Consider the following 53720-nt stretch of genomic DNA (forward strand, 5'->3'; position numbering starts at 1 on the left):
TGGCCTGATAGCTAAGACGGGTGTTGCCCTCGAGGGGCGTCAGGGTGCGCAGCGCTTCACCTTTGTTGTCCTCGCCATCGACCCAGCCGAGCTTGGTGGCGAGCTCCCACTCCTGGGTCAGCCAGTAGCTGGCGGCGAGTTCGGCCCCCCAGGTTTCGGCCTTGGCGACGTTGCGATATTGGCGCAGGATGACGCCATCGCTCAGGCGCAGCCCCACCTCGCGCCAGTCGATGAAGTTGTAGTAGCGGTTGTAGAAGAGCGCTGGCTTGATGCTCCAGTTGTCCCCCTCGCCACTCAGCCCCCACTCGATGCTGTGGCTGGTTTCCTCCTTGAGCCCTGTGTTGGCGATGATCTCGAAGGGCGGCAGAGCGAAGTAGTGGGGGATGTTGCCGTACACCTTGTCGTAGGAAGGCGCCCGGAACCCGTTGGCATAGCTGAGCCAGCTGCGCCACTGGTCGTTGAAGCGGTAACTGGTGGCCAGGCTCGGGGAGAGGTGCCAGCTGTGGTTGCTGTCGTTGCTGCCGTCCAGCGGCGTGAGCCACTGGTGATCCATGCGCAGGGTGGGGGTGAACTGCCACTGGCCCAGGCTGGCCACGTCGCCGAGCCAGACCCCGGCCCTGTCGGTACGGGCGCGGCTGAAGGGGGCGGACTGGCCGGGTTGGGGAATGCCGGCCTCCAGACTCAGCTTCTCCACCGGCCGCTCGTGGGTGGTGCGCTCGAGCTCAATGCCGTAACTGAGCTGATGGGCGAGAGGGCCGGTGGCGAGATCCCGGCGCACATCCAGCTCGGTACCGATCCTGTCTTCGGTGAAGGTGGCGAGTTCCCGTTCGCTGCGATAGCGCGGATAACCGCTCAGCAGATCGTTTTGCAGCAGACTGCGCTTGTTGGCGGTGTTTTTCGAGTGATTGCCGTAGGCACTCCAGGTGAGGCTGTCTGCCAGCACGGTGTCGAGGTTGCTAGCCTCCCAGGCCAGCTTGCCTCCCTGGGTGCGTTGGCTGCCCTGCTCGTGGTATTGGCGCACCTGCCACTTGCCATCGGGCTGGGGCACTTCGCGCGGCCCCTGATCCCGCTCGGCGTTGTCCTCGAAGTAGTCGAGTTCGAGGCGCAGCAGATGATGTTCGTTCAGCTGGATGCGAGAGCTGGTGGAGGCGCTGAGGCCATCTAGATCCGCCGGGATGCGGCTCTCGTCGTAGTTGGCGGTCTCATGTCCCTGCCAGCCGGAGAGGCGCAGCAGGTGTTCGGTATCCCGTATCCGGGCGGCGCCGGTGGCGCTCAGCTTCTGCTTGTCACTGCTGCCATCGTGCAGCACCTTGCTGCTGAGATAGGCATCCTGGCCCTGAAGGTAATCTTCCGGCTGCTTGGTGCTGATGACGATGGTGCCGCCGATGGCATCGGAGCCATGGAGGGAGGAACCGGCTCCCTTGGCCACCTCTATCTGTTTGACATCGTCGAGATCGAAGCTGAAGCGCCCCACCTTGTCGTTGAGGTCGTCGGCGCCAAAGCCGTCGCTGACCCGCACCCCGTCCTTGATGATGAGCACCCGGTTGCCGCCCATGCCGCGGATGATGATGTTCTGGGGGCGGCCGGCGGAGCCGGTCACCGAGACGCCGGGTTCGTTCTTGAACACATCGGTGAGCTCGGTGGCAACCTGGCGATCCAGATCCTCCTCCGTGATGACGGTGATGGAACCCGACACGTCGGAGAGCTTCTGCTCGATACGCTGTCCCTTGACCACGATGGTTTCCCGCCCCTTGAGTTCGGGGGGCATGTCCGTTGTGTCGACCCCGGCGGGATCGCTGGCAGCCAGCGCCGTACCGGACAGCAGCATGGGCCAGTAGTGAAGAAGTCGAATTTTCATATTTGAGAATAATTATTATTTAAACCTGAAGGGCGCGGATTATTGCAGAGGGAGTCAAGTAGATCAATAAATGACAATCATTATCATTTTGTTTTTATGATATTGATCGAATTGAATTTTTTGAGAGATAAGTCAGTAAGGTGGTGGCATACGTTTGCGAATGACGCCATGAGAAACGGGAGGACGGGCGTGGTGCGGGCAAGAAAAAGCCCGCCATAGGGGCGGGCTCAAGGAGGTGGGCTGGCGCTGATCAGGGGGCGCGATAGAAGCGATTGAGCTCGTTCATCACCTGGATCAGGGTGCCCATGTCCGGGGTGCCGTGCTTGATGGGGCGATAGGTGTCGCGGTCCAGCAGCTCGAAGTCCCCCTGCTTGTTGAACTGGGTGATGGTGTTGCCCTGATAGATGGCGAAGTCATTCTGATCCCCCGCCAGCAGCCAGGTGCGTGTACTGGCTTCGAACAGGTTGCGCCCCGTACTGTAGTCACGATAGGGGTTGCGTACACCCAGCATGTTCTTCATCAGGGTCGGTACCAGATCCAGGTGGCTGCTCGCCTGCGCCTGGGGCGCAGGTTCGGCACCAGGCCAGGCCAGCACCAGAGGGACCTGCACCTGATAGGTCGAGTAATTGCTGCCATAGCCCCAGCTGTTGCTCTGGGTCTCGTTGAACTCCTGACCGTGGTTGGAGGTGATCACGACGATGGTCTGATCATCAAGCCCCTGCAATTGCAGTTGGGTCAGCATCTGCTCCAGCAGTTGATCGGTATAGAAGACCGCGTTCTTGTAGCGGTTCTCCAGCTTCTGCAGGTTCTCGGGCCGATAGGCAGTGGCCGGGTTGAAGCGGGTCAACTCGGGCTGGAAGGGGCCCTTGATGCTGGCGGGCACCTGATAATCCCCCGGGCTAGAGAGATAGACCAGAGAGAACCAGGGTCTGTCCGCGGTGCGCGTGCCAAGCCACTGCTGCCAGTCGTCGATGAGCCTGCGGTCATCGGTCTGGCGGGAGACGAAGACCTGCTTGCGCAGACCCGCAAGCAGACTCTGGCGATACTGTTTTGCATCTTCCAGTGCACCGAATAGGCCGAACTGGTAGTCCTGACGCAGCATCTCGTCGAACAGCACGGGGGGGCGCTTGTCGGCTCGGATGTCCCCGTAATAGTGGCCGGGCAGCCCGTAGAAGAGGCTGAACATCCCCATGGCTTCATCATTGCCACCACTCATGTGCTGGCGGAAATTGAAGTGGTTGTCCGCGTAGCGTTGCAGATTGGGCATGTTGATGTTGTTGAGCATGTCGGCTCGCAGGGAGTCGACCACCACCACCAGCAGGTTCTTGTGATCGCTGGGTGCGCTCACGCTGAGGGGGCGCAAGGGATAGAGCAGACGGTGCTCGGCGCTTCCCTGATCTTCGGCCTTCTTCTCATACTGCTCGAGGTCGAGCCAGCCATGCTTGGCCAGGAAGCTCCTGGCGGTCATGGGGTAGGAGAGGGGGAAGTTGGCCCGCTGCATGGTGATGGGTTGATACAGGGTCGCATCCGCCCAGCTGTTGACCAGATGGGTCAGGATGAAGCAGACCAGCAGGGCCAGTCCCACCTGATTGCCGTACTGGCGGCGTTTGCGCTTGTTGATCTTGCGCCACACATAGGCCGACAGCAGCAGTTGCAGCAGGAAGATGGCGGGCACCGCCACGAAGATGATGCTCCAGATAGAGCCCTCTTCGGTCTGCGCCTGATCCAGCAGCAGTTGCCACACCTGGCCATTCAAGTGGAACTTGAACAGCTGGAACACCTGGGTGTCGATAAGCAGCAGCACCAGCGCCAGGGTGGCGATGATGGATGAAATGAAGCGCAGCGGCTTCTCCCTGGGCAGGATGAAGCTCAAGGGGAAGATGGTCAGCAGATAGGTGACGAAGCTCAGGAACGAGAAATGACCTATCCAGCTGATGACGAGATAGGTCACGCCGAGCGTGGTCGACGGCCAGCTGATGGCGCCCAGGTAACGGGTCGAGATCAGCATGGCCAGGATGATGTTGAAGAAGGAGAACCAATGCCCCCAGGTGATCAGGCGAGAGACATTATCGCGATAGGGGTTGCCGGTTTCGACCATAATGATCCATCTGCTTGAAAAACATCAAAGAATGCGAAGAAACTCAGTGCGCATCGTGGCGATGGCCCACCGAGGCGGTGAGTGCCTGGATGAACTTCTCGGTGATCGCCTGGCGCTGGGCCGGGGCCATGCCGTTGATGATGTTGGTGGTCAGGTTGCCAAGGACCATCAGACTGAGATCCACCGGTGCCTTGTGTTTCTCCAGGGCGGTGATCAGGTCGTTCATCAGGGCGTCAAACTGCTCGTTATTGTACTTTGATACGATGGGCATAATCTTGGGTTCACCTCGGTTCAAAGCGCCTTATAATACTTCACCCTTTCGGCTAACACTATGGCTTTGTGACATGAGTCTCGATATCGACAAGATCATTCTTCACTCCCTGCGGGCGGGCAACGATGGCCAGCCCCACGCCGATACCCGCAGCCAGACCCTGCCTGCCGACGAGGCGGTACAAGGGCTGATGGCAGAACTGCATCGCATCTACAACGGCAAGGGGGGGAAGGGCTTCGGCTTCTTCGCCGATCCCGAGGCCGCCGTCGCCGAGCTGGCGGAGGGGGAAGACGCCCCCAAGCAGCCTTCTCCACTCTTTCGCATCGCCCTGGAGCAGCTGCTGGCGGAGCAGACCGAGTTCGTCCCCTTTTCCGTCAACCTGACCCAGATGCTGGTCAAGCAGCTGGTGGAGCATGCCCTGGACGAGCAGGGGGTGTTGCTGATTGCCAAGTACAACTATGTGGGGGTGGATTACCTGATGATCGCCCTGCTGGAAGGCAAGGAGAGCGTCACCGTGAGCGAGGCGCTGGAGCTGCGCCACATCCAGTACCTGGATATCGGCAAACTCAATCTGGTGGCCCGCATCGATCTCACCGAGTGGAAAACCCAGGTGGATTCGCGTCGTTATATCACCTTCAGCAAGGGCCGGGTCGGTCGCAAGCTGGGGGATTTCTTCATGGATCTGCTGGGGGCCCGGGAGGGCATGGATGCCAAGATCCAGAACAAGGGGTTGCTGCAGGCGGTGGACGATTACTGCGACAGCCGCCAACTCGAACCGGCCGAACGCAATGACTACAAGAAGCAGGTCTTCAAATATTGCACCGAGCAGGCCAGCGCCGGCGAGGAGATCGAGATCAAGGAGCTGTCGGCGGAATTGCCCGGTGATGGGGACCTCGATTTTTACAGCTTCATCGGTCAGGAGTACGAGCTGGAGGAGCGCTTCCCGGCGGACCGTTCCACCCTGCGGGGCTTGACCAAGTTTGTGGGCTCCGGTGGCGGCCTGACCCTGAGCTTCGAGCAGAAGTTGCTCAACAGCCGGGTCTTTTACGATCCCCAGACCGACACCCTGACCATCAGGGGAGTCCCGCCCAATCTCAAGGATCAATTGCTGCGCCAGTCGTAATGTGATCCAGCCGTCATTTCTTGCAAAAAGGCACCGGAGTCCGCTCCGGTGCCTTTTTATTTAAGGGGGTGATGTAGATGGAAACCACCTCAGTACTTTTGTTAACACATTGAACAAAATATCGGGAATGAAAGGGTTTTCAGTGGGGTGAAATCCCTTTCAGTGGCGTAAATTAATTTCCTTTCTGTAATTTAATTTCCATATCTTGGCAAAAATATGGGGATATCCCTTCCTAAGTCGCTGAAATAAGAAAATGTTTTCATAACTTTCTGGAAGAAAATACGTAATTGCATTTCAAAAATGCGAGGCGTGTCATGTGAGGCATTGACTGCTTGGGATAATATTCATCTGCACACAATGCTCTTACAGCGCGGAACTAATACAAGGAAAGGCTCATGAAAAAGAAATTGCTGTCATCCCTGATCGGTCTGGCTACCCTGGGCGTGGCCTGCTCTGCCACTGCTGCCATTGATGAAGGTCAGCTGACCATCTGGATCAACGGTGACAAGGGCTACAACGGCCTGGCCGAAGTCGGCAAGAAGTTTGAAGCCGAAACCGGCATCAAGGTCACCGTCGCCCACCCGGATCAGGTTGAAGTCAAATTCCAGCAAGCCGCCGCCACCGGCAACGGCCCGGACATCTTCTTCTGGGCTCACGACCGTTACGGTGAGTGGGTCAAGTCCGGTCTGCTGGTTCCCGTGACCCCGAATGCCGCCACCAAGGCCAAGTTCGAGCAATTCGCCTGGGATGCCATGACCGTCGATGGCAAGACCTATGGCTACCCGGTCGCGGTAGAAGCCGTCAGCCTGATTTACAACAAGGATCTGTTGCCCAACCCGCCGAAGACCTTCGAAGAGATCGCCAAGATCGACGAAGACCTGAAGAAAAATGGCAAGCGCGCCATCATGTGGGCCTATGACACCCCCTACTTCAGCTACCCCCTGGTAGCTGCCAACGGTGGTTATGCCTTCAAGAAGACCGCCACTGGCTATGACGTCAAAGACACCGGCGTGAACAACGCAGGTGCCAAGGCCGGCGTCGGCTACATCTCCGAGATGATCAAATCCGGTCACCTGGAGAAGGGCATCGACTACGGTGTGATGGACGCCAAGTTCAACAAGGGCGAAGTGGCCATGATGATCAACGGTCCCTGGGCCTGGAGCAACCTGGACAAGAGCGGCATCAAGTATGGCGTAGCCCAGCTGCCGACCCTGAAAGGCAAGCCGGCCAAGGCCTTCGTTGGCGTACTGGGTGCCACCATCAACGCCGCCAGCCCGAACAAGGATCTGGCCATCGAGTTCCTCGAGAACTACCTGCTGACCGATGCCGGTCTGGCGCCGATGAACGCCGACAAGCCGCTGGGTGCCGTGGCCCTGAAGTCCTTCCAGAAGACCCTGGAAGCCGACCCCAACATCAAGGCCACCATGCTGAACGCCCAGAACGGCGAACCGATGCCGTCCGTGCCCGAGATGAGCCGTTTCTGGTCCTCCTTCGAAACCGCCCTCAAGAACGTCACCTCTGGCCGTCAGGGTGTTGACGAAGCCCTGGATACCGCTGCCAAGCGTATCGTCCAGTAAGCATGCACTACCCGGGAGGCCTTCGGGCCTCCCACTCTCTCAATCTCTCTTGGCGCAATAAAGGTTAATTGGCATGGAAGTAGTACCTTCTATCGAATCCTATGCCGGTCCGAAGAAAGACAAGTACGTCTGGCTGAAATGGACCATGGCGGCACTGATCGCAGTGCTTAATGGTTATGCGGCCGTGATGATGTATGCCAGCGGCGAGTGGGTATTTGCCCTGCTCGATCTGGTGGTCGTATCCGTCGGTCTCTATGTCTTCATGAACAAGAAGACCTATGCCCACCGTTATATTTTCCCCGGTGTGGCAGGCATGGTTGTTTTTATCATCTTCCCTCTTGCCTACACGATCGGCATCGCCTTCACCAACTATTCGGGATCCAACTTGCTCTCCCTTGAGCAGGCACGGGATTACCATCTGAAAAAAACCTACAAGGTGACCGGCGGTGAATTCGATTTCACCCTCCTGGGTGGTGAGAACAATCAGTTTCAGCTGTTGCTGAAACAGGACGACCAATCCTTTATCAGTCAACCCCTTACCTTGCTGAACAACAAGGCGCGTACCCTGGCAGTCCGTGAAGGACGGGTCCGTGACGAGCCCCAGGTTGTTCAGTTGCAGCCTCTGGACGGGGCCACGGTCGGCGAGGCGGCACCCATTCGTGCCATCGTCGATCACCGCACCCACCTGAGTGCCCTGGATGTGGTACTGCCGGAAGGCAATATCCATCTGACCCTGAGCAGCCTGCGCAAGTTCGCCGCCCAGAAACAGCTCTATACCCAGCTGGTCGACGGCGCCGTGCTCAAGTCCGGCGTCATGATCAAGGACAGCAACCTGCTGCGTGACAACCAGAGCGGCGAGCTGATGCTGCCCAACGGTGACACCGGCTTCTACCAGTACATCGATGCGGAAGGTCACTTCGTCGGCAAGGGCGTTGCCCCCGGTTTCGTGGTGAGCGTGGGTTGGAAAAACTTCATGCGCATCATGACGGACCCGGGTATCCAGAGTCCCTTCATGCAGATCTTCGTCTGGACCGTGATCTTCTCCGCCTGTTCGGTGGCGTTCACCCTGGCGATCGGCATGGTGCTGGCGTGTCTGGTGCAGTGGGAGCAGCTCAGGGGGCGTGGTTTCTACCGGGTCATGCTGATCCTGCCCTATGCGATACCGGCGTTCATCTCCATCCTGGTGTTCAAGGGCTTGTTCAACCAGAACTTCGGTGAAATCAACCTGTTCCTGGAAGCGGCCTTCGGCATCAAGCCGGACTGGTACACCAATCCCTTCCTGGCCAAGGTGATGATCCTCATCGTCAACACCTGGCTCGGTTACCCCTACATGATGATCCTCTGCATGGGCCTGCTCAAGGCCATTCCGGAAGATCTCTACGAGGCGTCCGCCATGGATGGGGCGGGGCCGGTACAGAACTTCTTCAAGATCACCGTACCGCTCTTGATGAAGCCGCTGACACCGCTGTTGATTGCATCCTTTGCCTTCAACTTCAACAACTTCGTACTTATCCAGTTGTTGACGAACGGGGCGCCGGACATCATCGGGGCCACCACGCCGGCCGGGACCACCGACTTGCTGGTGAGCTACACCTACCGGATCGCGTTCCAGGGCTCGGGTGGTCAGGACTACGGTCTGGCCAGTGCCATCGCCACCGCCATCTTCCTCATCGTGGGTGCGCTGGCCTTGCTCAACCTGAAATTGTCCAAAGCCGACAAGCAACTGTAAGGAGGCTTCAACATGGCAATCGTACAACCCAAATCAGTCAAATACCGGGTGTGGGCAACCCACCTGGTGATGTGGGGCTTCCTGGCACTGATCATCTTCCCGCTGATCATGGTCATCGCCATCTCGTTCCGTAACGGCAACTTCTCGGTGGGGGAGATCATCCCCACCAATCCAACCCTGGATCACTGGAAGCTGGCGCTCGGCATCTCCATCACCAACGCCGATGGCAGCATCACGCCGCCGCCGTTCCCGGTGCTGACCTGGCTGTGGAACTCCATCAAGGTGGCGGGCATCACCGCCCTGATGATAGTGGTGCTCTCCACCACCTGTGCCTACGCCTTCGCCCGTCTGCGGTTCCGTGGCAAGTCCACCATCCTGCAGGGCATGCTGATCTTCCAGATGTTCCCGGCGGTGCTGGCACTGGTGGCCATCTACGCGCTCTTCAACAAGATCGGTGACTACATCCCCTGGCTGGGTCTCAACACCCACGGCGGCCTGATCCTGGCCTACATGGGGGGCATTGCCCTGCACGTCTGGACCATCAAGGGCTACTTCGAGACCATCGACTCTTCCCTGGAGGAGGCGGCGGCCATCGATGGCGCTACTCCGTGGCAGGCGTTCCGCCTGATCCTGCTGCCCCTGTCGGTGCCCATCCTGGCGGTGGTGTTCATCCTGGCCTTCATCGGCTCCATCACCGAGGTGCCCATGGCCTCCATCCTGTTGCAGGATGTGAACAATCTGACCCTGGCGGTCGGGGCCCAGCAGTATCTCTATCCGCAGAACTACCTGTGGGGTGACTTCGCCGCAGCCGCCGTGCTGTCAGGCTTCCCCATCACGGTCGTCTTCCTGCTCGCCCAGCGCTGGCTGGTGGGCGGTCTGACCGCAGGCGGCGTGAAAGGTTAACGGTTCATGGCTGGGGGAGCTGGCTCCCCCCGTCATCACGATTTGCAAAGATTCAAGAGCGGAGCTCGACATGGCTGAAGTAGTACTCAACAACGTTCGCAAAAATTACGACCCGGCTGTCCACAAGGACACCCTGCGCAGTATCAACCTGGACATCAAGGAAGGGGAGTTCATCGTCTTCGTCGGCCCGTCCGGCTGCGGCAAGTCCACCTTGCTTCGGATGATCGCGGGTCTGGAAGACATCACCAGCGGCGAGCTGACCATCGGCGGGCGCTACATGAACGACGTGCCGCCGGTGGAGCGCAACGTGGGCATGGTGTTCCAGTCCTACGCCCTCTACCCGCACATGAACATCTACGAGAACATGGCTTTTGGCCTCAAGCTCAAGAAGATGGACAAGGAGAACATCCACAAGCGGGTGATGCGCGCCGCCGAGATCCTGGGTCTCGAGCCTTTGCTGGACCGCAAGCCCAAGGCCCTTTCTGGCGGTCAGCGTCAGCGGGTGGCTATCGGCCGCAGCATAGTGCAGCAGCCGCAGGTGTTCCTGTTTGACGAACCGCTGTCGAACCTCGACGCCGCCCTGCGGGTCAAGATGCGCATCGAGATCGCCAAGCTGCACAAGGAGCTCAACTCCACCATCATCTACGTGACCCACGACCAGGTGGAGGCCATGACGCTGGCCAACCGCATCGTGGTGCTGAGCCCGCTCAAGGGCGAGGCGGCCACCAACCTGGAGCAGTTCGGCACCCCCCTCGAGCTCTACCACAACCCGGACAACAAGTTCGTGGCAGGCTTCATCGGCTCCCCCAAGATGAACTTCCTGGCGGGCGAGCTGGTGGAGATCGGGGAGCAGGAGTGCGTGGTCAAGCTCACCTCCGGCGATACCGTGCGTGCCCGGGTGGATGCCCGTCGCGGCGCGGTGGGCGACAAGGTGGAGCTGGGCATTCGCCCCGAGCACCTGGTGCCGCTGGGTCATGCCCATGCCGACAGCCGCGTGAGCGGCGTGGTGCAGGTAGCCGAACACCTGGGGGCCGAGTCCTTCGTCTACATGGACGTGGATGGTCATGACTTCACCGTCAAGGCGAGCTCCGACATCGACGTGGCCACCGGCCAGGAGTACAGCATCGGCATCCCGGCCGAAGCCTGCTACCTGTTCGATGCCAAAGAGCAGGCGTTCCCGCGCACGGCCAAATATATCCGCGCCTGAGAGGGCGAGAGTGCCAGGTTTTCCTTTCTATACGTTCAATGCCTTTTGCCGGTCGCAAGACCGGCTTTTTATTGCCCGTCATCCGAAGCCCGGGCCCGGCCAGCAGGGGCGGCTGGCCGGGGCCCGTCACTGTCCGTGCTTGTCTGACTCGAGGGCGGCGGTGACGTCCGGCACGAAGTGCTGGCTGGTGAGCGGCGGGCGCTCATAGCCTTCGGTCTTGATGGGAGGCAGGGTGATAGGCTCGTAGTGGATCGCCTCGTAGGGCACCTTGCCAAGGAGGTGGGAGATGCAGTTGAGGCGGGCGCGGCGCTTGTCGTCGGCGTCCACCACGAACCAGGGGCAATCCTCGGTATCCGTGTAGGTGAACATGTCATCCTTGGCGCGAGAGTATTCCACCCAGCGTGAGCGGGATTGCAGATCCATGGGGCTGAATTTCCAGCGCTTGATGGGAGTGTTGATGCGCTCCTTGAAGCGTTTCTCCTGCTCTTCGTCGCTGACCGAGAACCAGTATTTGATGAGGGTGATGCCGGAGCGGATCAACATCCGCTCGAATTCGGGGCAGGCGCGCAGGAATTCGCGATACTCGTCGTCGCTGCAAAAGCCCATCACCCGTTCGACCCCGGCCCGGTTGTACCAGGAGCGGTCAAACAGCACCATCTCGCCCGCCGAGGGCAGGTGCGCCACGTAGCGCTGGAAGTACCACTGGGTGCGCTCCCGATCCGAGGGGGCGGGCAGGGCGGTGACCCGGCAGACCCGGGGGTTGAGGGGTTCGGTGATCGCCTTGATGACGCCCCCCTTGCCCGCGGCGTCGCGCCCCTCGAACAGCACCACCACTTTGAGCCCCTCCTGCTTGACCCACTCCTGCAACTTGACCAGCTCCTCCTGCAGGTGGGCGAGGTGATGTTCGTAGGTCTTCTTGTCCAGACGGGGGCGTTTCTTGCTCTTTTCCTTGGCCATCATCCTCTCCTTGGTGACTCCTCGTTGTGAGTCTCTCCAGCTTGCACCAGGCGGACACCCCTGCCAAGGGTGGCGTGTTACACTGCCGCCTCATCAGCCGCTGGCAACAGAAAAACAGGAAAGCCAGTTTCATCGCCGCTGGCAACAGGAGAAAACATGAAGCAGTTTATGGAGATAGCGGGCCGCCGCATGGCCTATCTGGACGAGGGGCAGGGTCCGGCACTGCTCTTTGGCCACAGCTACCTGTGGGACAGTGCCATGTGGGCACCGCAAATCGAGGCCCTCAAGGGGCAGTATCGCTGCATCGTGCCCGAGCTTTGGGGTCACGGGGATTCCGATGTGCTGCCCGAGGGGCCCTGCACCCTGGCGACCCTGGCCCGGGATCACCTGGCGCTGCTCGATGCCCTCGGCATCGACGAGTGCGTGCTGGTGGGGCTCTCCATCGGTGGCATGTGGGGCGTGGAGCTGGCGCGCATGGCGCCTGCTCGCCTCAAGGGCCTGGTGCTGATGGACAGCTTCGTCGGCCTTGAACCCCAGATCACCTGCGAGCGCTATCTCGGCATGCTGGCGATGATCGAGCAGGTCGGCGCCGTGCCTGCGCCCATCGCCGATCAGGTGGCTCCGCTCTTCTTCGCCCATCAACCGGACGCGGCCCTGATGGCCGGTTTCAAGGCCCGGCTGGCCCAATGGCCCGCCGACAAGGTGGCGAGCCTGGTGGCGGTGGGGCGCAGCTTCGTGACCCGGGAGGATCGCATCGACTGGCTCGAAGAGATGAGGCTGCCCGCACTGGTCATGACGGGGTGCGAGGACAAGGCTCGCCCTGTGCTGGAGGGGTATCTGATGGCCGAGGTGCTGGGGTGCCCGTTCAGGGAGATCCCGGGGGCCGGTCACATCTCGACCCTGGAGAACCCCGCGTTCATCAACCGGGCGCTCGCCGAATTTCTCGCCGAAGTGGCAGGGTGACGCTGCGCCGGATAGCCGTAAAAAAGGAGCCATGGGCTCCTTTTTTGTTGCCCAGTCCGGATGGGGCTACCAGATGTAGCCCACCCCGAAGCCTGCATAGAGTTCTCCCTGATGCTGGACGATGGGGCTGTCCGCGATGTCGTCGTCGTAGCGCTCGTAGTTGATGCCAAAGCCGCCAATCCAGTTGGCGCTGAAGCGATAGCTGCCGATGAGGGAGACCATGGGGGAGAGGGTGGTGCCAGTGTTCCACGCCGGCCTGTCCGCCCTCGCTTCGTCTTGCGAGACACCGCCGAAGTAGTAGTTGGCGAGGTTGTGGCTGCGCAGCATGACGCCGGCTCCCGGCATCAGCAGCAGGGGGCCGCGGATGATGGGGAAGTTGGCCCACAGCATCAGCTCCTGACCGTTGCTGGTGCCGGTCACATCCGTGGTGGCCCGCACGCTCCAGAGGGCGTAGGGAGTGATGAGATCGGCCCCGAACCCCGCTTCGAACTGCCCCTTGCGCTTCTCCATGCCATGGAGGAAGGGATCGTCGTCCGGGTCCAGGTTGCCAAAGCGCATCCGGCCGAAGGCATAGGTCGAGAGGTTGCCATCCCGGCTGAGGTAGTAGCGGGCCCGATCCCCCAGATACATCAGGTTGTCACCAAAATAGAGGGCCCCCGGGATGGGCATCAGGGTGTCGTCCTGGTGCTGGTACCGGGCCTGGCCGCCGATGACGGCCCCGCCCAGCACCAGCCCCTTGGGAATGGGGCTGTCGGGGCTGTCGCTGGAGAAGGCGCTGAGGGCCCCGATGTCGAGGTCTGCCCGGACGGGTGAGCAGAGCAGCAGTGCCAGAAAGGCACCCAGAGAGGCATGGCGCAGGGCAGGGAGTGGGGGCATGACAGATCCTTGTCGGTGGGTAGGCAGTGGTAACGAATCAGACCTGCGTAGCAAGTCAAACGGATGTCGGCTTTCAATTAAACCCGACAAGGCAAGCATGAGCCAGCGTCACGGAGGTGCTGCTGGTGGCCGGTATCTGGAAGGGGCGAGACCCGGCCTCGCCCCTTGCCAGGGTCAGGGGGCGGGGCGGGGGAGATCTTCCCGCTTGGGCCAGGCGTTGAGCACCGCCTTGACCAGGGTGGCGAGGGGAATGGCGAAGAAGACGCCCCAAAAGCCCCACAGACCGCCAAACACCAGCACGGCGATGATGATGGCTACCGGGTGCAGGTTGACCGCCTCGGAGAAGAGCAGGGGGACCAGCAGGTTGCCGTCGAGGGCCTGGATCACGAAATAGGCCACCATCAGCCAGGCGAAGTCGGGGGTCAGCCCCCACTGGAACAGGGCCACCATGGCCACCGGCACGGTCACCGCAGCGGCGCCGATATAGGGGATGAGCACGGAGAAGCCCACCGCGACCGCCAGCAGGGCGGAGTAGCGCAATCCCATCAGGGCGAAGGGCACATAGGTGGCGATGCCGACGATGACGATCTCGATCACCTTGCCGCGGATGTAGTTGATGATCTGGTCGTTCATCTCCACCCAGACCCGGTTCACCAGGGTGCGGTTGCGGGGCAGGAAGCGGCGCAGGCCTCCCATCAGCACCTGTTTGTCCTTGAGCATGAAGAAGACCATCAGGGGCACCAGGATGGCGTAGATGAGGATGGCCACCACGTTGATGAGGGAGCTCAAAGAGGCGCTCACCAGTTGTTCACCGCCGGTCAGGATGCGCTGGCGAATGTTGTCGATGATGGTTTCCACCAGGCTGACGTCGATGATCTCGGGGTATTTTTCCGGCAGGGTGCGGACATAGTCCTGGGCATGGGCCAGCATGGCGGGCGCCTCCTTGGCCAGGTTGACCCCCTGGCTCACCAGCGTCGGGATGAGGCCCAGCAGCATCAGGGTCGTCACCGTGATGAACAGCAGCAGGACCAGGCTGGTGGCGACGGTGCGAGAAAGGCCGCCCCGTTGCAGGCGACTCACCGGCCACTCCAGCAGATAGGCCATCACCAGGGCCACCAGCAGCGGTGCCAGCAGATCCCCAAACAGCCAGAGCACGGCAAAGCAGAAGACCAGCAGCAGGAAGAGGGTGACGGCATCGGGGTCGGAAAAACGGGTCTGATACCAGCGCTTCAATACATCTAACATCGAGGCTTCCTTGAATGGCGGCTCACGGGGTGGGTGGCATGGGCTCGGGGGCGAGCAGGGCGTCCCGGGGGGTACGGGCAACGACGAGCAGCAGGGAGAGGCGGGCAGCTGACTCTTCCCGGGTCTGGACATGGTGACCCTGACGGCGCAGATAGGCGGGAATGTCCTGCCGGGAGCCTGCATCCCCGAGCTGGATGCACACGGATTGACCGGGCCGGGCCTGGCGCAACCAGAGCTTGAGCCGGATGAGGGGCTCGGGACAACGCCAGGGGGTCAGGTCGAGCTGTTCCATGAGAACTCCATCGCGTGCGTGGCGGTCATTATGGCCGTGATGAGAGGATGAAACAACGCTTGTGGGCCTTGAATGGCAAGGGTATTCTGCCGATGCCCGCTGGGGTCTGATTGGAGATAGAGATAACGTGGCACGTTTTTCCCCCCTGATAGCATCGCTTCCCCTGTTGGTCACCCTGATGGGGGCGACCTTCCACGCCCAGGGGAGCAACCAGTTGCCCGACATCGGTACCGCCGGGGTCGCCGCACTGCCCATCGAGCAGGAGGTGCGCTACGGCAACGCCTTCATGCGTTTTGCCCGGGCGGGCCTGCCCATCATCGATGACCCCGTGCTCAACGAATACATCGACGATCTGGGCCAGCGGCTGCTGACCAATGCCGACGGGGTGCGCTTCCCGTTCACCTTCTTCCTCATCAACGATCCCAGCATCAACGCGGCGGCCTTCCTCGGTGGCCGGGTCAAGGTGCATACCGGCCTCTTTCTCTACGCCGAGAGCGAGAGCGAGCTGGCCTCGGTACTGGCCCACGAAATCACCCACGTGACCCAGCGTCACATCGCCCGTTACATGGAGGCACAGGCGAGCAGCTCCGCCATGACCCTGGCCGGCCTGGTGGGCTCCATTGCACTCGCGGTGATCAACCCCACCGCCGGCATCGCGGCCTTGCAGACCACGCTTGGCTTGTCGATGCAGTCGGCCATCAACTACACCCGGGACAACGAATACGAGGCGGATCGCATCGGCATGAAGACGCTGTATGACGCCGGGTTCGATCCCATGGGCATGGCCAACTTCTTCCAGAAGCTGGCGGCGGAGTACCGCTATGCCAGCAAGCCGCCGGAGATGCTGCTGACTCACCCCCTGCCGGAGACACGGATCAGCGAAGCCCGAGCCCGTGCCGGGAGCTATGGCGCACGCGCCCTGCCGCCGAGCCTGGACTTCTGGCTGGCCAAGGTGCGCATCCAGGTGCGCTATGGCACCGAGACGCCCCAGGCGCTGCTCACCTACTTCGACAGCCGCTTGCAGAAGGGGGATTACCCCCTCAAGGATGCCGCCATCTATGGCAAGGCGCTGGCCCTGTTGCAGCTCAAGCGCACCGACGAGGCCGATACCCTGATGCAGGAGCTGGCGACCCGTCACCCGGAGGATCTCTTCGTGGTGGATGCCCTGACCGACATCGATCTCGCCAAGGGGCGCAGCGCCCAGGCCATCGCCAGACTGGAGCGCTTCCGCACCCGGATGCCGGACAACGAGGTGGTGGTGGTGAACCTCGGCAACGCCTATCTGGAGGGGGGCAACTACAAGAAATCCATCGCCATCCTGGACCCTTATGCCCGGGAGCACGACGAGAACAGCCTGGCCTGGAGCCTGCTGTCGGACGCCTACCGCAAGGCGGGCAGGATGACGGACCTGCACATGGCGCGGGCGGAGACCCTCTCCCTGCGCGGGGACTACCAGGCGGCCATCGACGAACTGATCGTGGCCCGGGGCACCACCAGCGACAAGCTGACCCTGGCCCGCATCGAGGCGCGCATCACCCAGCTGGAGCGGGCCAAGAAGGATCTGGACAGCCTCAAGGGCTGAGTCCGGAGCGGGTTGATGGCAGGCGGGGTGCTCCTTTGGGGGCACCCCGCCTTGTTTTGCAGGCTAAAATAGGGCCTTTCATCGGTTTCAACGCATCTTGATGATGAAGAAATGAATGTGATGGATGGCTCTGCTATGGAGCGCTCGCCAGGCGGCGTTTTATCTCGCCTATCTTCTGCTCGTCCAGCTCCCCCACCAGGGTCTCCAGCAGCGTGCCCCTGGCATCGAGCAGATAGCTGGTGGGCAGCGCCCCGGGCCTTGGGAACGGGAGGCGGGCGTCGTCATCCGGGATCATCAGGGGAACCCTGATGGCGTGGCGCCTTGCCAGCTCGGTCAGTTCGGCGGGGGAGGCGGGGTCATAGTTGATGGCGATCACCCGGATCTGACCTTCCTGGTGCAATGTTGCCAGCAGGGGCATCTCTCGCAGGCAGGGGGCGCACCAGGGGGCGAAGTAGTTGACCAGCAGCGGTTTGCCACCGAGATCCGCGAGGCTGACCTTCTTTCCCGCGCCGTCGGTGAAGTCGGGTGCCGGGCTGCAGGCCCCCAGCAGGGTTGCCACAATCAGCCAACAGATCCGTTTCATTTCCATAGCCTTCCCGCTTACCCTGACCATCCGTTTCCCCTACAATAGCGCCATTTCTTGTCCCATCTTGCGATTAATCAGGGAGTTATCATGAGCGAGACCCAAATCTACCACAATCCGCGCTGCTCCAAGAGCCGTGAAACCCTGGCCTTGCTGGAACAGCACGGGGTCGCCCCCGAGGTGGTGCTCTATCTGGAGCAGGCACCGAGCGAAGCACAGATCCGCACCCTCCTGAGTCAGCTTGGCTTCACGGATCCCCGACAGCTGATGCGCACCAAGGAAGATCTTTACAAGGAGCTGGGGCTCGGCGAGGTGAGCGGCGATGATCTCATTCGTGCCATGCACCAGCACCCCAAGCTCATCGAGCGCCCCATTGTCATCAAGAACGGGCAGGCCCGCATCGGTCGTCCGCCCGAGCAGGTGCTGGAGATCCTCAAGTGAGCACCCGCTTCGCTCGCCTGCTGACCCTGGCCGGTTTTTTCGGCCTGCTGGCCTGGGTGCTGCTCTGGCACCTCTGGCTCTCGCCCCACCCGGATCTCGCCCCCTGGCTGTTGCCGGTGATCTGGACGGTGCCGCTGCTCTTCCCCCTCAAGGGCATAGTGCAGGGCAATCCCTACACCCACGCCTGGGGCAACTTCGTGCTGATGCCCTACTTCCTGCACGCCCTGACCCTGATCACCACGGATGAGGGGGAGCGGTGGCTGGCGGTGGTGGAGCTGGTGCTCACCACCCTGGCGTTTGTGGGCACCATCTATTATGCCCGCCTGCGTGGCCGCGAGCTGGGGCTGAGTATCCGCAAGAAGGAAGGCTGAGGCCCTCCCTGTCCGCCTGCTGGCGGGCAGGGTATGTGTCTGAAACCGACGCAAGCCAGCGAATGGCATCTGGCGGTATCGCCCCGAAGTTGCTTGCTTATCTCTTTGATTAATTTATGGATATTGATCGCTGATTGGCAGGGCAGCACCTCTGTTGACAGATCTGCCACCTGGCTTGCTAGCCTCAGTCAGCCCCTGTTATGCAAAAAGGGGTATGCTTGTGTTTTCAACAGACTCGAGTGATCCATATGACAATCCTGCGTTCCCCCCTGTTGCACAAGACCCTGCTGGCACTGACCGTCTCCCTCTCCGTCAGCTCCCTCGCCGATGCCTGTACCCGCGCCGTCTATCAGGGGGAGGGAGCGCTGGTGGTGACCGGTCGTACCATGGACTGGCGCAGCGCCATGCCGACCAATCTCTGGGCGCTGCCCCGTGGCATCGCGCGGGAAGGGGAGGCTGGCGCGCACTCCATGACGTGGACATCGCGCTACGGCTCCGTGGTGGCGGCAGGCTTCGATGCAGGCACCGCCGACGGCATGAACGAGAAGGGGCTGGTGGCCAACCTCCTCTATCTGACCGAGTCCGAGTATGTGACCCCGAGCGACAAGGATCCGCGCAAGACTCTCTCCATCTCGCTCTGGGCCCAGTACGCGCTGGACAACTTCGCCACCGTGGCCGAGGCAGTCGCCGCCCTGTCGAAGGACGAGTTCTATGTGGTGACCACCCTGACCCCGGATGGCAAGCCGGGCCAGCTGCACCTCTCCCTCTCCGATGCGAGCGGCGATTCCGCCATCTTCCAGTACGTGGGGGGCAAGCTGCAGATCTACCACGACCGCAGCTATCAGGTGATGACCAACTCGCCGACCTTTGACAAGCAACTGGCCCTCAACGACTACTGGGAGGAGATTGGCGGTCTCACCATGCTGCCCGGCACCAACCGCTCGGCGGACCGTTTTGCCCGCGCCTCCTTCTACATCAAGACCCTGCCAAAGACCGACCAGGCCAACGAGGCGGTGGCCGGGGTAATGAGCGTGATGCGCAACGTCTCGGTACCCATGGGGATCAGCACCCCGGATCAGCCCAACATCTCCACCACCCTGTGGCGCAGCGTGGCGGATCAGCAGCATCGCCGCTATTTCTTCGAGCTGACCCATCTGCCCAACACCTTCTGGGTGAGCATGGACAAGCTGGATCTCACCGCGGGGGCCCCGGTGCGCAAGTTGCCCCTGACCGAGCAGCAGCTCTATGCGGGGGAGACGGCGGAGAAATTCGTCCCGGCCAAGGCGTTTCGCTTCCTGCCGGCCAGCCCCAAGGCCTGAGCGTTCCCCCGATGACAACGCCCCGCTAGGGGCGTTTTTTATGGTGGGGATGAGGTGGCAGTGCGGTGGGCGGCGATCTGGGCCTCGCAAAAGCGCATCAGCTCCGGGTAGAAGTGCAGGAAGGCGTGCTCGGCCTCGGTCCAGCGAGCCTGATCCAGGGCGTGGAGCGCCTCCCCGAGCGGCACGGGGCGGCGCAGCCGACGACCGATGCCGTTGAGGGCCGCCCCCACCCCTTCCCGGTACTGGTAGGAGGCCAGCCAGTCCTGCTCGGCCATGCGCCGCAGGGCCATCGGCAGGCCCTGTGGCAGGCTGTGATGATCCAGGAGAAGTTGACCATAGCTCTGCGCCAGAAAGCGGGGCAGGGGGGCTGCGCTGAACCTCTGCCAGTGCTGGCTGAGCCAGTGATCGTAGAGCATGTCCACCACAATGCCGCCGAAGCGGCGCCAGGGGGGGGCGAAGCTCGCCACGGCGGCCCGATGGGCCGGGTGGGAATCGGTGAAGGCGTCTATCTTGCGGTGCAGCCAGATCCCCTCGTCGAAGTGGTCAGCCAGACCCGTCGGCAGCGGGCCCTTGATGAAGTCCCCCAGCAGGTTGCCGGTGAGGGAGCTGCCGGTATGGGCCGCCAGATGGAGGTGGGCGAGAAAATTCATGGGATGGGGCTCGCGTGCCTGGGCGTGAACGGGTGATCCGAGCCTAACGAATCGTGGCCGGATTGACCATGGGCAGGATGTTTCATCCCCAAGTCCCCTTGCCGGGCAAAATTGAGGCGTGGTAAGGTGCTTGCCATCTTTGTCACAGGACGCGACAAATCACCATGATGCGCAAAGCCAGAGGCTTTTTTCTGGCCTTCTACTTCAAGCCTTTCTATCTCTCCGAGTGGTTCGACGAATAGGTCGAGGCCCCGGAGCAGTTCATTGACGCCCATGGCGGCGTAATCCCGTTCATCTGCAATTTGCCGTTTGTTGGCCATCGCTTGCCTCTGCCTGCGATGCCTTGACCGCGCCTGTGCGCTTTTTATGTAATGGAGTACTCACGATGAAGACCACACTGACCCTGTCAGCCCTTGTTGCTGCCTGTCTGCTCGCCACCCCCGTCACCGCCAAGGAGTGGAAGACGGTACGCTTTGGCGTGGAGGGGGCCTATCCACCCTTCTCATGGACCGATGCGTCCGGAGAGATCAAGGGATTTGACATCGATCTTGCCAACGCCCTGTGCCAGCAGATGGCCGTCAGGTGCGAGCTGGTGGCCCAGGATTGGGACGGCATGATCCCGGCCCTGCTGTCGCGCAAGTACGACGCCATCATCGCCGCCATGTCGATCACCGACGAGCGGCGCAAGAAGGTCGACTTCACCGAGAAATATGCCCACATTCCCAACCGCTTCGTGGCGGCCAGGGGCACCGAACTGACGCTGACGCCGGAAGGGATGGCGGGCAAGCGCATCGGCGTGCAGCGGGCCACCACCCACGACAAGTACCTGACCGACAACTTCGGCTCCAGCGTCACCATAGTGCGTTACGGCAGTGCCGATGAAGCCTACCTCGACCTGAAGGCGGGACGGGTGCTGGCCCTGCTGGCAGACGCCTCAGCCATCGAACAGGGGTTGCTTGGCAAGGAAGGGGGCGACAAGTTCGACTATGTGGGGCCGGCCCTGACCGACCGTCAATGGTTTGGCGACGGCATGGGGATCGCGGTGCGCAAGGGGGATCAGGATCTCAGAGCCAAGCTGAACGACGCCATCAAGGCCCTGCGCGCCAACGGCAAGTATCAGGAGATCAACCGGAAGTACTTCAAGTACGATATCTATGGCGGTTGATGGGTAACAGTCGGAGGGAGCCTGCTCCCTCCTTTTTCATGCAGCAAGGAGAGATCCCATGTTGACCCTGATCGAGGGTGCGCAGATCCATAGTCCGGCCCCGCTCGGCCAGCAGGATCTGCTGGTGGCGGATGGCCGCATCGCCTGGATGGGCAAGGGACTGACGGTTCCGACCGACTGGCCACTGACGAGGGTGGACGCTGGCGGCCGCTATCTGGTGCCCGGACTGGTGGACCCGCTCGCCCATATCACGGGAGGCGGCGGCGAGGGAGGCTTCGGCTTTCGCACACCGGAGCTCTCGGCAAGGGAAGCTCTGGCGGCGGGGGTTACCACGCTCGTGGCGGCGCTCGGCACCGACAGCCTGACCCGCAGCCCGGCGCAGGTGCTGGGGAAGGTGCGCGAGTTTCGCGCCGCCGGGGTGAGCGCCTTCATGTACACCGGCTCCTACCACCTGCCGGTCAAGACCCTCACCGGCACGGTGGAATCGGACATCATGCTGATCCCCGAGGTGCTGGGGGTGGGGGAGGTGGCCATCAGCGATCACAGGTCCAGCGCCCCCACCCACGACGAGCTGGCGCGGCTGGCGAACGAGGCGCGGGTGGCCGGGCTGTTGTCGGGTAAAAGTGGCGTCAGCTTCTTTCACCTGGGGGATGGCCGCGGGGCGCTGGCGCCCCTGCGGGCGTTGCGGGACGGCACCGACATCCCGCAACGCCAGCTCTACCCCACCCACTGCAACCGCAACCCCTGGCTCTTTGCCGAGGCCATCGAGTGGGGTCGGGCAGGCGGCTGGGTCGACCTCACCACGTCGAGCTTCCCGGATCTGCTGGATGACGGGGAGCGGCTCGCGGCCGACGCCCTGGTGGCGTTGCTGGCGGCGGGCGTGCCCGTGGATCGCATCAGCTTCAGCTCGGACGCCAACGCCAGTCTGCCGCGCTTTGACGGCGAGGGGCGGCTCATCGAGCTGCGCTGTGGCCAGATAGGGAGCCTGTGGCAGGAGGTGGTGGCGGCCTGCGGCAAGGGGGTGGCGCTGGAGACGGCTCTGGCGGTAGTGACGGCCAATCCGGCCAGGGCGCTGGGGCTGGCGACCAAGGGCACGCTGGCGGTGGGGCAGGATGCGGATCTGCTGCTGATCGACCCTGATACGTTCGCCATCGAGCGGGTGATGAGTGGGGGCCGGTGGCGCACCTGAATACCGGCGTCTGTCATCCAGCCCGCTCAGTTCATCAACAAAAAGCCCGGCAGCAGTGCCGGGCTTTGTCGTGCCATGGGCTCAGATAGCCAGGAACCCCAGGATCAGAATGGGGCCGAGCAGACTCAGGATAAAGCCGGAGACGATGGCCACCGGCACCACCTGGATGCCGCCGGATTTCTGGATGACAGGCAGGGTGAAGTCCAGCGCCGTGGCGCCGCCGTAGCCGATGGCGGCGCTGGGGTGGCGGCGCATCAGCACCGGGATGATGAGGATGGCGATAAGCTCGCGCCCCAGATCATTGATGAAGGCGGCGGAGCCCAGCACCGGGCCCAGCTTGTCCGCTACCAGGATGCCGGAGAGCGAATACCAGCCAAAACTGGAGCTCATCGCGAGGCCATGGGCAAAGGGCATGCCGAGCAGCTGGGCGGCCAGCAGGCTGCCGAGCCAGCTGCTGAGGATGACGGTGAGCGCGATCTTCATGCCCCAGGGATTGAGCAGGATCTGGCGCAGGCGCATGCCGGAGTTGCGCATCTGGATGCCGATGAGCAAGAGCAGCAGCATCAGGGCCCACTCGCTCAACTTGTCGATGGGCAGGGCGCGCAGGTCCACCACCAGCCCCAGCAAGACGCCCCCCAGCACCACGAAACAGAGTTGGAGGGATTCCCATAACAGGTGCAGCTTGCTCGGCATCTTGCCGTCACTGGCCTCGTGGGTGGGGGGGCTGCGCTTGTCCAGCCACCACAGGGCCAGCAGGTTGCAGAGGGTAATGGCTGCGAGCATCATCCCTGCCACCTTGAAGATCACTGCCAGGTTGCTGCCCAGGTTCTCCACATAGGCCAGCCCCAGACCCATCAGGAACAGGATGAGGTAGACCATCTTGCCCAGGGACTGGTTGACCAGCTTGATCAGACGGGCGGAAGAGAGGGGAACCAGATAGCCGATCACGAGCGGCAGCAGGATCAGCAACACATTGAGCAACATCGGGGCCTCGATCACAAAACGTGGAAAAACGGCACCTTATCACGACTTGTTGCACCTGTGTCACGGATCTGTGCATCAGCATGGCCCATACGGGACTTTTTTATCATATTGTTGTGTTTTTTGATGACAGTCGGCTCTGTACGCAAACGGGGAAAGAGGGCCACATCACCTGAGAAATCAATTTCATCCCCATGAAATGACGAGAGAAGGGGAATCTGCCTGGGTGAATAAAGTCCTTTGGGATGACATCTGGCGGATATGGTGAAATATGCTTGCTACCAGTGCGCTGCGGGTATAAAAGAGCGGTAGAGAAGGTGCGACGAAAAATGGATTTTATGCAGACAAAGTGCTGAAAAATACTCAATAGGCCAATAAAAATACAGATAAAACACCAAATACCTCGGTTCTGTATTGTTTTTTCACTACCTCAATGATATTTTCGCTGAAGGTTGCCATCGGTTAACGTTTTGTTAAATGGACGATGGTGGAGTCACGCCGAAGCGGCGTCTAGGGACAGACAAGGTTGTAATGGATGAGCGACGTTGCCGCACTGGAAGTTCGTGATCTGCACAAGTATTTTGGCACCCACGAAGTGCTCAAGGGCATCGATATGACGGCCCACAAGGGGGATGTGATCTCCCTCATCGGCTCCTCGGGTTCGGGGAAGTCGACCTTTCTACGCTGTATCAATCTGCTTGAAACCCCCTCATCGGGCAGCGTCTCCCTCCACGGGGAGCTGATCCGGATGAAAACCAGCCGTTCCGGCGAACGCCTGCCGGAAGACATGCGCCAGGTGGAGCGTATCCGCAGCCGACTGGCCATGGTGTTTCAAAGCTTCAATCTCTGGTCCCACATGACCATCATGCAGAACATCATCGAAGTGCCCATCCAGGTGCTCAAGGTGCCCCGTGCCGAGGCCATCGCCAAGGCGGAGCACCTGCTCAACCGGGTGGGGCTGTGGGAGCGTCGCGACTATTATCCCGGTCATCTCTCCGGCGGTCAGCAGCAGCGGGCCGCCATCGCCCGGGCGCTGGCGGTGGAGCCCGAGGTGATGCTGTTTGACGAGCCTACCTCGGCCCTCGACCCTGAACTGGTGGGGGAGGTCCTTGGCCTGATGCGCGAGCTGGCGGAAGAGGGGCGTACCATGATGGTGGTGACCCACGAGATGTCCTTCGCCCGCGACGTGTCGAACAAGGTGATGTTCCTGCACCAGGGGCGCGTGGAGGAGGAGGGCAATCCCAAGGAGATCTTCGCCCATCCCAAGTCGGAGCGATTCAAGCAATTCATCTCGTCCATCTATTGATGGACGGGATTCAATTTCAACCATCCGTACTTTCAACGATCGACGTGTTTATCAAGGAGAGATACATGAACAAGCTGATGCTGGCGACTGCCGTGATGACGGCCCTGTGTTCCGGTAGCCTGATGGCCAAGGAGTGGAAAGAGGTTCGGATCGGGGTGGAAGGGGCCTATCCTCCCTTCTCCTGGACCGAGCCGAGCGGCGAGGTGAAAGGCTTCGACATCGACATCGCCAACGCCCTGTGCGACGAGATGAAGGTGAAGTGCACCCTGATCAAGCAGGACTGGGACGGCATCATTCCGGCGCTGCTGTCGCGCAAGTATGACGCCATCATCGCCACCATGGACATCACCGAAGAGCGCAAGAAGAAGGTGGACTTCACCCAGAAGTACCAGCACATCCCGGCGCGCTTCGCCGCCAAGAAAGGGACCGAGATCCAGCTCGACAAGGCCTTCATGGACGGCAAGACCATCGCCGTGCAGCGTGCCACCTCCATGGATACCTACATCACCGACAACTTCCCCAACGCCACCATCAAGCGCTACGGCACTGCGGATGAAGCCTACCTCGATCTGAAATCCGGCCGTGTCGACTACGTGATGGCCGACTCCGCCGCCATCAGCGACGGCCTGCTGAAGAAGGAAGGGGGCGATGCCTTCGAGTTCATCGGCCCGAAACTGACCGATCCCAAGTGGTTTGGCGAGGGTGCCGGCATCGCGGTGCGCAAGGCTGACAAGGATCTGAAAGAGAAATTCAATGCTGCCATCCTGGCCCTGCGTGCCAATGGCAAGTACAAGGAAATCAACGACAAGTACTTCGACTTCGACGTGTACGGCGAGTAAGCCGACGTCAGGCGAACAACGACAGGTTGATCCCGTCAGTAGTCATCGGGCCCGTTGCCTTCCGCTGGGAGTGACGGGCCCGATTGCGATGGAGCTGCATTGCATATGTTTGATTTGAAAGGATACGAAACCTCTCTGCTGGAGGGGGCCTGGATCACCCTGGAGGTGGCGCTCGCCTCCCTGCTGCTGGCCCTGGTGCTCGGCATGCTGGGGGCCCTGGCCAAGCTTTCTCCCTACAAGTGGGCACGCGGCATCGCGGCGGCCTACACCACCGTCATTCGCGGCATCCCGGATCTGGTGCTGATGATGTTGCTCTTCTTCGGCGGCCAGGTGCTCATCAACGGGATCTGCACCTGGGTCAACGAGGCCTACAACAACCACCTGCTGGCGAGCAACCCGAACCAGGAGTGGGTCTCCCTGCTGCCCGATTACATCGACATCAGCCCGTTTGCGGCCGGGGTCGCCACCATCGGCTTCATCTTCGGCGCCTACATGACCGAGACCTTCCGCGGCGCCATCCTGGCGGTGGACAAGGGGGAGCTCGAAGCGGCCCGTGCCTTCGGCATGCGGGCAAGCCAGGTCTTTGTGCGGATCCTCTTTCCCCAGATGATGCGCCACGCCCTGCCCGGGTTTGGCAACAACTGGCTGGTGCTGCTGAAAACCACGGCCCTGGTCTCCATCATCGGGCTCGATGACATGGTGCGAAAGGCGTCGCTCGCGGCGGGCTCGACCCAGCAGCCTTTCACCTTCTACATGGCGGTGGCGCTGATCTTCCTGGTCTTCACCGCAGTCTCTACCTCGGCGCTCAAGTGGGCCGAGCGTCACTACGCCATCAAGACGAGGTAAGCCATGGATTTCTCGATCATTCTCAAGGAGTGGCCCACCTACTGGGAGGGGCTCTATACCACCATCTGGCTGGTGGCCGCCTCGCTCATGCTGGGGCTCATGCTGGCGGTGCCCATGGGCATACTGCGCAACAGCCGCAACTGGTTGATAAAGGGGCCAATCTGGGCCTATATCTACTTCTTCCGTGGCACCCCGCTCCTGGTGCAGCTCTTCATCATCTACTACGGTGCCGCCCAGTGGGAGTGGCTCAAGAACAGTGCGGCCTGGTCCCTCTTCTCGGAAGCCTGGTTCTGTGCCCTGCTGGCGTTCACTCTCAACACCGGCGCCTACACCGCCGAGATAGTGCGTGGCGCCGTGATGAACATGCCCAAGGGGCAGATAGAAGCGGCAAGCGCCTTCGGCATGACCCGCTGGCAGACCCTCACCCGCATCATCCTGCCCAACTCGTTTCGCCGTGCGCTGCCGGCCTACAGCAACGAGGTGATCTTCATGCTGCAGGGGTCGGCGGTGGCAGGCATCATCACCATCGTCGATCTGACGGGGGCCGCGCGGATCATCAACTCCCGCTACTACAGCCCGTTCGAGGCGTTCCTGACCGCAGGTCTGCTCTACATGCTGCTCACCTTCGTCATCGTCTGGTTGTTCAAGAAGTGGGAAGCCCGCTGGCATGCCCACCTGCGCCCGCGCAGCGTCTGACTGCCAGCAGAGAAAAAGCCCGCAACCGCGGGCTTTTTTTATGGACCACGGGCAGGCTCAGCGCCCCAGGTACTCCCTGTCGAAGAAGGTGTTGACCCAGTGGGGGCGATAGACGGCGAGCAGGGTCATGGTCATGCCGTTGAGGAGCGCCTCGGGGAAGAGCAGCAGCGGCCAGATGGAGAGGTAGTCGGCGCTGATGGTGTGCCAGGAGTAGGTGCCGCTCACCCCCATCAGCAAGGCGCTGGCGATCACCTTGGCCGAAATGCTCAGCGCCCCCCCGAGAAATGCCGCCACGAACAGATAGACGAAGAGGTGGCGAGGCAGCCAGGCCCAGCTCCCCAGAAATAGCAGCCAGCTGGTGGCCACCGGCAGGGCAACGCCGATGAGGGCTTGCCAGCCGATGTCGGCCAGGGGGATGACCCCGAAGTAAGCGAGGAGCAGCAGGGTGAGGCAGGGGGCGAGCAGGGCGAGGCGCCAGCCCAGCAACAGGGTGAGGCTGGTGAGGCCGAGAAAGTGGATCTCGAGCCCCTCGTGCAACCCGGCCCGCAAGGTCCACAGCGGTACCAGCACGATGGCGCCGCCGAGGCAAAGATGCTGATAGAGCGGGTGGGCGCCAAGGGTGCGCAGCAGGGAGGCGTTCAGACTGAAGGCGAGCAGCACCAGCCAGAGCAGGAGGGCGGCGACTTGTCCTTCACTCATGAGCGGTTCCCCCGGATGCGGCTGTCGGTGATGGCGCCGTGGCGAACGCCAGCGCAATGAAAAGAGGCCGCCCTCTGCCGGGCGGCCTCCTGTCTCAATACTTCACGTTGGGGTGATACTTGCCAAGGATGCCCTGGACCCTGTCCATGGTCTCCTTGCTGGGGGGCTTGATGCCGACCAGATCATAGGTATCTCCCAGCACGTCCCACTTGTGCTTGCCAAGTTCGTGGTAGGGCAGCAGCTCCACCTTCTCGACGCACTCCCCCAGCTCGGCGATGAACTGGCCGAGTCCTTCTGCGCTCTCGTCATCGTCGGACCAGGTGGGTACCACCACGTAGCGGATCCACATGGTCTGGCCGCGGGAGGCCAGGTAGCGGGCGAACTCCAGGGTGTATTTGTTGCTGACGTGGGTGAGGGGGATGTGCTTCTCGTCGTTGATCTGCTTGATGTCGAGCAGCACCAGATCGGTGTTGTCCAGCACCCGGTCGAGCAGCTCGTCGTAGTGACGTACGAAACCGTTGGTGTCGAGGCAGGTGTGGATCCCCTGTGCCTTGCAGGCGGTGAACAGTTCGGCGATGAACTCCTGCTGCAGCATGGCCTCGCCGCCGGAGGCGGTCACGCCACCGCCGGAGGCATTCATGAAGTGGCGATAGCTGGTGAGATCCTTCATCAGCTCGGGCACGGTGACCTCGCGGCCGCCCTGGGTGTCCCAGGTGTCCCGGTTGTGACAATACTTGCAGCGCATCAGGCAGCCCTGCATGAACACGATGAAGCGAATGCCGGGGCCGTCGACGGTCCCGCAGGTCTCGACGGAGTGGATCCGGCCAATGATGTCGGTAGTGCCGGTGTCGCTGGCTTCAACGGTCGGGATCCGCTGCGTGCCGGGGGTGGCAGGTCCCTTGGATTCAACGGCGGGGATCCGGTTAATGACTGACATAGACGACTCCAATGGTGCGGACAAGGTTCGAGCGGTCGTTATTTTATGACAGAAAGCCCTATAAATCCTACCAGTTTAGCCCGCAGGGGTGGCACCCAGCAGGCTCTCCAGTGCCTTGACGGGGAGCGGCCGGCTGGTGAGGAAGCCTTGATAATGCTGGCATCCCAGGGCCTTGAGCACGGCGAGCTGCTCCTCTTCCTCCACTCCTTCCGCGGTGACGGTGAAACGAAACACCCGGGCGAGATCCAGGATGGCCTTGACGATGGCCTTGTCCTGTTCGCTGTGGACCAGGGTCTGGATGAAGCTTCTGTCGAGCTTCACCTCGTCGGCGGGCAGATCCCGCAGATAGGCCAGGGACGAGTAGCCCGTGCCGAAGTCGTCGATGGAGATGAGCAGGCCGAGGGCCTTGAGCTGGCGGATCCTGGCGATGCTCTCCAGCCGGTTTTCCAGCACCACGGACTCGGTGATCTCCAGCAGCAGGCGCGACGGGGGCACCCCGGTGTCCCGCAGTATGTACTCCACCTGCTGCACGAAACCGGCGGTGTGGAACTGGCGGGCGCTGACGTTGACCGACAGATGGGGGATGGCGAGACCGTTGTTGAGCCAGAAGCTGTACTGGGCACAGGCGGTCTTCATCACCCAGTAGCCTATCTCCTGGATCAGGGTGGTCTCCTCGGCGATGGGGATGAACTCCCCGGGTGGCACCATGGTGCCGTCGGCCTTCTGCCAGCGCAGCAGCGCCTCTATGCCCGAGAGCGTGCCGTTGTCGACCCGGTATTGGGGCTGGTAGTGCAGCACAAGCTCGTTGTTGCGCAGGGCATCGCGCAGCTGGTTGTTGAGAGAAAGCTTGCTCTTCTCTTTTTCCGCCATGGCTTCACTGAAGAAGATATGGTTGCCCTGGCCCGCGCGCTTGGCCATGTGAACGGCGGTATCGGCCTGCTGCATCAGGACAAGGTGATCCTTGTCGTCATCGCTGAACAGGCTGATCCCCACGGAGGCGCTGCAGTGCAGCTTGTGATCGCCGATGTCGAAGGGGGCACGGAAGATCCCCATCAGCTCCCGGGCAAAGTGCTCCGCCAGGATCTTGGCGGTGATATAGCCCTGGCCCAGTGCCGTGAAGAGCAGGGCAAATTCGTCACCCGAAGTGCGGGCGAGCACCAGGTTCTCCTGGGGCAGGGACTTGAGTCGCACCACCACGGCCTGGAGCAGCAGATCGCCGCAGGCGTGACCGAGGGAGTCGTTGATGGATTTGAAGTTGTCCAGATCCAGCAGCAGCAGGGCCCCCCACTGACCACTCGGGGCCTGCAAGGTGCGCTGCATGATGTCGGTCAGGCTGCGCCTGTTGTAGAGATCGCACAGGTCGTCGTAGTAGGCGAGGCGCTCGATGTGGCGGGCGGTCTCTTTCTCCTGGGTGATGTCGTGGAAGCTGCAGACGAAGTGGCTGATCTCCTCCTCCTCGTCCTTGACCCCGCTCACCATGAGCCGCACCGGGAAGAGGTGTCCCTCCCTGTGCAGGCATTGTTCCTCCCCGAGCCAGTATCCCTGCCGGTTGACCGCCGCGATCACCTCCTCCTTGAGGGTGTCGCCATAGTAGGTGGGCCTCAGGGCATCAATGTGCAGGCCCAGCATCTCCTCGCTGGCAAAGCCGGTGATGCGGCTGAAGGAGGCATTGACCTTGAGGATGATGCCCCCGTGATCCATCACCAGCAGGCCGTCGTGGGTGTTGAAGGCCACTTCGGCCAGGCGCAGGGCATCGTCATTGGCCAGGCGCTGCAACTCGCTGGCGGCCCGCTCGCGCTGTTCGTAGAGGACGTCCAGCAGGGACGCGGGATCGGCCAGAGGGGTGGCGAGCAGCAGGGTGAGCTGCCCCAGGGGGAGACCGTTTGGCCCCGGGAAGGGGATGCCGACATAGGCCTTGGCGTCGAGGGCCAGCAGCTGGCTGGACTGGGGATAGCGCAGGGCCAGATCTTCCACGTAGAGACTCTGCCCGTGCTGGAAGATCTCCCGGCCCGGGCCGATGTCCATGGGCATGGGTTTGACGACGGCGAAGGTATCCCCCTCCACCACGCAGCGGGGAATGAGCCAGAGATCCTGGCCGCGAGGCTGAAACTCGCCGATCCAGCCCATGTGGGCACCGCTCAGGCCCATGGCCCAGCGCAGCAGGGCGCGGCAGTAATCGTTGCCGGTCAGGTTGGCAAGCCCCGGGGGAGGCGCGAGGTCCGGGGCGTCGGTCGCCACGGGGCCCGGCTGCCAGTGGCCGAGCAAGCGGGCGCAATGACGCACCAGTTGCAGGGTGTCATCGCTGATGAGGGTGCTCTCGGCATACTCCAGGCTGAGCACGCCGATGAGCTTCTCCTGCTCCAGCAAGGCGCCGTCCAGGCGGGAGCAGACATTGGCATCGGCCAGATAGTAGTGCTGGCTCAACATGGGCTGGTGGGCTGCCTCCGAGAAGCTCAGGGCGCCCCGGGTGCGCAGGGCCCGGATGTAACGGCTGTCTCCGCGAATGGCACCGAGCGCGTCCACCCCCAGGGTGAACACCGGGGTCAGCTGCTCGCCGCCCAGAGCGCCATGGGCCTGGTAGTGCCAGAGGATCAGGCGATCGGCCCCCAGGCACTCCTTGAGGCTCTCCAGCATGGCGTCATACTGCTGCTGGCTGGCCATCTGGCTCAGGCGCGGCAGTTGCAGGGACAGGCTGGCGGCACTCTCCTGGGACTGGGTCTGCAGGCAGATGAGCCAGAAGGCGTCCTGCTCGTGGGAGAGGGAAATATGCCAGAGGAGTGCGTCAAAGCGCAGCACCAGCTTGCCCCCCTTGCCGCTGGCCAGCCGCTGCTCGATGGGCTGGCGCAGGGCGTCCGGCAATTGGGCCGGCCAGGCACTGCGGGGCTCGTCGAGCCAGTGGAGCGGCGTCTGCATCACATCGGTCAGGGCGACCAGCCGTTGACTACGGGTATCCAGGCGGAAAAACAGGGGCGCCTGGCTGGCGGTCGGAAGATGGCTGAGCGCGGTAGACGACATGAACTGACACTATCCTGTTGAGCAATTGTCGGAGGGCAAGAATACTGCAAATCCGTGGCAAACAAAATTTCATTGAGTTCTAAATTAGATAAGTCTAATTTGTTGGTTATTTCCTGTTGAGTGGAGTCTTGCAGATGAAACGGATCCTGATTGTGGGTGGTGTGGCCGGGGGGGCGTCCGCCGCCGCCCGTGCCCGCCGTTTGAGCGAAGAGGCGGAGATCGTGATGTTCGAGCGGGGCGAGTTCGTGAGCTTCGCCAACTGCGGTCTGCCTTATCACATCGGGGGGGATATCCCGGATCGGGATGCCCTGCTGCTGCAGACGCCGCAAAGCTTCAAGCGCCGTTTCAACGTGGATGTGCGGGTGTTTCACGACGTCATCGAGATAGACAGGGTCGGCAAGAGCCTGCTGGTACGCAACCTGCTCACCGGCGAAGAGCGGCGCGAAGCCTACGACGTGCTGCTGCTGAGCCCGGGCGCCGCCCCCATCCGGCCTCCCTTCCCCGGCATCGACAGCCCGGGGGTACACACCCTGCGAAGCATTCCCGACATGGATCGCATCCTGGCGGCGCTGGCGCACGACAAGCCCCGCCACGTCACCGTGGTGGGGGGCGGTTTCATCGGACTGGAGATGATGGAGGCGCTGCACCAGCGCAAGCTGGCTGTCACCCTGCTTGAGCTCTCCGATCAGGTGATGGCGCCGGTGGACAAGGAGATGGCCAACCTGCTCCACGCCCGCATCCGCGAAGAGGGGGTCGATCTTCGCCTGCGCACCGGCCTCGCTGCCATCGAGAGCCTGGAGGTGCCTGCCGAGAAGACCGCCGCCGTGGCGACCGCCCAGCGGGGTGGACTGCGCCTGACCCTGAGCGACGGCTCTCATCTCGACACCGGCCTTCTGATCCTCGCCATCGGCGTCAAGCCCGAGACTCTGCTCGCCGCCAAGGCGGGGCTGGTGCTGGGACCGCGGGGCGGCATCAAGGTGGATGCGGGCATGCGCACCTCGGATCCCTGCATCTTCGCGGTGGGGGACGCGGTGGAGGAGACCGATTTCGTCACCGGCGAGTCCGTGCTGATCCCGCTGGCGGGCCCCGCCAACCGGCAGGGGCGCATCGCCGCCGACAACATGCTGGGGCGAAGCGAAACCTACAAGAAGACGCAAGGGACCGCCATCTGCAAGCTGTTCGATCTGGCGGTGGCGAGCACGGGGCTGAACGAGAAGCGGCTGGTGCAGCTGGGATTGCCGTTCGAGAAGGTCTATGTCCACCCGGGCAGCCACGCCGGCTATTATCCTGGCGCCCATCCGGTCAGCCTCAAGCTGCTGTTTGCCCCCGATGGCAAGATTTACGGCGCCCAGGCCATCGGCAAGGATGGCATCGACAAGCGCATCGACGTGCTGGCGGTGGCCCAGCGCGCCGGTCTCACTGTGTTTGATCTGCAGGATCTGGAGCTCACCTATGCGCCGCCCTTTGGCTCGGCCAAGGATGTGATCAACATGGCCGGGTTCGTGGCGAGCAACCATCTGAAGGGGGACTCCCTGCTCTGCCACGCAGCCGAGGTGCAGGCTCGCCACCCCCATCAGCAGGTGGTGGATGTGCGAAACGGCCCCGAACTTGACAAGCTGGGGCGCATTCCGGGGGCGATGCACATTCCTCTGGACGAGCTGCGTGGCCGTCTTGATGAGTTGCCCAGGGATAAAGAGCTGCTCATCAGTTGCCAGGTGGGACTGCGGGGTCACGTGGCCTGCCGCCTGCTGAGCCAGCACGGTTTTCGGGTCAAGAACCTCTCCGGCGGTTTCAAGACCTGGCAGACGGTGATCGCCGAGTAGATCCTCCAGGCTGACATGGCCCGATTGATCACTCTGTATGCAAACGGGCCACTCCAGTGAGTGGCCCGTTTCTTCATCAGGGGCCGATGCCGCCCGACATGGCAGTTGGTGTTCCCGGGAGCGACGCTTTATTCTATTGGCTCCTGCGCTGCGGCGATCCAACCCGGGATGAACACCATGCACCTCTCTCTCTCCTGCCCCGTGACTCGTCTTCCCCGTGTGGCCTGGCTGGCGGCGCTGCTGCTGGCTGGTTGCGGCCCCGACAAGCCTGCCAGCCAGGTGCCGACGACAGAACCGATGGCCCGGCAGGAGGCGGGAGCGCCCGCCTCCGTGGTGCAGGCCAATGCACGCCAATACCGCGATGCCCCGGCGCTGGCCCTGGTCTTCTCCGGCCCATTGGCGCCCAAGGCAAACTGGCAGAGCTGGCTTTCTGTGAGTGAAGGGGGCAAGCAGGTGCAGGGGGAGTGGATCCTGGCCGACGATGGTCGCACCCTCTATTTCCCGAACGTTCAGCCCGACAAAAGCTACGAGGTGAGCCTCAAGGCGGGGCTGGGCCCATCCCCCCAGAGCTGGACCCTCAAGACCCGGCCGCTGGAGGCGGGGGCCTCCTTTACCGCCAGCGGCATGGTATTGCCGCTGCGCGACGAGCTGCGCCTGCCCATCAGCGCGGTCAATGTGGACGAGGTCAATATCGACTTCTTTCGGGTCGATGCGGAGTATCTGCCCCGTTTCCTGGCCGAGTATCGCCCCGGTGCCGGCATGGGCAACTGGGAGCTTGAACAGATCACCCAGCGGGCCAAGCGGGTATTTAGCGGCCGCTATGCGCTGGAGCTCGATGCCAACCGGCGCGAGACCCGCCTCATCAATGTGAAGGAGCCGCAGCTGGCGGAGGCTGGCGTCTACTTTGCGGTGATGTCGCCCCTTGGCAACTACGACTGGCGCAAGGAGACCACCTATTTTGCGGTGAGCGACATGGGGCTCAGTGCCCGCCGTTACCGCGATGAGCTGGAGGTGTTCGTCAGCTCCCTGGCCAGCGCCGACCCCCTCAAGGATGTACAGCTCTCCCTGCTCGACCAGAAGGGCAACCGGCTGCAGGTGCAAACCACCGATCCCCAAGGTCATCGCCGTTTCGATCAGGTGCAGGGGGCTCGCCTGCTGCTGGCCGAGCAGGGCAAGCATCTGGCGGTGCTGCGCCTCGATGGCGCGGCCCTCGATCTCTCCACCTTCGATCTTGGCACCCAGCCCTGGCAGGCTCAGCAGCTCTATCTGTTCAGCGGGCGCGACCTTTATCGCCCCGGCGAGCGGCTCGACAGCGAGATCCTGCTAAAAGGGCAGGATGGCCAGCTGTTGCCGGGCATGGCGGTGGAGCTGGAGGTGAAACAGCCGGACGGCCAGCTGCTCGAACAAAAGCGCCTGCTGCCGGACAATTTGGGCGCGGCCCACTACGGCCTGCGTCTGCCGGATGATGCGCCGCTCGGGCGCTGGACCATCAACCTCAAGACTGCCGCCGGTAGCCGCTTCGAGTGGCCTTTTCTGGTGGAGGAGTTTCTGCCGGAGCGGCTGAAACTGCAGCTTGGCAAGGGGCCGGACGGGGAAGTGACGAGTCTGGACGCCGCCCTGACGCTGCCGCTGCAAGGGGACTATCTCTACGGCGCACCTGCGAGTGCCACCAAGGCGAAGGCGGAGGTAAAAATCAGCCGCGCCACCATGCCCTTTACCCAGTGGCAGGAGTTCACGCTGGGTGACGTGCTGCTCGCCGAGCAGGCCAAGGATCTCGAGGCGCTGAATCTCACCCTGGATGCGCAGGGGCAGGGGACTTTTTCGCTTGCTGATGAGCTCGATGGGGTGCGCGGTCTCGGGCCGCTGGAGGTGGCTTATCGGGTGTCGCTCGCCGAGCCCGGTGGCCGCGCCGTCAATCGCAGCCGCACCCAGTATGGCTGGCCCGCAGACAGCCAGTGGCCGGCACTCAAGGCCGATTTCGTAGCGGAGCGGGTAGAGGGGGGCAAGCCGCTCCCCTTCCAGATCCTCAACCTCGATAAGCAAGGCCAGCCGGTGGCGGGGGCGGTGAAGGTGCGCCTTATCAACGAGTACCGCGACTACTACTGGCACTACGCCGATGGCGAGGGGTGGAAGTACGAATTCAACAGCCAGCCCTATCTGGAGCAGGAGCAGACCCTGCAGCTGGATGGCAAGGGGCCGACCCCGCTCACGCTGCAACTGGCGGCGGGCTGGTATCGGTTGGAGGTGGAGAACAGTCAGGGCCATCAATCGAGCCTGCGGGTGGAGATAGGTAGTTACGCCTGGGGCGGCGGTGGGGAGCAGGCGCGGCCCGACAAGATTGCCATCACCCTCGACAAACGCGCCTATCAGGCGGGCGACAAGGCCAAAGTGACCCTGGTGGCGCCGCGCCCCGGTAAGGGCTTGCTGCTGGTGGAAGATGGCGACGGCCTGCGCTGGTGGCAGCGTATCGAGCTCAAGGGGGCCGGTGGCGATGCCAAGGATGCCCGCGGCGAGTTCGAGATCCCGGTCAGCCCCGAGTGGCAGCGTCATGACCTGCATATCTCGGCCCAGATCGCCGCGCCAGACCGCGCCTCCAAACCGGCTGGCAAGCAGCAGGGGCAGAGCCTGCGCTCGGTCGGGCTGGTGCCGCTCACCCTGGACCGGGAAGCGCGCCGTCTGCCGCTCACCCTGAGTGCGCCGGACAAAGCGGTGCCGCTCACCCGGTTGGAGGTGACCGCCACCTCCACCCCCAACAGTCAGGGCCGTGTGGTGCTGGCGGCGGTGGATCGGGGTGTGCTCAACATCAGCGATTATCAGCCGCTCGACCCATTCGAGATCTTCTTTGGTCGCAAGCGCTTCGCCCAGGATTTGTTCGATAACTACGGTCAGGTGATCCCGCCGCAGGATGGCAAGCTGGCCCGCCTCAACTATGGGGGTGACCGGGCGCCGCTGAAAAAGGGCGGCGCGCTGGAGAGCCGGGTCGAAATAGCCGCACTGTGGAGCGGCGAGGTGAGTTTTGACGAGCAGGGCAAGGCGGTGATCCCGCTCGATCTGCCCAACTTCAACGGCGAGCTGGCGCTGATGGCGCTGGCCTGGAACGAACAGCAGGTCGGTGAGGCCGAGCGCACCGTCAAGGTGGTGGCGCCGCTGGTGGCAGAGATCGGCTGGCCGCGCTTTGGCGCGAGAGGGGATGAGACCCGGGCCCTGGTGCAGCTGCGCAATATGAGCGGCGAGGATCAGACCCTCTCCCTTGCCTGGACCCTCAACGGCGGGCTGAAAGCAAACGGCGAGCTGCCCGGCACCCTGCCCCTTAAAAATGGCGAAGAGCAGTGGCTGACTCTGCCGCTCACCGTGACCGGGGCGAGCGGTGTGGCAAGCCTGCAGTTGGCGGCCAGCGGCAAGGATTTTGCCATCAGCCGCGACTGGACTTTGCCGCTGCGATCCCCCTGGCCGGCCGAGACTCGCCAGCGCTACCAGATGCTGGCCCCCGGCCAAGAGATGGCTTTTGCGCCAGCTGAGCTGGCCGGGCTGGATCCCGCCAATCTGCAGGGGCTGCTCAGCCTCTCCGGCACTCCCCCCTGGGATCCGGTAGCCCAGTGGCAGGCGCTGGCTGATTACCCCTACGCCTGTCTGGAGCAGACCTTGTCCCGTGCCTGGCCTTACTTGCTGACCACGGCGGATGAGCGCATTGCATGGAGCAAACCCGCAGAGGGCAAGAAAGCGGCGAACGAGGCGGATGTGCAGCGCGCCCTGCTGCAACGGCTGCAGCGGTTGCAATTGCCAAGCGGCGGTTTTGGTCTGTGGGATGGTCGCTCCGACGAGGAGCAGTGGCTCACCGCCTATGCCGCCGACTACCTGCTGGCGCGCAAGGAGGCGGGTGACGCAGTGTCGGAGGCGATGCTCAATCAGGCGCTGAACCGGCTGCAAAGTTATCTCACCGACAGTCAGTATGGTGAGCGCTGGAGCAGTGCCCCCGAGCACAGCCGGCTGGCCTATCAGGCTTACAGTGCCTATGTGCTGGCCCGGGTGGGCAAGGCCCCACTCGCTACCCTGCGCCTTATCTGGGAGCAGCAGGCTGATCACGCCCGCTCCGGTTTGCCGCTGCTCCACCTCTCGCTGGCCCTCTCGGCCATGGGGGATGAGCAGAACGCCGCCAAGGCCCTCAGTCGGGCATTGGCGACCGAGCGCGGTGACGACTATCTGGGGGATTACGGCTCGCCGCTGCGCGATCAGGCCCTTGAGCTCTCCCTGCTGCGCCAGCACAAGCTGGCTGCGGAGCGCTGGCCGGCCCTCAGTGCCAAGGTGGCCGATACCCTGGCTCACCGTCAGTGGCTCAGCACCCAGGAGCGGCTCGCTCTGCTGCGACTCGCCCGCGTCGATCCGGCCGTCGACTGGCAGGCCAGGGTGGCTTCCTCTCTTGGCAGTGGATCCCTGAGCGGTTCGGCTCCGCTGCAGCAGGGCACCCCTGAGGCGCTGGCGGCGAGCACCGTCACCAACGAGGGCAGGGGATCCCTCTATGTGCAGCGCACCCTGGTCGGTTACCCCGAGCAGGCGCCAGCACGGATCAGCATGGGAATGAGCGTGACCCGCAGCTGGTTCAACAGCGACGGTCAGCGTTTTGACCCGACCAAGGTGAAGGTGGGCGATCTGGTGGTGGTGCGGCTCAATGTCAGCAGTGAATCGGCGGTGCCCGATGCCCTGTTGGTGGAGATGGTGCCCGCCGGCTTCGAGCTGGAGAATCCGGCCCTTGGCAACAGCATCAAGCTGGAAGAGCTCTCCATCGAGGGGAAACCGGCGTGGCAGAGCGAGTGGAACGACTACCTCAAGCATCAGGAGTTTCGCGATGACCGTTACACGGCGGCGCTGGATCTGAGCGCCGGGAGTAACCAGCAGCTGGTCTACCTGATGCGGGCGGTGACGCCGGGTCGCTATCAGGTGCCGCCGACCCAGGTGGAGGATATGTACCGGCCCGAGATCCGGGCTGTGGGTGAGGATATCCACGAGGTGCGTATCTCTGAGTAACAAACCCTCCCTTGAGCGGGTTCGCCCGCTCACTTTCTGGCAGCGTGGCTGGCTGAAATTGGGTCGCACTGGCCACGCTTGCTGGCGCTGGCTTGGTCACCTGCCACGCTGGCTGCGATGTTCGGTGCTGGCGGTTGTTGCCCTGTTTCTGTCGCTGCTGGCGCTGGATCGACTCTTCCCGCCGCCGCCACTCGACCCTGCCTACGCACGGGTGGTGCTCGACATGAAGGGGCGACCGCTGCGCGCCTTTGCCGATACCAGCGGCGTGTGGCGCTACCCCGTGACCCTGGAGCAGGTCTCCCCCCGCTATATCGAGGCGCTGCTCGGCTACGAGGATCGCCATTTCTGGCGTCATCCCGGGGTCAATCCGGTGGCCATGGTGCGCGGGGTCTGGCAGTGGCTGCGTTACGGGCGCGCCGTGTCGGGGGGCTCGACCCTCACCATGCAGGTGGCGCGCCTTATCGAGCCCTACCACAGAAGCGTGCCCGGCAAGCTGCGCCAGATGGCCCGTGCGCTGCAGCTGGAGTGGCACCATGACAAGCGCACCCTGCTCACCGTCTACCTCAACCGGGCGCCCTTTGGCGGCAATCTGGAGGGGGTGCAGGCGGCAAGTTTTGCCTATCTCGGCAAGAGCGCCGCCAAGCTGACCCATGCCGAGGCAGCGCTGTTGGCGGTGTTGCCCCAGGCGCCCAGCCGCAACCGGCCGGACAGGCATCCCGAACGGGCTCGCGCCGCCCGCGACAAGGTGATGCAGCGGCTGGTGGCGCAGGGTGTCTGGCCCGAACAGGTGTGGCTGGAGGGACGCATCGAGCCGGTGCTGGCCCGCGGTCACTTCACGCCGATGGAGGCGCCGCTGTTTGCCCGTCTCGCCGCCGACCATCAGGCCGGGGCCCTGGTGCATACCACCATCGACGGGGATCTGCAGCGCTGGCTGGAGGGGCGGGTGGCGAGCTATATCCGCCGCTTCCCCGAGCAGACCTCAGCGGCGTTGCTCCTGGTCGACAACAGAACCATGGCGGTGCGCGCCTATGTGGGCAGCGCCGAGTATGGCAATCTGCGCCGCCACGGTTACCTCGACATGGTGCAGGCGATCCGCTCCCCCGGCTCTACGCTGAAGCCCTTCATCTACGGTCTGGCCATGGACGAGGGGTTGGTGCACTCGGCCTCCCTGCTCTCCGATGCGCCAAGGCTGGGCTCGGACTATCGCCCCGCCAACTTCTCCGGCGCCTTTCAGGGGCCGGTGACCCTGGCCCAGGCGCTGCAGCAATCCCTCAACGTGCCGGCGGTGCAGGTGCTGGAGGCGCTGGGGCCCGACAAACTGGTCAGCCGTCTCGACAACGCCGGGGTGAGGCTGGCTCTTTCCGACAAGCCCAATCCGGCCATTGCGCTCGGGGCGGCGGGCATTCGGCTCGAGCAGCTGGTGGCGCTCTACAGCTCGCTGACCCGGCAGGGGCAGGTGGCGATGCCGGTCTGGCTGGCGGGGCAGCGGGCAGTGTCGCGCCCCTTGCTGAGCCCGGGGGCCGCCTGGATCATCTGGCAAATTTTGAGTGCCCAGGGACGGGCAGATCAACCTTTTGCCAGTGAGGCGACCGGCCGGGTCAACCGACTGGCCTGGAAGACCGGCACCAGCTATGGCTATCGCGACAGCTGGGCGATGGGGGTCTCCAGTCGCTGGACCATCGGCGTCTGGCTGGGGCGCCCCGATGGCACCCCCATGCCCGGCTTTTATGGACAGAGTGCGGCAGTGCCACTGCTGCTCTCTGTCTATTCGCGGCTGGCCGACAACAGTCCCCTGCCGGCACAACCCAACACGGTGAGCGAGGCCGAAGTTTGCTGGCCGCTGGGGCGCAAGACGAGCGCGACCCTGCCTGAGGCCTGTTTGCAGCATCAGAGCGCCTGGTTGCTGGAAGGGCGCGACCCTCCCACCTTGCCGGACCCCATGGATTGGCCCTCGCCGCTGCGCCAGATTGCGCTCACTGTCGACGGCAAGCCGACGCTGACCCGCTGCCACGATGCGGCACAATCCGCTTTTAGAGCGCTCTGGCCGCTGTCGCTGGAGCCATGGCGCTCACCGGGCGAGCGGCGTCAGGCGCTGCTTGCCAGGGGCTGCGCGGGGGAGGGGCAGAGCGCCGAGCAGCAGGCCCCCATTCGTATCGTAGCGCTGGGGGAGGGCAACCTTATCCGCAGTCAGCGCTATCGGTTGCAGCCCAGGGTGCTGGGCGGTGTCGGCAAGCCGGCATGGTTTCTCAACGGGCAGCGGCTGCGCTGGGACGGGGATCAAGTAGTGAGCAAGGCGGGCCGCTATCAGCTGGTGGTGGTGGATGAGGCGGGAAACAGCGATCGCATCGAGTTTCGGCTGGAAAACCCCTCCTGAGGGCGTGGTGAGCGCCAGAATATTGACGGCATCGGTGATGGTCCCGATGCCGTCAGTGGATTGTCGATTCCCCGGCAGAGGCAGGGAGTCAGGGCTTGACCTGCCCCAGCCGGGTGAAGAAATGCCGGCTCTTGCGCTGGTGGAAGTGGCTCTTCTTGATGGGATGAAACACCAGGTCGCTCTGTGGGTGACTCCCCTTGAGGTGGTGGATCATCGCCATGGCCGGTAAGCCAGTACTGACGAGCGTGGTGAGCGGCAGGGTGACGGTCTCGGGTCCCAGCAAGGGTGTGAACCCCTGCTGGGCCTGCTCGAAGCGGGTCAACACGGCGGGTTCGGCGTAGCCGCTGCCCAGCATGGCGAGCAGGGCATCGAGGGACTGATGGAACTCGGCGAGCTGCTGACGAAAGCCGCTTCGCCCCCGCAGGGCAATGAGCTCTGCAAACGGGATGTCGGCCAGGTGAGTGGGCACTTGCAGCGGGATCTCGAGGTGGAAGCAATCCTGACCACCGCGATTGTGGTAGCGGGATTCAAGCAGGTGGAGCAGCCGATCCAGATAGTCGTGATCCGTGATGAGGGCGCCGTCATTGGCGAGTGCCCACTCACGGGCGAGGCGCATGGAGAGCAGGTTGGCAAAGCGGCGCGCCATTCTGATCCCCCCTTCATCCTGCGTCGCAAAGCCGTGGGCCAGACAAAACCCGTGCAGCCGCTCCAGTCCCGCCTGAGCCGGGCAGAAGCAGTCGTGGTTGGGGGCTGAACGCCAGCGGGCGATGAGCTCCCTGTTGCCAAACACCTTGTGACGCACGAAGTCGGGGGCGACCAGGCCGGCAATCTGGCTCTCCACCTGGGGCGTGATATGGGCGAAGAAGGCGGGTCGTGGCGGCTCGGCCAGCAGGTCGGTTTGCTGGCGCAGGGTCTCCAGCAGGGCGGTGAGACCGCTCTTTTCACTGACGGTGAAGACGAAGGCGAGCCGCTCCAGATAGAGCAGGGCAAACTTGAGCCAGAGCTCGTCGCGTACCTCCATGCCGGGGTAGTAGATATGGGTTTTCATGGATGCTGTGTTGCCAGGATGCAGGGGTGGGAATATACGCATGATTGCCCGGATGCGGCAAACTTTGCGTGGGGGAATGTGAGCGGCCGCTCATGCAGTAGGCGCTGGTCACAAAGTTCTGATATAATTCGCGCCCTTAAATCAAGGCCACCCGAGTCATTACCATGAAGTTCATTATCAAGCTGTTCCCTGAAATCACCATCAAGAGCAAGTCGGTTCGCCAGCGCTTTATCAAGATCCTGCAGGGCAATATCCGCAATGTCCTGCGCCGCTTCGACGACGATGCCCGGGTGCGGATGGATTGGGACAAGCTGATCGTGAGCTCCCGTAATGACCAGTTCCGCGAGCAGGCCATCGAAGCCCTGGCCTGCATTCCCGGCATTCAGGCCTTCCTCGAGGTGCAGGCCAGCAAGTTTACCGACCTGCACGACATCTTCGAGCAGGTGAAAGCCGTCTGGGGTGATCAGCTCGAGGGCAAGACCTTCTGCGTGCGTGCCAAGCGCCACGGCAAACACGAATTCTCCTCGCTGGAGATTGAACGTTACGTGGGCGGCGGTCTGAACCAGCACTGCGTGAGCAACGGTGTGCGCCTCAAGAACCCGGATGTGAAGATCAACCTCGAGATCGATGGCGAGGAGCTTTTCATCGTCAGCGCCATCCACCAGGGGCTGAGCGGCATGCCCATCGCCACCCAGGAAGATGTGCTGAGCTTGCTCTCCGGCGGGTTTGACTCGGGTGTCGCCTCCTTCCAGTTCATCAAGCGCGGCTGCCGGGTGCACTACTGCTTCTTCAATCTGGGTGGGGCTGCTCACGAGATCGGCGTCAAGCAGGTGGCCTATCACCTGTGGAACCGTTTCGGCTCCTCCCACCGGGTGCGCTTCACCGCGGTAGACTTCGAGCCCGTGGTGGCCGAGATCCTCGAGAAGATCGACAACGGCCAGATGGGGGTGGTGCTCAAGCGGATGATGATGCGTGCCGCTGCCAAGGTGGCCGACGAGTTCCAGATCCCGGCCCTGGTGACCGGCGAGTGCGTTGGCCAGGTTTCCAGCCAGACCCTCACCAACCTGAACGTCATCGACCGGGTGACCGACAAGGTGATCCTGCGCCCGCTCATCACCTGGGACAAGCCGGACATCATCAGCGAAGCCCGCCGCATCGGTACCCTGGAGTTCGCGGAGACCATGCCGGAGTACTGCGGCGTGATTTCCAAGAAGCCGACCGTGAAGGCCGAGCTCTCCCGCATCGAGGCGGAAGAGGAGAACTTCGACTTTGCCATTCTGGACAAGGTGGTGGCTGAGGCCCGTTACCTCGACATTCGTCGCATCGGTGAAGAGACCGCCGCCGAGGTGCAGGAGGTGGAGACCACCGCCGAGAGCGGTGACGACGAGGTGATCCTGGACATTCGCTCCATGGAGGAGCATGACGACAAGCCGCTGGTGGTGGAAGGGCGCGAGATCATGCATATCCCCTTCTTCAAGCTGGCCACCGCCTTTGGTGACCTGCCGAAAGAGAAGACCTACCTGCTCTATTGCGATCGTGGCGTGATGAGCAAACTGCAGGCGCTTTACCTGAAAGAGAAGGGCTTTGCCAACGTCAAGGTCTACCGTCCGTGATGTGACGGCAAGACGCGTATAAAAAATCCGGCCAAGGCGCCGGATTTTTTATTTCACTCGGATGAAGGTAGACGCTCAGGGGCAGGGGACCGGGGTGAAGGTTTCCTGACCCTGACAGCGCCAGCCCATCTCGGCCTGACGCATCTGCCACAGGTTGTTGCTGCGAAACAGGGTCAGGATGTAGAGCATGTCGCTACGCTGGCCATCAAGGGCCACCGAGAGCACCAGATCGTTGTCCAGCTGTTGAGCATGGATACGGGTGGGTACATCTTTATGGCCGACGAAGCGGCGAGCCACTTCGCGATAGTCGTTGACCCAGCCTTGCTGACTGCTGCTCGCCTGACGGATCTGCTGGTTGAACTGCTGCACCGGGGTGGATGCCAGACGCCCGAACAGGGCCTGTGCCCCCGCATGAGCCGCTGCCACCATCATCAGAACAAGCGTGGTAATGAGCCCAAGTTTTTGCATGAGGTTTTCCGGCTTGAAACGACCCCTGTATGACAACAGAAAAGCCGGCTTGGTTCAATCTTGTCCCTGCCGGGATGGGATCTCGCCCACTCTGAGGCTTCTCAGTTGCGCTGCAGCGAGAAGGTGGGCAGGGAGAGGTGCCAGTAGATGGCCGCCACCCGCAGACCAAACACCCCGAGCATGCTGATGAGCATGGCGCTGACCCTGTCTACCCCGACCTCCAGCGACAAGGTATAGAGGATGCCGCCCAGAATGCAGGCGGTGGCGTAGATCTCCTTTTGCAGCACCATGGGCACTTCCCGGGCCAGAACGTCACGGATCATGCCGCCCGCAACCCCCGTCATGGTGCCCATCAATACGGCGATAAGCCCCGATGTACCAAAGTTGAGGGCTTTTTGTGCCCCGATCACGGTAAAGAGCGCCAACCCGAAGGCGTCTGCCACCGGCAGCACATACCAGGGCATGCGGCGGGGCAGTTTGACCATCCACATGCCGATGAGCGCCGTGGTAATGACCACCCAGATATAGAGGGGGTCGCGTACCCAGAAGACCGGGGTTGCCCCCAGGATCATGTCACGGATGGTGCCCCCCCCGATGGCGGTAACCGCCGCCAGCACCATGACACCGAAACCGTCCATCCTGAGGCGGCCCGCCACCAGTACGCCCGAAAACGCGAATACCGCAGTACCAAACATGTCGCTGATGTAAACAATCTGCTCAACCAGTGTCTGCATGGAGAACAACTCACGTCCAATAGATGATGGGGCGGCGATTTTAGGGGCAAGGTGTGGGGATGAGCAATGCTGGCGTGCAAAAGTGGGAGCCAGCGCCGGTTTCTGAAGGCTGGGGGAAGATCACGCTCCCGCCTTGTCTGATGCGGGCTGTGGCCACTATGGCCCGGGGGGCAGGCAGTCAGGTGACAAAAAATCCCGATTTTTTTCTCAAGGGTGAGGAATAGAGGCCGATATATAGGTTAGGCGGCGATTACTGCCAGAAAGGCAGAAAAAAGAAATTAAAGTCTTGTGAAAAGGCGCCGTTAACTAAACATATCAGGCACAAAACACAATAAAGCCTGAGTGAATTAAAGTTAAATTTTAATGGCTTAGGAGAAAAATCATGAGTCTGTATATCAATACCAACGTTTCATCGCTCAACGCTCAGCGTAACATGATGAACAGCACCAAATCCCTGGATACCTCCTACACCCGTCTGGCCTCTGGCCTGCGCATCAACAGTGCCAAGGACGATGCGGCAGGTCTGCAGATCTCCAACCGTCTGACCTCCCAGATCAACGGTCTGGACCAGGGCAACCGCAACGCCAACGACGGCATCTCCCTTGCTCAGACTGCTGAAGGGGCGATGGATGAAGTGACCGGTATGCTGCAACGCATGCGTACCCTGGCTCAACAATCCGCCAACGGTTCCAACTCCGCCAAGGATCGTGAAGCCCTGCAAAAAGAAGTGGATCAGCTGGGTGCCGAGATCAACCGTATCTCCACTGCAACCACCTTCGCAGGTACCAAGTTGTTGGACGGCTCCTTCGGTGGCACCTTCCAGGTTGGTGCGGATGCCAACCAGACCATCAGCTTCAGCCTGAGCCAGGCAGGGGGATTCAGTATCTCTGGTATTTCGACTGCAGCTGGTGGGGCGGCAGCGACAGTTTTTGCTGGCGCGACTTCTATTGACATTACGGCCCAGAGTACTGCCCAAGCTGTGCTGGGTGCGGTGGACTCGATGTTGGAAGTTGTCGATGGTAAGCGCGCAGAACTGGGGGCGGTACAGAACCGAATGGAATCAACCATCCGTAACCAGGCCAATATCTCGGAAAACGTCTCTGCAGCTCGTTCCCGTATCCGCGATGCGGACTTTGCGACCGAGACCGCCAACATGACCAAGCAGAACATTCTGCAGCAGGCAGCCTCTAGCATCTTGTCCCAGGCCAACCAACGTCCGCAGTCCGCGCTCTCCCTGCTGCAAGGCTAAGCTGACTGATTGCAAGAAAAAGAAAAGGGCGGTTGTTCAGGCCGCCCTGGTAAGCAAGATGGAACAATGGGGTGTTCGGATTTACGCCTTGTTCTATCGAAAGAGAGTTTCTCTTATTGGTATTACCCCTCGAGTGTTGCCCAGATCGTTCACTCTGTCACCCTCGAGGTTGTTCTCCTGAGCGTAAGCTCTTCTTTGGCCGACATTGTCGGCCTTTTTTATGAGCGCCGAAAAACTGGCAGCTCAAGAACGCTAGGCATAAACCATGCCATATCAAGAATGTTCCTGTGTTGAATTTTGAACAGGTTCCGACCGGCGTTGTTTCCCAAATCGATGCAGCTTGAATGGAACTAACTAAGGACTTGGTGATCTGATCACCACCATCCTCTTCACGTTTGCATAATGGGCATGTCGCTTCACCCCATCACCAACTGGCCAAGATACAACAGGTCTCTGATTAACCGTGGTTCACTCACCTTCTGGGTTGATGCCGAGGCCATGAGCAACTGGTTTCACCATGACCATCATGGGCGGCGGGGCGGCAGTCAGCTTTACACCGACCAGACCATCTGTACCTTCCTGATGCTCAAGGAGATTTTCAACCTCACTCGGCGAGCAACCCAGGGACTACTCGACTCCCTGTTCGAGTTGATGAATGTACCGTTGTACGCACTGGACTATAGCTGTGTTAGCAAGCGAGCACGCTCGGTGACGGTGGCTTATCGACAGATCCGAAAGGGACGCATTACCGACTTATCGACTCCACTGGCCTCAAGGTATTTGGTGAAGGCGAGTGGAAGGTCAGAAAATATGGTGCTGAGAAGCGGCGAGTCTGGCGCAAGTTACATCTGGCGGTAGACCCGGTGACCCACGATATAGTGGCGGCACAAGTCTCGCTGGAGAATGTCCATGATGCCGAGGCGTTGCCGACCTTGCTCAATCCACTGCGGCGCAAGCTGGGACATGTTTATGCGGATGGCGCCTATGACAGCAAAGCCAGCCATCAGCTGATAGCGCACAAAGGGGTTACAGCCTGTATCCCGCCTCGCAAGAGCGCGGGGTAATGGGAAAAGGGACATCTGAGAAATGAGGCTGTGCTGGTGATGCGCAAGGAGGGGCTGGCGCACAGGAAGAAGATGTCGGGATACCACCGTCGCTCGCTGGCAGAGACGGCGATGTATCGGTTCAAGCAGTTGCTGGCGGGGAAAATCAGTCTGCGTAACTATAACGGCCAAGTGGGAGAAGTCATGGCGTATGTAAGCGCCATAAACAAACTCAATACCCTGGGTCTACCTGTCAGAAAGCCCCGAGTGTTGCGATCAACTAGGGCTCGGGCAGTTGATGCTTGATTGTTGATTTGGGGAAACAACGCCATTCCGACCTCAAGTTAAAAGAATCGAGTTATCCAGCACAGGGCTGTAAGCGGAGAGATATTGCCTCTCTGCTGATGAATGCGGCAATAAATTTCCTAAAGCTTCTGATGGGGCTGCCGTTACAGAGAGTGAAGCAAATTGAGGGGTGTTCGGAAATCCAACATTTGCGCAACTGCGGGTCCCTTGTCCGTTCAAACAGGGGACTCGCCAGATGGGGCAGACCGTTCAATCTGTCCATCTGAATGGTGGGACCTTGACTATATGAAACAAGCAGGGCCCGCAGTTTCTTGTTCATCAGGAGAAATCTATTATGGCCATGTTTATCAATACCAATACTTCATCATTGAACGCCCAGCGCAACTTGATGAATACCAGCAAGTCTATGGATACCTCTTACACCCGTCTGGCCTCCGGTCTGCGCATCAACAGCGCCAAGGATGATGCGGCGGGCCTGCAGATCTCCAACCGTCTGACCTCTCAGATCAACGGCCTGGATCAGGGCAACCGCAACGCCAATGATGGCATCTCTCTGGCACAGACCGCGGAAGGGGCCATGGACGAAGTGACCGGCATGCTGCAACGCATGCGTACCCTGGCCCAGCAGTCTGCCAACGGCTCCAACTCCACCAAGGATCGCGAAGCTCTGCAAAAAGAGGTAAATCAGTTGGGTTCCGAGATAAATCGTATCTCTCAAGACACTACCTTCGCCGGCACTAAGCTGCTGGATGGGTCCTATGGCGGAACCTTCCAAGTCGGGGCGGATGCCAACCAGACTATCGGCTTCAGTCTGAGCCAAGCTGGCGGATTCAGTATCTCTGGTATTTCGACTGCAGCTGGTGGGGCGGCAGCGACAGTTTTTGCTGGCGCTACTTCTATTGATATTACGGCCCAGAGTACTGCCCAAGCTGTGTTGGGTGCGGTGGACTCGATGTTGGAAGTGGTAGATGGCAAGCGTGCCGAACTGGGTGCGGTGCAAAACCGTCTGGATTCCACCATCCGCAACCAAGCCAATATTTCGGAAAACGTTAGCGCCGCGCGCTCCCGTATCCGTGATGCGGACTTTGCTACCGAGACCGCCAACATGACCAAGCAGAATATCCTGCAACAGGCGGCTTCCAGCATCCTGGCCCAGGCCAACCAGCGTCCGCAGTCAGCCCTGCAGTTGCTGGGTTAAGCCAGAATCTCCAACAGCCACTGACTGATAGAAGGAGCAGCAGATGGTAAATGAATCGATAGCCATACCCTCTGTTACTTCGACGCTAACTCAACATGGCGGCCCTCAGGCCGCCATGTCTGTTTCTCCGCCAGTCGCTGGTGGGGGGGACGTGGTCGAACAGACAGGTGTCGAGCCGATAACCAAGAAATCGCAGGAACCATCAGCGCATATCAAGGCGTCAGCATCACGCACGGAGAAGGTGCAATTAGAGAAGCAGGCCCAAGAATTGCAAGAAAGGCTGGACAGTTTGAGCAGGGTGAGGGGGTGGACCATCAACTTCAGTCTGGTGCCTGAGCTCGATCAGCCCGTGATCAAGGTGATAGATGCCGATACCAGGCAGGTGATCCGACAGATCCCGAGTGAAGAGGTCCTCTTGATGAAAAAGAGATTACAGGCAATGGAGCAGGGGGGGAACGATAGTGTCAACCTCTCGGGTCTGTTATTCGATGGCCAGGTTTGACCCTATTTTTTAAGTTAATACACAGGAGGATGTATGGCGATTACCTCTGCGGGTGCTGGGTCTGGGCTCCAGCTTGAAAGTGTGATCTCAGCGAGTGTGGAGGCCAAGAAGGCCCAGTTGCAGCAGCCGATCATCACCAAACGAAACAGTACCCAGATCACCTTGTCTGGCATAGGTCAGCTCAAGTCCTCTATCTCCGCTTTCACCGACATCCTCGACAAGTTGAGTGCTCCAGGTGCGTTCAACAAACGGGCCATCAAGATCACGCAAGATAAAGATGATCCTGTGCTGAAGATGGAGAGCAAGAGTGGCGGATCCAATGGTCAATACAACATTACCGTCAATAAGTTGGCACAGTCGAGCCGGCAGGAAGGGGTGTTTGACAACTCGACGGCCCCCTTAATCACCCAGGATGGCCAGCTGACGTTCAAGGCGGGTGACAAAGAATTCAAAGTGGATGTGAAAGCGGGGGACACCCTGCAAGATATCCGCAAGAGCATCAACGGCAGTGGCGACAACTTCGGCCTTAGCGTCAACATCGTCAATACCGCAGACGGCAAGGCAAAGTTCATCATCGACTCGGGTGTGTCGGGCGATGGCAAGGACCTGGCCATCACAGGCGATAATGCCGAGCTGGATATCTTCTCGACCGGCACCGCAGGCAGTGCTATGAGCCAGACTCAAGCCGCGAGCAGTGCCGAGATCGTGGTCGATGGCAACGTCCTCAAGAGTGATACCAATGTCTTCGATGACACCATTCAGGATCTGAAGCTGACGGTGCTGCGGGTGTCGGACAAGGACAGCAATGGCGATCTCAAGTCCAACAAGGTGGACATTACGACGGACAAGACCTCTATTCAGGAGCTGGTACAGCAGTTCGTCGATGGCTACAACTCCTTGCAGGACAAGATAGGGACACTCGGCAAGCGCAGTAGCTTCGTCGGGGGCGTGAAACAGGATGACGGAGGTGCCTTGGCTGGGGATTCCACGACGCGGGCCATCAACACCTTTATGAGCAATCTGGTGGTCAACCCTTCTGAGAGCAGTTCGATCTATTCGACGATTTTCGAGATCGGCATGAAGATGGATAACAAGGGAAAACTCTCCCTGGACAAGGAAAAGTTCGGGGAAGCGGTCGACAAGAACTTCGATCAGGTCGTCGCTCTGTTTGGTAACGAGAAAGGCCTTGCCGGCTCTCTGAGCAAGGGGCTCAAAGAATATACCAAGTCAGGAGGCATGCTGGCGCAGCGTACTGATACTCTGAATTCTGATCTGCGTAGCTTGGGTCAGAAAGAAGCGACCTCCAATGCTCAGTTGGTGAAATATGAGGCGGCGCTGCGTGCCCAATACGGCAGCCTAGATGCCCTGTTGGTTAAAATGAACAACTCGGCATCCGCCCTGTCTGCATTGCAAATAAAAGATAATTGAGTGTGATATTTCGAGGTTTCATCTTATGTACCACCGTAATATGAAGGCATATAAGGCAACCAGCATAGCGGCTGATTTGGCAGTTGCCGATCCGCATCGTGTCATTCAACTGATGATGCAGGTTTTTCTCGAGCGCCTGGCACAGGCCAAGGGCGCCATCGAACGGCAAGACATGGAGGCCAAATCCATTGCCGTCTCCAAGTCGCAGGGCTTGTTGCATGGGCTGCAAGATGCGCTCGATATGAGTCAGGGCGACATCTCCGAAAGCTTGTACGGTCTTTATGCCTATATGGATGAGCGGATCTGGGATGCCAGCTTGACACGGGATGTTGCTCCCCTCGAGGAGGTCATGAACCTGATGGTGACGATCAAATCCGCCTGGGATCAGCTGCCCGAGGCAGAGAAGCAACAAGGTTTTCAGATGCGCCAACAGCTGGGTGAGCTGTGAGCAGCGAGCTCGCCGCCCTTGAAGCGGCGTTGCAGGACAATGTCAGCCTGATAGACGCGCTGCTGGAGCAACAGCAATATGAAGAGGCCCTACAGTACATGGATGAGCGGCTGGCTCTGATAGACAACATGGTACAGTTGGCCAGAGGGGATTCGGCGCAGCGACAGTCCGTCGCCACCCTGGCAGCCGCCCTTGCCATCGAGGACACGCGTCAGCAAGCCCTGGCTTCCAGTCATCATCAGGTCGTATTTAAACAGCTGGCTCAAGTTGGTAAAGCCAATAAGGCTGGGCAAGCGTATCGAATGAACAGAAAGGAGTTCTGATGTTAGTCAATTTGAATGCGACTCTGGCAAAAGCCGAACAGGAGGCGCAGCGACTGCAGCAGCAAGCCGAGCAGGAAGCCGCCATGGCAGTTGCACTACCGCTGCGTTTTGAACAGAATATGGCGGCGTTTCGCCAATATATTCCCCATATCGCCGACATGTATGAGGCCTATCATCCTGCCCGCCCGTTTAAATTCTTCTGTACTGAAAATGGTCAGCCCAATCTGGTGTGGCTTGATGATGATGTAGTTGTTTATGGTGCTGAACCCTATCTTAGCTGTGAGACACTTGTGGCTGAATTCCTGGATAAGGGTGTATTGTCAAAATTTTCCTTCCGCCAGGAAGCGAATCCAATGGGTTCTATTCATGTTGAACACCTCAACAATCTTTATATTTATAAGGATAAAATATCATTACAGGCAGAACATCTCGATAAAGTACCAGACCAAGTACCCTGCGCATTGATCTTTGGGGTCGGTTTGGGTTATCACCTTGGTTATCTTTATGAGCGTTGCAAAATTAGCACATTGTTTTTGTTTGAGCCAGACTTGGATTTATTTTATGCATCATTGTTTTGCTTCGACTGGGCTCCATTGCTGGCTTATTTGTATCAGGAGAATCTGGGGTTGCACATTCTGTTAGGGCAGGATGAACAAAGTATAGTCAGAGATTTTTCGTCGGCGGTTAGTTCTCGAGGATCTTTCTTGGTTGCAAATGCTTTCACTATGTGGGGCTATCAGAACAATGAAATAAAAGAACTGATGAAAGTTATACATCAGCAATATTATCTGTTAGTGATGGGGTGGGGTTTTTTTGATGATAACCTGATCGCATTGTCCCACTCTATGCGTAATATTGAACGTGGAGTACCATTTTTTAAGAAAAATAAAAATGTTTCTCAAAAATACCAAAGAGTTCCGGTATTTATCATTGGTAGTGGTCCATCGCTAGATGATTCACTACCCATTATTAAAGCGAATAAAGATCGTGCTATATTGATATCTTGTGGTAGTGCGATATCTGCTTTGCATAAGCATGGGATCAAGCCAGACATAGAAGTTCAAATTGAACGTACCAAATCAATCTATGATTTCATGGTAAATCTGGATGACCCTGAATACTTACAGGATATTTTGTTTTTGAGCACTGATGTCGTTCATCCAGACTGTGCAACCCTGTTCAAGAAAACGGTTCTTGCGTTCAAGAGCAATGAACCAGGGGGGATGCTATGTCAGACATATTTCTCTGTCGCTAAAGATTTTTCCGCTTGGCAGGCAGTTAATCCCTTTGTTGGAAATATAGGGGTTCATGCACCTATCCAGCTTGGTTTTAAAAACCTATATCTGTTTGGTTTGGATAATGGTTATAAGGATAAAAATCACCATCACGCTAAGTCTAGTGCATATTATAATAATGAAGTAAATGCTAAGATCTTGACTGAGTTAGTGTGTAGCAATGATGAACGGCAATGTGAGGGTAATTTTGGTGGTCTTGTCATAAGTAATGCGATGTACGATACTTCGAGATATATTATTGAAGGTGTATTAGCCATAAATAAAGATGTACATTGTGCCAACTGTAGTGATGGTGCCAAAATATTAGGGGCTAGAGCCGTTCATGCCAATGACATCGGATTACATCAGCCCATTGATAAGTCAGCTATCTTGCATGAAATAACGAACAGTCTCTGTTCACCCTTAGTGCTACCAGCGCAGGACTTTAATACATTGCTTGATGTTGATTTTTTCAATCATGTTGCTGAGAAGATAATAGATGAATGGCAACGTAATTTTTCATCTAGAAATGAGATAAATCAATTGATGCTAAAGCATTTTGGTTATCTTTCTCAAATATCTATAACTAAAAATAGAATAATAGCGCAAATGTTGTACGGTTCAATGAATTATATGTTCGCTATGCTGAGTTCTATTCTTTACTTGTTTAAAGAAGAAGAAAAAGCACTGGAAATGATGAAACCCGCAATCGAAATTTGGGTAGATTTTATGAGAAAAGCAAAAGAGATGTATCCCAATGCCCTTAACAGCATAGATACATTTGATGATGAAATGGTTAATTTATATAAAAGTCAAAGTGTACAGATCTAGTTATCACCTGACACCGGCCTCAAACCGGTGTCTTGATTACGCTACTTTAGTGCGCACTTCCTTCGGTATCAATTTCAGACTCTTCTTGAACATGCTGTAGGGGGTCTGACCTTAACCATCCGCTCAGAAGCCGCGCCACGCTTGGCTTATATGAGGGGATGGTTAAGCCTATTGCCAGATTAGCCTTTCAACACGTAATTGGGACAGTGCCTTATTTTGGGTTGGGGCATTGTAACCTGTATGTATGGAGATGGTATTCACCTGACAGTTGCCCACAAAAGGGAGTGGTCATACGGCTTCAAACCGGATAACAAAACG

The 53720-nt window shown here is 60.5% G+C and carries 44 protein-coding genes and 1 pseudogene (1 of these 45 running past the window's edge); 28 read left to right on the forward strand and 17 right to left on the reverse strand.

The window, feature by feature from the left end; translation table 11 throughout:
• The 3 genes from OKC41_RS09035 to OKC41_RS09045 all read right to left on the reverse strand — a co-directional run.
• A protein-coding gene (locus tag OKC41_RS09035) for a TonB-dependent hemoglobin/transferrin/lactoferrin family receptor (protein ID WP_270671912.1) crosses the window boundary here: on the reverse strand, positions 1 to 1858 show its 5' portion. 311 nt of this gene lie to the left of the window's left edge; the window shows 1858 of its 2169 coding nt (coding positions 1–1858); the start codon lies at positions 1856 to 1858; its stop codon lies off the left edge, out of view.
• Positions 1859 to 2108: 250 nt separating this feature from the next.
• Positions 2109 to 3956 carry a DUF3413 domain-containing protein gene (locus tag OKC41_RS09040; RefSeq protein WP_042015924.1) on the reverse strand — a complete coding sequence of 616 codons (1848 nt, stop codon included), beginning with the start codon at positions 3954 to 3956 and terminating at the stop codon, positions 2109 to 2111.
• 43 nt (positions 3957 to 3999) lie between these two features.
• Positions 4000 to 4227: a YejL family protein gene (locus OKC41_RS09045; RefSeq protein WP_039038627.1), complete on the reverse strand. Its 228-nt coding sequence runs from the start codon at positions 4225 to 4227 to the stop codon at positions 4000 to 4002.
• A gap of 73 nt (positions 4228 to 4300) precedes the next feature.
• Here OKC41_RS09045 and yejK point away from each other — a divergent pair, with 73 nt between their 5' ends.
• The 5 genes from yejK to OKC41_RS09070 all read left to right on the forward strand — a co-directional run bounded on the left by yejK (position 4301) and on the right by OKC41_RS09070 (position 10766).
• Positions 4301 to 5350, forward strand: a complete 1050-nt coding sequence (gene yejK, locus OKC41_RS09050) for a nucleoid-associated protein YejK (RefSeq protein ID WP_270671913.1) — start codon at positions 4301 to 4303, stop codon at positions 5348 to 5350.
• A gap of 395 nt (positions 5351 to 5745) precedes the next feature.
• On the forward strand, positions 5746 to 6927 hold the full coding sequence (gene malE, locus OKC41_RS09055) for a maltose/maltodextrin ABC transporter substrate-binding protein MalE (RefSeq protein ID WP_010674249.1): 1182 nt from the start codon (positions 5746 to 5748) through the stop codon (positions 6925 to 6927).
• A 73-nt stretch (positions 6928 to 7000) separates the two neighbouring features.
• Positions 7001 to 8656, forward strand: a complete 1656-nt coding sequence (gene malF / locus OKC41_RS09060) for a maltose ABC transporter permease MalF (RefSeq protein WP_041215465.1) — start codon at positions 7001 to 7003, stop codon at positions 8654 to 8656.
• A gap of 12 nt (positions 8657 to 8668) precedes the next feature.
• The gene (gene malG, locus OKC41_RS09065) at positions 8669 to 9559 is read left to right on the forward strand and encodes a maltose ABC transporter permease MalG (RefSeq protein WP_039038630.1); all 891 of its coding nucleotides are present in this window, start codon (positions 8669 to 8671) and stop codon (positions 9557 to 9559) included.
• A 70-nt stretch (positions 9560 to 9629) separates the two neighbouring features.
• Positions 9630 to 10766, forward strand: coding sequence for an ABC transporter ATP-binding protein (locus OKC41_RS09070; RefSeq protein WP_041212788.1), 1137 nt, complete (start codon positions 9630 to 9632; stop codon positions 10764 to 10766).
• Between the two features lie 126 nt (positions 10767 to 10892).
• On the opposite strand, the gene ppk2 is transcribed toward OKC41_RS09070, so the two are convergent.
• Positions 10893 to 11723, reverse strand: coding sequence for a polyphosphate kinase 2 (gene ppk2, locus OKC41_RS09075; protein ID WP_010674253.1), 831 nt, complete (start codon positions 11721 to 11723; stop codon positions 10893 to 10895).
• A 156-nt stretch (positions 11724 to 11879) separates the two neighbouring features.
• On the opposite strand from ppk2, the gene OKC41_RS09080 reads away from it, so the two are divergent.
• Positions 11880 to 12686, forward strand: a complete 807-nt coding sequence (locus OKC41_RS09080; RefSeq protein WP_201894846.1) for an alpha/beta fold hydrolase — start codon at positions 11880 to 11882, stop codon at positions 12684 to 12686.
• A gap of 66 nt (positions 12687 to 12752) precedes the next feature.
• Here the strand turns inward: OKC41_RS09080 and OKC41_RS09085 are convergent, their stop codons facing one another.
• The 3 genes from OKC41_RS09085 to OKC41_RS09095 form a co-directional block, all read right to left on the reverse strand.
• Positions 12753 to 13562: a MipA/OmpV family protein gene (locus tag OKC41_RS09085; protein WP_223929721.1), complete on the reverse strand. Its 810-nt coding sequence runs from the start codon at positions 13560 to 13562 to the stop codon at positions 12753 to 12755.
• Between the two features lie 174 nt (positions 13563 to 13736).
• Entirely contained in the window at positions 13737 to 14807 is a 1071-nt protein-coding gene (locus OKC41_RS09090) for an AI-2E family transporter (RefSeq protein ID WP_029314318.1), read from the reverse strand.
• Between the two features lie 22 nt (positions 14808 to 14829).
• Complete coding sequence (locus OKC41_RS09095; RefSeq protein WP_201894845.1) at positions 14830 to 15099, reverse strand: sulfurtransferase TusA family protein; 270 nt, start codon at positions 15097 to 15099, stop codon at positions 14830 to 14832.
• 127 nt (positions 15100 to 15226) lie between these two features.
• Between OKC41_RS09095 and OKC41_RS09100 the strand changes: the two genes are divergently transcribed.
• Positions 15227 to 16681: a M48 family metalloprotease gene (locus OKC41_RS09100; RefSeq protein ID WP_223918331.1), complete on the forward strand. Its 1455-nt coding sequence runs from the start codon at positions 15227 to 15229 to the stop codon at positions 16679 to 16681.
• A 133-nt stretch (positions 16682 to 16814) separates the two neighbouring features.
• On the opposite strand, the gene OKC41_RS09105 is transcribed toward OKC41_RS09100, so the two are convergent.
• Positions 16815 to 17294: a TlpA disulfide reductase family protein gene (locus OKC41_RS09105; RefSeq protein WP_182976488.1), complete on the reverse strand. Its 480-nt coding sequence runs from the start codon at positions 17292 to 17294 to the stop codon at positions 16815 to 16817.
• A 60-nt stretch (positions 17295 to 17354) separates the two neighbouring features.
• Between OKC41_RS09105 and arsC the strand changes: the two genes are divergently transcribed.
• The 3 genes from arsC (at position 17355) to OKC41_RS09120 (ending at position 19395) form a co-directional block, all read left to right on the forward strand.
• Positions 17355 to 17705, forward strand: a complete 351-nt coding sequence (gene arsC / locus OKC41_RS09110; RefSeq protein WP_010674260.1) for an arsenate reductase (glutaredoxin) — start codon at positions 17355 to 17357, stop codon at positions 17703 to 17705.
• Positions 17702 to 18076: a DUF2069 domain-containing protein gene (locus OKC41_RS09115; RefSeq protein ID WP_043155315.1), complete on the forward strand. Its 375-nt coding sequence runs from the start codon at positions 17702 to 17704 to the stop codon at positions 18074 to 18076. Before arsC ends, OKC41_RS09115 begins: the two co-directional genes overlap by 4 nt.
• A 248-nt stretch (positions 18077 to 18324) precedes the next feature.
• Positions 18325 to 19395 (forward strand): linear amide C-N hydrolase, encoded by a 1071-nt coding sequence (locus OKC41_RS09120; protein ID WP_039038639.1) that lies wholly within the window; start codon positions 18325 to 18327, stop codon positions 19393 to 19395.
• A 38-nt stretch (positions 19396 to 19433) separates the two neighbouring features.
• Here the strand turns inward: OKC41_RS09120 and OKC41_RS09125 are convergent, their stop codons facing one another.
• Together OKC41_RS09125 and OKC41_RS09130 are read right to left on the reverse strand one after the other, a co-directional pair.
• A complete protein-coding gene (locus tag OKC41_RS09125) occupies positions 19434 to 20045 on the reverse strand; it encodes an ACP phosphodiesterase (protein WP_201894843.1) in 612 nt (203 codons plus the stop codon).
• Complete coding sequence (locus tag OKC41_RS09130; RefSeq protein ID WP_201894842.1) at positions 20042 to 20365, reverse strand: hypothetical protein; 324 nt, start codon at positions 20363 to 20365, stop codon at positions 20042 to 20044. The genes OKC41_RS09125 and OKC41_RS09130 overlap by 4 nt, the downstream gene beginning before the upstream one ends.
• Positions 20366 to 20430: 65 nt before the next feature.
• Here OKC41_RS09130 and OKC41_RS09135 point away from each other — a divergent pair, with 65 nt between their 5' ends.
• Together OKC41_RS09135 and iadA are read left to right on the forward strand one after the other, a co-directional pair.
• Entirely contained in the window at positions 20431 to 21210 is a 780-nt protein-coding gene (locus tag OKC41_RS09135) for an ABC transporter substrate-binding protein (protein ID WP_102948258.1), read from the forward strand.
• 58 nt (positions 21211 to 21268) lie between these two features.
• Entirely contained in the window at positions 21269 to 22399 is a 1131-nt protein-coding gene (gene iadA / locus OKC41_RS09140; protein WP_270671914.1) for a beta-aspartyl-peptidase, read from the forward strand.
• A gap of 81 nt (positions 22400 to 22480) precedes the next feature.
• On the opposite strand, the gene OKC41_RS09145 is transcribed toward iadA, so the two are convergent.
• Positions 22481 to 23383, reverse strand: coding sequence for a lysine exporter LysO family protein (locus tag OKC41_RS09145; protein WP_201894840.1), 903 nt, complete (start codon positions 23381 to 23383; stop codon positions 22481 to 22483).
• A 532-nt stretch (positions 23384 to 23915) separates the two neighbouring features.
• Here OKC41_RS09145 and OKC41_RS09150 point away from each other — a divergent pair.
• The 4 genes from OKC41_RS09150 (at position 23916) to OKC41_RS09165 (ending at position 27067) form a co-directional block, all read left to right on the forward strand.
• A complete protein-coding gene (locus OKC41_RS09150; protein ID WP_010674267.1) occupies positions 23916 to 24686 on the forward strand; it encodes an ABC transporter ATP-binding protein in 771 nt (256 codons plus the stop codon).
• A gap of 65 nt (positions 24687 to 24751) precedes the next feature.
• Positions 24752 to 25525, forward strand: a complete 774-nt coding sequence (locus OKC41_RS09155; RefSeq protein WP_041212797.1) for an ABC transporter substrate-binding protein — start codon at positions 24752 to 24754, stop codon at positions 25523 to 25525.
• Positions 25526 to 25630: 105 nt separating this feature from the next.
• Positions 25631 to 26371, forward strand: coding sequence for an ABC transporter permease (locus OKC41_RS09160; protein ID WP_010674269.1), 741 nt, complete (start codon positions 25631 to 25633; stop codon positions 26369 to 26371).
• Positions 26372 to 26374: 3 nt separating this feature from the next.
• Complete coding sequence (locus OKC41_RS09165; protein WP_010674270.1) at positions 26375 to 27067, forward strand: ABC transporter permease; 693 nt, start codon at positions 26375 to 26377, stop codon at positions 27065 to 27067.
• Between the two features lie 57 nt (positions 27068 to 27124).
• Here the strand turns inward: OKC41_RS09165 and OKC41_RS09170 are convergent, their stop codons facing one another.
• The 3 genes from OKC41_RS09170 to OKC41_RS09180 all read right to left on the reverse strand — a co-directional run bounded on the left by OKC41_RS09170 (position 27125) and on the right by OKC41_RS09180 (position 31718).
• Positions 27125 to 27766, reverse strand: a complete 642-nt coding sequence (locus OKC41_RS09170; protein WP_041215455.1) for an energy-coupling factor ABC transporter permease — start codon at positions 27764 to 27766, stop codon at positions 27125 to 27127.
• 94 nt (positions 27767 to 27860) lie between these two features.
• Positions 27861 to 28703 carry a pyruvate formate lyase 1-activating protein gene (gene pflA, locus OKC41_RS09175; protein WP_010674272.1) on the reverse strand — a complete coding sequence of 281 codons (843 nt, stop codon included), beginning with the start codon at positions 28701 to 28703 and terminating at the stop codon, positions 27861 to 27863.
• Positions 28704 to 28778: 75 nt separating this feature from the next.
• Complete coding sequence (locus tag OKC41_RS09180; RefSeq protein ID WP_270671915.1) at positions 28779 to 31718, reverse strand: GGDEF and EAL domain-containing protein; 2940 nt, start codon at positions 31716 to 31718, stop codon at positions 28779 to 28781.
• A 134-nt stretch (positions 31719 to 31852) separates the two neighbouring features.
• On the opposite strand from OKC41_RS09180, the gene OKC41_RS09185 reads away from it, so the two are divergent.
• From OKC41_RS09185 to pbpC, 3 genes are all read left to right on the forward strand, one after another.
• Positions 31853 to 33541: an FAD-dependent oxidoreductase gene (locus OKC41_RS09185; RefSeq protein ID WP_201894837.1), complete on the forward strand. Its 1689-nt coding sequence runs from the start codon at positions 31853 to 31855 to the stop codon at positions 33539 to 33541.
• A gap of 177 nt (positions 33542 to 33718) precedes the next feature.
• The gene (locus OKC41_RS09190) at positions 33719 to 38563 is read left to right on the forward strand and encodes an alpha-2-macroglobulin (RefSeq protein WP_234922300.1); all 4845 of its coding nucleotides are present in this window, start codon (positions 33719 to 33721) and stop codon (positions 38561 to 38563) included.
• Complete coding sequence (gene pbpC / locus OKC41_RS09195; RefSeq protein WP_201894835.1) at positions 38529 to 40937, forward strand: penicillin-binding protein 1C; 2409 nt, start codon at positions 38529 to 38531, stop codon at positions 40935 to 40937. The genes OKC41_RS09190 and pbpC overlap by 35 nt, the downstream gene beginning before the upstream one ends.
• An 88-nt stretch (positions 40938 to 41025) precedes the next feature.
• On the opposite strand, the gene OKC41_RS09200 is transcribed toward pbpC, so the two are convergent.
• Positions 41026 to 41985, reverse strand: a complete 960-nt coding sequence (locus OKC41_RS09200; RefSeq protein ID WP_201894834.1) for a hypothetical protein — start codon at positions 41983 to 41985, stop codon at positions 41026 to 41028.
• A 164-nt stretch (positions 41986 to 42149) separates the two neighbouring features.
• Between OKC41_RS09200 and thiI the strand changes: the two genes are divergently transcribed.
• On the forward strand, positions 42150 to 43598 hold the full coding sequence (gene thiI, locus OKC41_RS09205) for a tRNA uracil 4-sulfurtransferase ThiI (protein WP_039038656.1): 1449 nt from the start codon (positions 42150 to 42152) through the stop codon (positions 43596 to 43598).
• 75 nt (positions 43599 to 43673) lie between these two features.
• Here thiI and OKC41_RS09210 read toward each other — a convergent pair whose 3' ends face one another.
• Positions 43674 to 44066, reverse strand: coding sequence for a hypothetical protein (locus OKC41_RS09210; protein WP_039038657.1), 393 nt, complete (start codon positions 44064 to 44066; stop codon positions 43674 to 43676).
• 101 nt (positions 44067 to 44167) lie between these two features.
• Entirely contained in the window at positions 44168 to 44800 is a 633-nt protein-coding gene (locus OKC41_RS09215) for a trimeric intracellular cation channel family protein (protein WP_010674287.1), read from the reverse strand.
• A 382-nt stretch (positions 44801 to 45182) separates the two neighbouring features.
• On the opposite strand from OKC41_RS09215, the gene OKC41_RS09220 reads away from it, so the two are divergent.
• The 8 genes and pseudogenes from OKC41_RS09220 to OKC41_RS09255 all read left to right on the forward strand — a co-directional run bounded on the left by OKC41_RS09220 (position 45183) and on the right by OKC41_RS09255 (position 53402).
• Positions 45183 to 46049, forward strand: coding sequence for a flagellin (locus tag OKC41_RS09220; RefSeq protein WP_201894833.1), 867 nt, complete (start codon positions 45183 to 45185; stop codon positions 46047 to 46049).
• A 402-nt stretch (positions 46050 to 46451) separates the two neighbouring features.
• Positions 46452 to 47398, forward strand: a pseudogene (locus tag OKC41_RS09225) (IS5 family transposase).
• A 334-nt stretch (positions 47399 to 47732) separates the two neighbouring features.
• Positions 47733 to 48596 carry a flagellin gene (locus tag OKC41_RS09230; RefSeq protein ID WP_201894832.1) on the forward strand — a complete coding sequence of 288 codons (864 nt, stop codon included), beginning with the start codon at positions 47733 to 47735 and terminating at the stop codon, positions 48594 to 48596.
• 43 nt (positions 48597 to 48639) lie between these two features.
• Complete coding sequence (locus tag OKC41_RS09235) at positions 48640 to 49098, forward strand: flagellar protein FlaG (RefSeq protein ID WP_234922299.1); 459 nt, start codon at positions 48640 to 48642, stop codon at positions 49096 to 49098.
• Between the two features lie 33 nt (positions 49099 to 49131).
• Positions 49132 to 50526 (forward strand): flagellar filament capping protein FliD, encoded by a 1395-nt coding sequence (gene fliD, locus OKC41_RS09240; RefSeq protein ID WP_201894831.1) that lies wholly within the window; start codon positions 49132 to 49134, stop codon positions 50524 to 50526.
• Positions 50527 to 50551: 25 nt separating this feature from the next.
• A complete protein-coding gene (gene fliS, locus OKC41_RS09245) occupies positions 50552 to 50974 on the forward strand; it encodes a flagellar export chaperone FliS (RefSeq protein WP_201894830.1) in 423 nt (140 codons plus the stop codon).
• Complete coding sequence (locus tag OKC41_RS09250) at positions 50971 to 51297, forward strand: hypothetical protein (protein ID WP_270671916.1); 327 nt, start codon at positions 50971 to 50973, stop codon at positions 51295 to 51297. The genes fliS and OKC41_RS09250 overlap by 4 nt, the downstream gene beginning before the upstream one ends.
• Positions 51297 to 53402: a 6-hydroxymethylpterin diphosphokinase MptE-like protein gene (locus OKC41_RS09255; RefSeq protein ID WP_270671917.1), complete on the forward strand. Its 2106-nt coding sequence runs from the start codon at positions 51297 to 51299 to the stop codon at positions 53400 to 53402. The genes OKC41_RS09250 and OKC41_RS09255 overlap by 1 nt, the downstream gene beginning before the upstream one ends.
• Positions 53403 to 53720: the final 318 nt, after the last annotated feature.

This window comes from Aeromonas sp. QDB17, from assembly GCF_027705305.1.
Lineage (GTDB): Bacteria > Pseudomonadota > Gammaproteobacteria > Enterobacterales > Aeromonadaceae > Aeromonas > Aeromonas caviae.

Coding starts and splice junctions, on each gene's coding strand:
- OKC41_RS09190 (WP_234922300.1), top strand. CDS start 33,719: ATGCACCTCTCTCTCTCCTGCCCCGTGACTCGTCTTCCCCGTGTGGCC.
- OKC41_RS09180 (WP_270671915.1), bottom strand. CDS start 31,718: ATGTCGTCTACCGCGCTCAGCCATCTTCCGACCGCCAGCCAGGCGCCC.
- malG (WP_039038630.1), top strand. CDS start 8,669: ATGGCAATCGTACAACCCAAATCAGTCAAATACCGGGTGTGGGCAACC.
- thiI (WP_039038656.1), top strand. CDS start 42,150: ATGAAGTTCATTATCAAGCTGTTCCCTGAAATCACCATCAAGAGCAAG.
- OKC41_RS09135 (WP_102948258.1), top strand. CDS start 20,431: ATGAAGACCACACTGACCCTGTCAGCCCTTGTTGCTGCCTGTCTGCTC.
- malE (WP_010674249.1), top strand. CDS start 5,746: ATGAAAAAGAAATTGCTGTCATCCCTGATCGGTCTGGCTACCCTGGGC.
- pflA (WP_010674272.1), bottom strand. CDS start 28,703: ATGTCAGTCATTAACCGGATCCCCGCCGTTGAATCCAAGGGACCTGCC.
- OKC41_RS09200 (WP_201894834.1), bottom strand. CDS start 41,985: ATGAAAACCCATATCTACTACCCCGGCATGGAGGTACGCGACGAGCTC.
- OKC41_RS09210 (WP_039038657.1), bottom strand. CDS start 44,066: ATGCAAAAACTTGGGCTCATTACCACGCTTGTTCTGATGATGGTGGCA.
- iadA (WP_270671914.1), top strand. CDS start 21,269: ATGTTGACCCTGATCGAGGGTGCGCAGATCCATAGTCCGGCCCCGCTC.
- OKC41_RS09165 (WP_010674270.1), top strand. CDS start 26,375: ATGGATTTCTCGATCATTCTCAAGGAGTGGCCCACCTACTGGGAGGGG.
- OKC41_RS09045 (WP_039038627.1), bottom strand. CDS start 4,227: ATGCCCATCGTATCAAAGTACAATAACGAGCAGTTTGACGCCCTGATG.
- OKC41_RS09170 (WP_041215455.1), bottom strand. CDS start 27,766: ATGAGTGAAGGACAAGTCGCCGCCCTCCTGCTCTGGCTGGTGCTGCTC.
- yejK (WP_270671913.1), top strand. CDS start 4,301: ATGAGTCTCGATATCGACAAGATCATTCTTCACTCCCTGCGGGCGGGC.
- OKC41_RS09255 (WP_270671917.1), top strand. CDS start 51,297: ATGTTAGTCAATTTGAATGCGACTCTGGCAAAAGCCGAACAGGAGGCG.
- malF (WP_041215465.1), top strand. CDS start 7,001: ATGGAAGTAGTACCTTCTATCGAATCCTATGCCGGTCCGAAGAAAGAC.
- OKC41_RS09090 (WP_029314318.1), bottom strand. CDS start 14,807: ATGTTAGATGTATTGAAGCGCTGGTATCAGACCCGTTTTTCCGACCCC.
- fliD (WP_201894831.1), top strand. CDS start 49,132: ATGGCGATTACCTCTGCGGGTGCTGGGTCTGGGCTCCAGCTTGAAAGT.
- OKC41_RS09040 (WP_042015924.1), bottom strand. CDS start 3,956: ATGGTCGAAACCGGCAACCCCTATCGCGATAATGTCTCTCGCCTGATC.
- OKC41_RS09235 (WP_234922299.1), top strand. CDS start 48,640: ATGGTAAATGAATCGATAGCCATACCCTCTGTTACTTCGACGCTAACT.
- OKC41_RS09125 (WP_201894843.1), bottom strand. CDS start 20,045: ATGAATTTTCTCGCCCACCTCCATCTGGCGGCCCATACCGGCAGCTCC.
- OKC41_RS09085 (WP_223929721.1), bottom strand. CDS start 13,562: ATGCCCCCACTCCCTGCCCTGCGCCATGCCTCTCTGGGTGCCTTTCTG.
- fliS (WP_201894830.1), top strand. CDS start 50,552: ATGTACCACCGTAATATGAAGGCATATAAGGCAACCAGCATAGCGGCT.
- OKC41_RS09080 (WP_201894846.1), top strand. CDS start 11,880: ATGAAGCAGTTTATGGAGATAGCGGGCCGCCGCATGGCCTATCTGGAC.
- arsC (WP_010674260.1), top strand. CDS start 17,355: ATGAGCGAGACCCAAATCTACCACAATCCGCGCTGCTCCAAGAGCCGT.
- OKC41_RS09150 (WP_010674267.1), top strand. CDS start 23,916: ATGAGCGACGTTGCCGCACTGGAAGTTCGTGATCTGCACAAGTATTTT.
- OKC41_RS09160 (WP_010674269.1), top strand. CDS start 25,631: ATGTTTGATTTGAAAGGATACGAAACCTCTCTGCTGGAGGGGGCCTGG.
- OKC41_RS09155 (WP_041212797.1), top strand. CDS start 24,752: ATGAACAAGCTGATGCTGGCGACTGCCGTGATGACGGCCCTGTGTTCC.
- OKC41_RS09145 (WP_201894840.1), bottom strand. CDS start 23,383: ATGTTGCTCAATGTGTTGCTGATCCTGCTGCCGCTCGTGATCGGCTAT.
- ppk2 (WP_010674253.1), bottom strand. CDS start 11,723: ATGGCCAAGGAAAAGAGCAAGAAACGCCCCCGTCTGGACAAGAAGACC.
- OKC41_RS09230 (WP_201894832.1), top strand. CDS start 47,733: ATGGCCATGTTTATCAATACCAATACTTCATCATTGAACGCCCAGCGC.
- OKC41_RS09120 (WP_039038639.1), top strand. CDS start 18,325: ATGACAATCCTGCGTTCCCCCCTGTTGCACAAGACCCTGCTGGCACTG.
- OKC41_RS09070 (WP_041212788.1), top strand. CDS start 9,630: ATGGCTGAAGTAGTACTCAACAACGTTCGCAAAAATTACGACCCGGCT.
- OKC41_RS09185 (WP_201894837.1), top strand. CDS start 31,853: ATGAAACGGATCCTGATTGTGGGTGGTGTGGCCGGGGGGGCGTCCGCC.
- OKC41_RS09215 (WP_010674287.1), bottom strand. CDS start 44,800: ATGCAGACACTGGTTGAGCAGATTGTTTACATCAGCGACATGTTTGGT.
- OKC41_RS09220 (WP_201894833.1), top strand. CDS start 45,183: ATGAGTCTGTATATCAATACCAACGTTTCATCGCTCAACGCTCAGCGT.
- OKC41_RS09105 (WP_182976488.1), bottom strand. CDS start 17,294: ATGGTCAGGGTAAGCGGGAAGGCTATGGAAATGAAACGGATCTGTTGG.
- OKC41_RS09130 (WP_201894842.1), bottom strand. CDS start 20,365: ATGGCCAACAAACGGCAAATTGCAGATGAACGGGATTACGCCGCCATG.
- OKC41_RS09095 (WP_201894845.1), bottom strand. CDS start 15,099: ATGGAACAGCTCGACCTGACCCCCTGGCGTTGTCCCGAGCCCCTCATC.